At 41.0% G+C, this 57,671-nt stretch carries 50 protein-coding genes (2 of these 50 running past the window's edge); 26 read left to right on the forward strand and 24 right to left on the reverse strand.

Annotated elements, in window-relative coordinates; translation table 11 throughout:
* The 7 genes from ACYVIL_RS04840 to ACYVIL_RS04870 form a co-directional block, all read right to left on the reverse strand.
* On the reverse strand, positions 1-1,526 hold the 5' portion of the coding sequence (locus ACYVIL_RS04840; RefSeq protein WP_460311761.1) for a methyl-accepting chemotaxis protein. It extends 397 nt beyond the left edge of the window; 1,526 of the gene's 1,923 nt are visible here — the first part of the coding sequence; its start codon is at positions 1,524-1,526; its stop codon lies off the left edge, out of view.
* 400 nt (positions 1,527-1,926) lie between these two features.
* Complete coding sequence (locus tag ACYVIL_RS04845; RefSeq protein ID WP_460311762.1) at positions 1,927-3,090, reverse strand: porin; 1,164 nt, start codon at positions 3,088-3,090, stop codon at positions 1,927-1,929.
* Between the two features lie 166 nt (positions 3,091-3,256).
* On the reverse strand, positions 3,257-4,315 hold the full coding sequence (locus ACYVIL_RS04850; protein ID WP_460311763.1) for a cyclase family protein: 1,059 nt from the start codon (positions 4,313-4,315) through the stop codon (positions 3,257-3,259).
* 116 nt (positions 4,316-4,431) lie between these two features.
* Positions 4,432-5,808, reverse strand: coding sequence for a sigma-54 interaction domain-containing protein (locus tag ACYVIL_RS04855; protein ID WP_303475313.1), 1,377 nt, complete (start codon positions 5,806-5,808; stop codon positions 4,432-4,434).
* Complete coding sequence (locus ACYVIL_RS04860) at positions 5,805-7,187, reverse strand: hypothetical protein (RefSeq protein WP_460311764.1); 1,383 nt, start codon at positions 7,185-7,187, stop codon at positions 5,805-5,807. The genes ACYVIL_RS04855 and ACYVIL_RS04860 overlap by 4 nt, the downstream gene beginning before the upstream one ends.
* A gap of 32 nt (positions 7,188-7,219) precedes the next feature.
* Positions 7,220-8,371, reverse strand: coding sequence for an iron-containing alcohol dehydrogenase (locus ACYVIL_RS04865; RefSeq protein WP_460311765.1), 1,152 nt, complete (start codon positions 8,369-8,371; stop codon positions 7,220-7,222).
* A 304-nt stretch (positions 8,372-8,675) separates the two neighbouring features.
* Positions 8,676-9,629 (reverse strand): NAD(P)H-dependent flavin oxidoreductase, encoded by a 954-nt coding sequence (locus tag ACYVIL_RS04870; protein ID WP_460311766.1) that lies wholly within the window; start codon positions 9,627-9,629, stop codon positions 8,676-8,678.
* A gap of 404 nt (positions 9,630-10,033) precedes the next feature.
* On the opposite strand from ACYVIL_RS04870, the gene ACYVIL_RS04875 reads away from it, so the two are divergent.
* Positions 10,034-11,020: a PEP-CTERM sorting domain-containing protein gene (locus ACYVIL_RS04875; protein WP_460311767.1), complete on the forward strand. Its 987-nt coding sequence runs from the start codon at positions 10,034-10,036 to the stop codon at positions 11,018-11,020.
* A gap of 212 nt (positions 11,021-11,232) precedes the next feature.
* Here the strand turns inward: ACYVIL_RS04875 and ACYVIL_RS04880 are convergent, their stop codons facing one another.
* Complete coding sequence (locus ACYVIL_RS04880; protein WP_303475320.1) at positions 11,233-11,619, reverse strand: VOC family protein; 387 nt, start codon at positions 11,617-11,619, stop codon at positions 11,233-11,235.
* Between the two features lie 142 nt (positions 11,620-11,761).
* On the opposite strand from ACYVIL_RS04880, the gene ACYVIL_RS04885 reads away from it, so the two are divergent.
* Together ACYVIL_RS04885 and ACYVIL_RS04890 are read left to right on the forward strand one after the other, a co-directional pair.
* A complete protein-coding gene (locus ACYVIL_RS04885; protein ID WP_460311768.1) occupies positions 11,762-12,493 on the forward strand; it encodes a helix-turn-helix transcriptional regulator in 732 nt (243 codons plus the stop codon).
* A gap of 309 nt (positions 12,494-12,802) precedes the next feature.
* Positions 12,803-13,360 (forward strand): DUF5655 domain-containing protein, encoded by a 558-nt coding sequence (locus ACYVIL_RS04890; RefSeq protein ID WP_303475323.1) that lies wholly within the window; start codon positions 12,803-12,805, stop codon positions 13,358-13,360.
* Between the two features lie 76 nt (positions 13,361-13,436).
* On the opposite strand, the gene ACYVIL_RS04895 is transcribed toward ACYVIL_RS04890, so the two are convergent.
* Positions 13,437-19,697 (reverse strand): DUF6701 domain-containing protein, encoded by a 6,261-nt coding sequence (locus ACYVIL_RS04895; protein WP_460311769.1) that lies wholly within the window; start codon positions 19,695-19,697, stop codon positions 13,437-13,439.
* An 83-nt stretch (positions 19,698-19,780) separates the two neighbouring features.
* On the opposite strand from ACYVIL_RS04895, the gene ACYVIL_RS04900 reads away from it, so the two are divergent.
* Positions 19,781-20,137, forward strand: coding sequence for a hypothetical protein (locus ACYVIL_RS04900; protein ID WP_460311770.1), 357 nt, complete (start codon positions 19,781-19,783; stop codon positions 20,135-20,137).
* Positions 20,138-20,173: 36 nt separating this feature from the next.
* Here ACYVIL_RS04900 and ACYVIL_RS04905 read toward each other — a convergent pair whose 3' ends face one another.
* From ACYVIL_RS04905 to ACYVIL_RS04925, 5 genes are all read right to left on the reverse strand, one after another.
* Positions 20,174-22,018 carry an amidohydrolase family protein gene (locus tag ACYVIL_RS04905; RefSeq protein WP_460311771.1) on the reverse strand — a complete coding sequence of 615 codons (1,845 nt, stop codon included), beginning with the start codon at positions 22,016-22,018 and terminating at the stop codon, positions 20,174-20,176.
* A gap of 23 nt (positions 22,019-22,041) precedes the next feature.
* Positions 22,042-22,785, reverse strand: a complete 744-nt coding sequence (locus tag ACYVIL_RS04910; protein WP_460311772.1) for an ABC transporter permease — start codon at positions 22,783-22,785, stop codon at positions 22,042-22,044.
* Entirely contained in the window at positions 22,782-23,678 is an 897-nt protein-coding gene (locus ACYVIL_RS04915; protein ID WP_460311773.1) for an ABC transporter ATP-binding protein, read from the reverse strand. Before ACYVIL_RS04915 ends, ACYVIL_RS04910 begins: the two co-directional genes overlap by 4 nt.
* A 111-nt stretch (positions 23,679-23,789) precedes the next feature.
* Positions 23,790-24,965: a dipeptidase gene (locus ACYVIL_RS04920; RefSeq protein WP_460311774.1), complete on the reverse strand. Its 1,176-nt coding sequence runs from the start codon at positions 24,963-24,965 to the stop codon at positions 23,790-23,792.
* A gap of 42 nt (positions 24,966-25,007) precedes the next feature.
* A complete protein-coding gene (locus ACYVIL_RS04925) occupies positions 25,008-25,673 on the reverse strand; it encodes a glutathione S-transferase family protein (RefSeq protein ID WP_303475333.1) in 666 nt (221 codons plus the stop codon).
* A gap of 260 nt (positions 25,674-25,933) precedes the next feature.
* On the opposite strand from ACYVIL_RS04925, the gene ACYVIL_RS04930 reads away from it, so the two are divergent.
* From ACYVIL_RS04930 to ACYVIL_RS04945, 4 genes are all read left to right on the forward strand, one after another.
* On the forward strand, positions 25,934-28,288 hold the full coding sequence (locus tag ACYVIL_RS04930; protein WP_460311775.1) for a TonB-dependent receptor domain-containing protein: 2,355 nt from the start codon (positions 25,934-25,936) through the stop codon (positions 28,286-28,288).
* Positions 28,289-28,360: 72 nt separating this feature from the next.
* On the forward strand, positions 28,361-29,512 hold the full coding sequence (locus ACYVIL_RS04935) for an alkaline phosphatase family protein (protein ID WP_460311776.1): 1,152 nt from the start codon (positions 28,361-28,363) through the stop codon (positions 29,510-29,512).
* Positions 29,509-30,573 carry an alkaline phosphatase D family protein gene (locus ACYVIL_RS04940; protein WP_460311777.1) on the forward strand — a complete coding sequence of 355 codons (1,065 nt, stop codon included), beginning with the start codon at positions 29,509-29,511 and terminating at the stop codon, positions 30,571-30,573. The genes ACYVIL_RS04935 and ACYVIL_RS04940 overlap by 4 nt, the downstream gene beginning before the upstream one ends.
* Positions 30,574-30,677: 104 nt before the next feature.
* Positions 30,678-31,349 carry an SOS response-associated peptidase gene (locus ACYVIL_RS04945; RefSeq protein ID WP_303475337.1) on the forward strand — a complete coding sequence of 224 codons (672 nt, stop codon included), beginning with the start codon at positions 30,678-30,680 and terminating at the stop codon, positions 31,347-31,349.
* Positions 31,350-31,366: 17 nt separating this feature from the next.
* On the opposite strand, the gene ACYVIL_RS04950 is transcribed toward ACYVIL_RS04945, so the two are convergent.
* Complete coding sequence (locus ACYVIL_RS04950; RefSeq protein ID WP_460311778.1) at positions 31,367-32,569, reverse strand: NnrS family protein; 1,203 nt, start codon at positions 32,567-32,569, stop codon at positions 31,367-31,369.
* Between the two features lie 119 nt (positions 32,570-32,688).
* Here ACYVIL_RS04950 and ACYVIL_RS04955 point away from each other — a divergent pair, with 119 nt between their 5' ends.
* From ACYVIL_RS04955 to ACYVIL_RS04980, 6 genes are all read left to right on the forward strand, one after another.
* A complete protein-coding gene (locus ACYVIL_RS04955) occupies positions 32,689-33,117 on the forward strand; it encodes an Rrf2 family transcriptional regulator (protein WP_460311779.1) in 429 nt (142 codons plus the stop codon).
* A gap of 124 nt (positions 33,118-33,241) precedes the next feature.
* Positions 33,242-33,556, forward strand: a complete 315-nt coding sequence (locus ACYVIL_RS04960) for a hypothetical protein (protein WP_460311780.1) — start codon at positions 33,242-33,244, stop codon at positions 33,554-33,556.
* A gap of 65 nt (positions 33,557-33,621) precedes the next feature.
* Entirely contained in the window at positions 33,622-33,906 is a 285-nt protein-coding gene (locus ACYVIL_RS04965) for a hypothetical protein (protein WP_303475343.1), read from the forward strand.
* Positions 33,907-34,026: 120 nt separating this feature from the next.
* Complete coding sequence (locus ACYVIL_RS04970) at positions 34,027-34,611, forward strand: SAM-dependent methyltransferase (RefSeq protein WP_460311781.1); 585 nt, start codon at positions 34,027-34,029, stop codon at positions 34,609-34,611.
* A 78-nt stretch (positions 34,612-34,689) separates the two neighbouring features.
* Positions 34,690-35,130: an OsmC family protein gene (locus tag ACYVIL_RS04975; protein WP_303475345.1), complete on the forward strand. Its 441-nt coding sequence runs from the start codon at positions 34,690-34,692 to the stop codon at positions 35,128-35,130.
* Positions 35,131-35,193: 63 nt separating this feature from the next.
* Positions 35,194-35,853, forward strand: a complete 660-nt coding sequence (locus tag ACYVIL_RS04980; RefSeq protein WP_460311782.1) for an NADPH-dependent FMN reductase — start codon at positions 35,194-35,196, stop codon at positions 35,851-35,853.
* An 83-nt stretch (positions 35,854-35,936) separates the two neighbouring features.
* On the opposite strand, the gene ACYVIL_RS04985 is transcribed toward ACYVIL_RS04980, so the two are convergent.
* Positions 35,937-36,830: a hypothetical protein gene (locus ACYVIL_RS04985; RefSeq protein WP_460311783.1), complete on the reverse strand. Its 894-nt coding sequence runs from the start codon at positions 36,828-36,830 to the stop codon at positions 35,937-35,939.
* 216 nt (positions 36,831-37,046) lie between these two features.
* Here ACYVIL_RS04985 and ppk2 point away from each other — a divergent pair, with 216 nt between their 5' ends.
* The gene (gene ppk2 / locus ACYVIL_RS04990; RefSeq protein WP_303475349.1) at positions 37,047-37,820 is read left to right on the forward strand and encodes a polyphosphate kinase 2; all 774 of its coding nucleotides are present in this window, start codon (positions 37,047-37,049) and stop codon (positions 37,818-37,820) included.
* Positions 37,821-37,841: 21 nt separating this feature from the next.
* Here ppk2 and ACYVIL_RS04995 read toward each other — a convergent pair whose 3' ends face one another.
* The 4 genes from ACYVIL_RS04995 to ACYVIL_RS05010 are packed head-to-tail and all read right to left on the reverse strand — an operon-like array spanning position 37,842 to position 40,141.
* Entirely contained in the window at positions 37,842-38,303 is a 462-nt protein-coding gene (locus tag ACYVIL_RS04995) for a hypothetical protein (RefSeq protein ID WP_460311784.1), read from the reverse strand.
* Between the two features lie 5 nt (positions 38,304-38,308).
* Positions 38,309-38,923, reverse strand: coding sequence for a hypothetical protein (locus ACYVIL_RS05000; protein WP_460311785.1), 615 nt, complete (start codon positions 38,921-38,923; stop codon positions 38,309-38,311).
* A complete protein-coding gene (locus ACYVIL_RS05005; RefSeq protein ID WP_303475354.1) occupies positions 38,916-39,476 on the reverse strand; it encodes an RNA polymerase sigma factor in 561 nt (186 codons plus the stop codon). Before ACYVIL_RS05005 ends, ACYVIL_RS05000 begins: the two co-directional genes overlap by 8 nt.
* Before the next feature lie 29 nt (positions 39,477-39,505).
* Positions 39,506-40,141 (reverse strand): TonB family protein, encoded by a 636-nt coding sequence (locus ACYVIL_RS05010; protein ID WP_460311786.1) that lies wholly within the window; start codon positions 40,139-40,141, stop codon positions 39,506-39,508.
* Positions 40,142-40,669: 528 nt separating this feature from the next.
* Between ACYVIL_RS05010 and ACYVIL_RS05015 the strand changes: the two genes are divergently transcribed.
* From ACYVIL_RS05015 to rplI, 6 genes are all read left to right on the forward strand, one after another.
* Positions 40,670-43,531, forward strand: coding sequence for a tetratricopeptide repeat protein (locus tag ACYVIL_RS05015; protein WP_460311787.1), 2,862 nt, complete (start codon positions 40,670-40,672; stop codon positions 43,529-43,531).
* A gap of 27 nt (positions 43,532-43,558) precedes the next feature.
* Positions 43,559-44,443: a DMT family transporter gene (locus ACYVIL_RS05020; protein ID WP_303475359.1), complete on the forward strand. Its 885-nt coding sequence runs from the start codon at positions 43,559-43,561 to the stop codon at positions 44,441-44,443.
* Between the two features lie 118 nt (positions 44,444-44,561).
* Positions 44,562-44,930, forward strand: a complete 369-nt coding sequence (locus ACYVIL_RS05025) for a hypothetical protein (protein WP_460311788.1) — start codon at positions 44,562-44,564, stop codon at positions 44,928-44,930.
* Between the two features lie 195 nt (positions 44,931-45,125).
* Positions 45,126-45,548: a 30S ribosomal protein S6 gene (gene rpsF, locus ACYVIL_RS05030; RefSeq protein WP_303475362.1), complete on the forward strand. Its 423-nt coding sequence runs from the start codon at positions 45,126-45,128 to the stop codon at positions 45,546-45,548.
* An 11-nt stretch (positions 45,549-45,559) separates the two neighbouring features.
* Positions 45,560-45,787 (forward strand): 30S ribosomal protein S18, encoded by a 228-nt coding sequence (gene rpsR, locus ACYVIL_RS05035; protein WP_008843478.1) that lies wholly within the window; start codon positions 45,560-45,562, stop codon positions 45,785-45,787.
* Between the two features lie 28 nt (positions 45,788-45,815).
* Positions 45,816-46,268 carry a 50S ribosomal protein L9 gene (gene rplI, locus ACYVIL_RS05040; RefSeq protein ID WP_303475363.1) on the forward strand — a complete coding sequence of 151 codons (453 nt, stop codon included), beginning with the start codon at positions 45,816-45,818 and terminating at the stop codon, positions 46,266-46,268.
* Positions 46,269-46,398: 130 nt separating this feature from the next.
* Here the strand turns inward: rplI and prsT are convergent, their stop codons facing one another.
* The 3 genes from prsT to ACYVIL_RS05055 form a co-directional block, all read right to left on the reverse strand.
* A complete protein-coding gene (gene prsT / locus ACYVIL_RS05045; protein ID WP_460311789.1) occupies positions 46,399-49,212 on the reverse strand; it encodes an XrtA/PEP-CTERM system TPR-repeat protein PrsT in 2,814 nt (937 codons plus the stop codon).
* A 145-nt stretch (positions 49,213-49,357) separates the two neighbouring features.
* A complete protein-coding gene (locus tag ACYVIL_RS05050) occupies positions 49,358-50,278 on the reverse strand; it encodes a choice-of-anchor A family protein (protein ID WP_303475367.1) in 921 nt (306 codons plus the stop codon).
* Between the two features lie 304 nt (positions 50,279-50,582).
* On the reverse strand, positions 50,583-51,488 hold the full coding sequence (locus tag ACYVIL_RS05055; protein WP_303475369.1) for a hypothetical protein: 906 nt from the start codon (positions 51,486-51,488) through the stop codon (positions 50,583-50,585).
* 252 nt (positions 51,489-51,740) lie between these two features.
* Between ACYVIL_RS05055 and ACYVIL_RS05060 the strand changes: the two genes are divergently transcribed.
* Complete coding sequence (locus tag ACYVIL_RS05060) at positions 51,741-53,891, forward strand: tetratricopeptide repeat protein (RefSeq protein WP_460311790.1); 2,151 nt, start codon at positions 51,741-51,743, stop codon at positions 53,889-53,891.
* Here the strand turns inward: ACYVIL_RS05060 and ACYVIL_RS05065 are convergent.
* Positions 53,838-54,656, reverse strand: a complete 819-nt coding sequence (locus ACYVIL_RS05065) for a hypothetical protein (RefSeq protein WP_460311791.1) — start codon at positions 54,654-54,656, stop codon at positions 53,838-53,840. The genes ACYVIL_RS05060 and ACYVIL_RS05065 overlap by 54 nt on opposite strands.
* Before the next feature lie 238 nt (positions 54,657-54,894).
* Between ACYVIL_RS05065 and ACYVIL_RS05070 the strand changes: the two genes are divergently transcribed.
* The 4 genes from ACYVIL_RS05070 to dnaB form a co-directional block, all read left to right on the forward strand.
* Complete coding sequence (locus ACYVIL_RS05070) at positions 54,895-55,461, forward strand: RNA polymerase sigma factor (RefSeq protein WP_303475374.1); 567 nt, start codon at positions 54,895-54,897, stop codon at positions 55,459-55,461.
* On the forward strand, positions 55,454-55,960 hold the full coding sequence (locus ACYVIL_RS05075) for a hypothetical protein (protein WP_460311792.1): 507 nt from the start codon (positions 55,454-55,456) through the stop codon (positions 55,958-55,960). The genes ACYVIL_RS05070 and ACYVIL_RS05075 overlap by 8 nt, the downstream gene beginning before the upstream one ends.
* Positions 55,961-56,040: 80 nt before the next feature.
* Positions 56,041-56,991 carry a DUF4097 family beta strand repeat-containing protein gene (locus tag ACYVIL_RS05080; RefSeq protein ID WP_460311793.1) on the forward strand — a complete coding sequence of 317 codons (951 nt, stop codon included), beginning with the start codon at positions 56,041-56,043 and terminating at the stop codon, positions 56,989-56,991.
* A gap of 474 nt (positions 56,992-57,465) precedes the next feature.
* Positions 57,466-57,671: the 5' portion of a replicative DNA helicase gene (gene dnaB, locus ACYVIL_RS05085; RefSeq protein WP_303475377.1), read on the forward strand. Its footprint extends 1,183 nt past the window's final position; only the first 206 of its 1,389 coding nucleotides appear in the window; its start codon is at positions 57,466-57,468; its stop codon lies beyond the right edge, outside the window.

The raw sequence follows: 57,671 nt of genomic DNA on the forward strand, positions 1-57,671 counted from the left end.
TCAGCCACCACAGCAAACCCTCTGCCTTGCTCCCCAGCTCTTGCTGCTTCTATTGCAGCATTTAACGCCAATAAGTTTGTTTGTTCTGCAATATTACGAATTACCTCCATAACGCCGCTTATTTCTTCACTAGAACGTGCCAATTCTTCAATCACCAATACTGAGCTTTCGGTTTTTTCCGCTTGGCTTTTAATATCTCTAATAGTGTTATTGAGAGTTTGTACACTAAGATTGGTTTCATTGTCTGCACTGGTTGCAGCTTTGTTTGCTTTGTTGGTATTTTCTTCAACAGCTAATGCTTGTTCCTCAAGAACTGAAGCTGAGTTGGTCATATTAGAAATTTCTGACGTTAAATTTTCCACTGAAATTTGAGTACTACTAGCTAATTTATTTAAAGAAAGTGCTTTGTCTATCAGTTGGTCGGCGGTTAGCTGAACGTCTTCTATGGTATTTTGTAATTTACTGAAAAGCTTATTCAATTCTTTTCCCATGCGCCCGAATTCATCGTCCTGTTTTTCGTCAAATCGAACACTCAAATCACGACTACCAGATGCAATATCTCTAATTGACTTGATATAATCCTCAATCCGCTGACCAACAATCTTTTTCAACAAAATAAATACCGTAATAAGAATAACTAAACCCGCAAATAGTTGTTTACTGACAGCCCAAAGAACACTAGAAAATACGATACTAGATACTTCATTTGCATCGGCAGCTAAAATAACTTTGTAACCCCATTTATCAAACTCTACTTGGGATATATCCCAGTCTTCAGGGTTTTCCATTGCGTTTGCTATTTGGCTATCAGACATATGATCGGAATGGGCTCTGATATTGTTTTTTGCATCAACCAAGGCAATAAATCCTTGATTTAATATTCGACTACCTTCAATTGTTTTTAAAACTGTGGCAATGTCAGCGGAATACCCTACGTACCAAATACCAATTGTTTCAGCCTTAGCGTCCTTCATTGGTGCGTACCCAGTAAGATAAGGGTTGCCTAAAATCTCCACTTGACCATAGTAAGCTTGTCCTTGATTGATTGCTTTTATAGCTTTGCCATTGGGGTTTAGCTTAGTACCAATTGCCCGCTTATTTTCTTTTATTACGTTGGTACTTATTCTTATATAGTCACTTCCTTTTTTACTAAAGATAGTTGCAGTGCCATCCATAATTTCAGTTAGACCATCAACTAATTCAAAGTTATTGCCTTGGGATTTATTCCCCATATATATATTATTGGCGGCAACGCCATTAACAGTTACTGAGCCACCTATTCTTGGAGGGCCTAGTTCAGCTCCCATTTTCATTAACAACCGCATGCTATTTTGTACTCTCTCAGCTATTAATGCGTCTGTCGTTTGTAAAATATCAATTATATGGGATTGTTGTTTAGCAATCTGGTCTTGAACATTATCTTGGGTATTTTTGACTCTTTCTACACCACTAAGATACGCTAAAACAATCGTAAAAAGCAGTATTACAGATGCTACAGAATAGAAGAACTTTTGTTGTATAGACATTTCTAAATACCTCAAATAAGTAGAAAAAGAGCGTGAAATTTTGCAATGAATAGGTCAAAAATATTGAATAATCGGCATCCATATTCAGTTTAAGTGTGTAACCATTTCTATTAAGTTTAAATATTCTCTACTATACGAGGTTAGGCTTACACTCTAATTATTCTAGTTCCTTTTTTGGCATCTACTTATTTATCTGCGACAATTTTTAATACTTTATTGCCGTTAACCTGCTGAATCTTTAACTAATTGTATTTATAACGAAATTATTGTGTCTTGCTTTTTACTATGATCTTTTGCGAGTTATGTCAGCAAATGCTATCTACCATGGAATGGTTTTGGATTGAAAATAAAAAAGGGTGCAAGTCCAACTCACAGCCCTTTTTAAACCCCTGTATTTGCACTAAAAGCTCAATGCAGCACCTACACTAATGGCTTGGTTTTTAATCTCGCCACCTTGATGATTCTCTGCGTTAATGTCTGAATATTCTGCAGAAATCGTCACCATACTCCACAGTGTATGATAGATCCCAAGGGTAAACTTACTTTGTCGTTTTACCTGGATAGCCGTGTCTTGGGGAGCTAAATCGATATTGGATACGCCGTAATTGACACCTACTTTGGTATTATCAAACCTATGGGTTGCTTGAATAAAGTATCCGTCGCTATCTCTTGGATTTGCTGCACTGTCTGATCCGTCAATCAATAGCCCGTAGTAACCTAAACCATCAGCTGAAAATCCAGAGGCTAATAAACTCGTGTCGCCGATGTTGTAAACCAATGTCAGGTCTATTCCGGTTGCATTGTAATCGTTTAATGCTGTGTCGACACTTTGCGTTAGGAATGTGGTAGATACAAATCCACGGTCAAAGTCATAGCGCAGTTTGCCATGTATCCCTGGGGTCTTTGAGCCACTGTCTCCTACAAACCCGTTACCACCAAAACTTACAGGGTCCAGAGGTTGGAAAACGCCTATTGCTCCACTTAAACCGTTTTTTGTATAAGAATAGGTTAGTTGTGAAAGGCGATCAGTAAAAATATAGCCATAACCTGCACCACCTAAACTGGTATTTAGTGGGGTAGTGACAAGGGCGGGGGCACCTACACCGCTTAAAGAGATATCTTGTAAAACAATATCTATTCCAAATACACCGTAATCACGACCGGCTTTAAAGGTTCCTATTTGCTCATTTCCAACAGTGAAAAAGGCGCGATAAGCTTTATTATCACCGCCACCATTGAAAGCGCTGTTATCAGTGCTGCCCGGTTCGTAGGCAAAAACAGCTTTAATATCTACCCCATTTTTTTGGGTTGCCGCACTAAATTGAAAACTTGCAGGGCTATAACCGTTAGAAACAGAAGTCGCGTCATCACCAGTACATAACAGTGCATTACCTGCTACATTGTCAGGGTTATCGTCGCAGCTTACGTATACAAGATGGGTGTTGATATAGCCATTAAAGCCAAAAGTATATCCATTACTTTCAATTTCTACAGCGTTGACTGCGACGCTTGAAAATATGCTTAATGTAAGTGCGATAAGTTTTACTTTATTTATATTATTCATTTGCTTACCTTGGTTTATTAAGTGTTTCTAGAGCGTTTGAGTTAAGGCGTTTGTCTACTAAATAGTAAAATTTAGGCGCAACAAACCCTAAACAGGCAAAGTGCCTATTTCAAAAGCGATAAAAAGGAGAAGCGGGGCAGGTTTGCCCCGTTGTATTATTTGTTGGCTATTTTATAACCATGGGGTTAACCGGAGAGCCAGTACCACCTTTCATTTTTAACGGTGCTACTGAGAAGAAGAAGCTGTATTGACCATCTTCAGCAGAATCTGCAGCTAAATCATCTAGCCAATACAATTCTGTTAAAACAACACCTAAGTTTCTAATTAGCGCACCATGTAATGGAATTACCATGTCATTGCCATTGACCTTTTGTGCGGCGAGTTCAACGGCTAAGTTATCGGCTGCAATAACGGGAATTTCCTTATCAGCAATCCATTGTACTAGCTCAGGGCTGTAACATAGACCTGGCTCATCAAGAGCTGTCCAGTTTTGTTTGTCATCTTCGTCATAGAATCTACCCATTGAACCCGTTCTAATCATTAAAATATCGCGTTTTTCAATGGTCAGTTTTTGTTTTTTAGCGGTATTTTTAATGTCAGCTAAAGTGACACAAGTGCCTGGTGCTAAACGATGATTTTTATCACCACTAAAACGACCTACATCAATAAGTACGCCACGACCAGCCACACCTACATCTCCTAAATGAGCAATGTCCACATAGTCGTGGCCGTGTACAGTCGTATCGGATGATTTGCCGTTATATACCTTATCAGAATACCAAGCATGGCCCAGAGCATCCATGTGGGTAGTACCTTGTAAGTACATGAAAACCGCATCATCAGAATATTTCATGCCGCCAACTAGCGGTTCAGATTTATTCGATGAATAAATACCCTCATCCTGTGCCATGAAGTGCATCACTGGCACACGACCGGGAAAGACTGGTCCAACGCCATGGATCATGGGTAGTTGTAAGGTAAAGCGCTCACCAGATTGAATGGCTTTTACTCCACGTTTTACTTGTGTTTCGTCTAAATAATTTAAGGCTCCTATCTGATCGTCTTTCCCCCACTTTCCCCAGTTTTTAGGCGCATCGGCTAATAATTTATCGATGTACGTTTCCTCAGCCGCAAATGAAGTTAAAGACGCGCAGGTAAAGGAAATGCCTACGACAAGGGCAGAAAGGGTTTTTGTCAGTGATGTTTTTCTTGCTATATGTGTCATGTTTCACCTTCTTCTTGTTTTGCCTTAATTGGCGATATAGTTTCTTTGTGCTAGGGCACAGAGACTAGCTGTCTGCTAATGACGCTCATCTGAAGTCAGCGCAGACTTATGTAAGTTCATTGCTCCTGTTTTTGGACGGCATTGAGACTTTGCCGTTTCTTAACTAATGTAGATTGATTAATTCCTAAAGATGCTGCGGCTGCTCTTGTGGAGCCGTACAAACGAAGGGCGTTGTCGATTAATTCCCGTTCTAAATTGGAAACTTGCTCTTTGAGGCTAGCAGAACTGAAAGGGTCACTTTGTACGGCCAAAGGTTTGATGGATTCAGGTAAATCCTTAGGTAGAATTTCAGTATGATCAGTAATTAGCACTAGACGCTCGGCCAAATTCATTAGTTCGCGGATATTGCCCGGCCATTTGTAATGTAAAAGAACCTCGGAAGTTTCCGGGTGCAGAGTTTTTTCGGTGTTGTATCGCTTTGCGTAGTGTTCTAGATAGTGTTCCAGTAACGATAGTATTTCGTCTTGACGGTTACGCAATGGGGGTAACTCTAAGGGCATAACCTGCAATCGATAATATAAATCTTCTCTAAATTTACCATCGGCAATCGCGGCTTTAAGGTCATGATGGGTTGCGGTGATCAATCTTATGTTGGTGGTTTTAAAGCGTGTACCGCCTAAGGGGAGGAATCTATTTTCCTCGATCACTTTTAAAAGCTTCGCTTGCAAAGATAAAGGTAAGTCACCAATTTCGTCGAGAAAAAGAGTGCCACCGTTGGCAATATCGAGTAATCCTTCTTTACCTTTTACTGATGCTCCTGTAAATGCCCCAGAGGTGTAACCAAATAGCTCCGCTTCTATCAAGCCCTCCGGCATTGCTGCACAGTTTAAGGAAATAAAGGGAGCTTCAGCACGCAGACTATTATCGTGAATAAATTGGGCCAACAAGGTTTTCCCCGTACCTGTTTCCCCCTGAATCAAAATTTTAACGTCGGTGGGCGCGACTTTTTCTGCCAGTTTGTAACATTGCCGCGTATTAGTGCCGGTTAATACGCCAGCTTTGTCGGTGAGTACATCGACATCGATACCGTAGTTTTTTCTTACGGTGAGGATTTGTTCCAATTGCTCTTCAGCATGTTTTGCTCGCAGCAATGCAGTGACGTCGCGAACCGAACTCATCACAAACTCAAGTTCGCCGTTTGCGTCGAACATTGGGTTGCCACTGACTACTATTTTTCGATCACCTTTAATGGTTTGGACCCGAGTGATTGGTTGCTTTTCACGGATCACCTCCAGTGAAATCGACTTAGATATATACCCCTCTGCAACTAAGTCTTTCATGTGTTTTCCTAGCACACGATGACGCTGTAAACCGGTTATTTTTTCGTATGCTTTATTTACGGTTATAGTAATACCTTCAGCATCGGTAATATAAACCCCGTCGGGTAAAGCATCTAAAACCGGCTGCAAAAGTTTGGCGTTCAGTGATTTCATTTGTCACCATCGGATTGATTAGTTGGGTTGAAGTTGTGCTCAGGATCACCTTTGAAAAAGTTCTTACCGTATATTAGAAGAACTAATAAAATACCGACGCCAAAGGCCCAAGTCGCTCCCTTAATGACTAAAATCGCAGCAATAATGCCTGCAATGCCTAAATCTCGTTGGCTCTTAGCTTCCATAATGCCAATTCTAAAACTCACAAATCCTTGAATTAGCAGTGTTAGGGCAAGGGCAACTCCTAGGATGGGTTGTACTAAGCTGACTACAGGCAGTAACAGCAAACCTGTATTCGTGCCCCATCGGAAAGATCCTGAGCCGCCAAAAATAGATTGCATCGCTTCACGCCCTTGTTTATAGCGCTCTACAATCACCACATGCATTGCTGCCCATAGCGGACCACACATCACAACATCTGGCCCAAAAATACTCATTAGTACATTTCTTCCACCAAAAATTAGATGTGAGCGGTTAGGGTCATAGTCAATTTTTTCATCAGGGCGTTTCTCATCTGCTTCATCTAAAATGGCTTTTGATTGCAGTACATCCCCAAACAGCACTATGTAGGCCGCCAATGCAGTAGGCAGTGCCGTCAAGAACATAGATGCATCTGGTAAACCTACTCCAAAAATTGTGTACTGGTTAAACATCAAAACGAAGTCAGGGCTGGTAATACCCCACTCAATATCTGGCCAATTCGCCTCAGAAACCACAGGGGCAAGTACGACTGCCAATATAATAATGGGAAAAATACCCAGTTTTCCGAGGTTCGCCCAGAAGGCGTTGCGTTGTTTTAGTTGGGCAAAATGGGTGCTAAAGATCAGATAAAATGCTAAGCCAACAGCAATGGTTATGGTGATTGGGAATTGCTCGAAACGCCCCCCTTCTTTAAACACCACCACTATCGCCGCTAGGCCCGCGCCAATGATTACACCCGATTTAATCGCCGAAGGAATAAGCGTTACCACTTTGGAGGCAAGTTTGGTTTGTCCAAGAACAATGGCTAATAAGCCGAGAATGATTTGGAAAGCAATTAATGCATGAACCCTGTCAGGACCCGGGTCAAAGGTTTGTACATATGCCATTAGTAACGGTACCGCTGGAGTGATCCAGCCGGGGATCACAGGGTCCCCTAAAATATGGTGAAGTAAATACAAAAAGCCATTAATCATAACGATTGCGATAGCTGCTTCGAAGGGCATCCCGAGTAGTTCCACCATCAGAGGAATTGCAGCGAGGTCAACGGCACACATCAATAAGCCCTGTAAATAGTCGGGCCACTCGAATCGGTAATGTAAAAAAGGTAGACGTATTTTAAACGGCCCTAAAGGAAAAAAAGTTGTTTCAGTTCCGTATTGGTGGTTTTTCCAAGTCATGGGTTTAAAGTTCCAAATTCTTATTGGTAAGGTTAATAGGCCGCGTAATATATGCTTTCAATATCAGACAGGGACAATTTTCTAGGGTTATTTTTCAGCAAACGTTCTACTTTAATCGCTTCTTGAGCTAATTCTGGAATATCTTCTTTGTTAATACCCAATGAATGCAATCCTTTAGGAATACCAACCTGAGCGCATAAATTATGAAGTTGCTGTATTACTTTATTGGCGACGAAATCGGCATTGTTTTCGGGGGAGACTGGAGTAGATAAAGCGCTGGCCATATCAACAAAGCGGGCTAAACACGCGCTTTTATTCCACTGCATTACGTAGGGGAGCATTAAGGCATTACTTACACCATGGGAAATATGATAGCGGCCACCTAATGGGTATGCTAAAGCATGGACTGCTCCAACGCCTGCGTTTCCGAACGCTAAACCAGCCATCAAACTTGCAGTGGCCATATTCTCCCGGGCATCCAGATCTTGTGGTGCCTCGTAGGCGGTAGGTAAGTGTCTCATAATCATGTTCATGGCTTTAATAGCAAGGGCATCTGTAATTGGGCTGGCGAACTTTGATAAGTATGCTTCAATTGCATGCACCAAAGCATCGACACCACTTGCTGCAGTTACATGAGGTGGGCAGCTTAAGGTCATTTCCGGTGCGACTATGGCAACATCTGGTAATAAATAATTGCTTACCACACCTTTTTTAGTTTGTTCTCTGGGTACAGCCAAAATTGCAATATTGGTGACTTCTGAGCCTGTGCCCGCGGTGGTAGGTATGGCGATGTGGGGAACGCCCCTATTAATCACCTTATTCTCGCCAAACATAGCATTTAAGGATTGTGAGTTACCCGCTAACATTGCAACACACTTAGCAATATCAATTGCACTGCCACCACCAACACTGATAATTGAATCATGAGGTTTGCAGTTATATACCTCAAAACAATGTTCTACTACTTCATTGTCGGGTTCGGCGTTTACATCATCAAAAATTGAAAAAGGCATAGTTTCAAGTTGAGCGGTGATAAGTTCTAAAGTTCCTGATTTTCTAACACCTTTGTCAGTCACTACTAGTGGGTAATTAATGTTTAAACTCTTAATATGCTCAATTAGCTCTGAGGAACAGCCGTGACCGGTTATTAGTGTATGAGCGCTTTTAAAGGATGATATTTGCATATTGTTCAAGTCCTCATTCCCATTACATCATCTTAAATGATGATGCCGTTCCTATTGAATAACACGAAGTAGCAAGACAAGTGCCAATACATGAAAAGTCATGTAAACCCAATGTTAACGGGACTTTTCCATTTGGTTACTGTTTTATTAATATACAATTACATAATAATTCGATTCCTTTTGGAATCAAATTGATTTCTTTTGGAATCGAAGTCGTATTTTGTGATGTAGAATCCTTAGGGTTAGAGTCGTTAAAATTAAAAACACTCTAACCCCAATTAAACTACTACTATTGTATTTAGGATTAGAGGCGCTTAGATATAGCGGCTAAACGTCCAGTAACTTCGCCAAACTCGGCTAAGGTTTCGTCAAAGATTTGTTTGATTGACTTAGATTCTTTAATGCGCCCTGCAACTTGTCCTGTTAAGGCAATTCCGGCCTCTAGATCGCCACCAAAGTAAACGGCTTTTGTGTCTTTAAATTCGTTAAATATGCTGGCTGAGCCTTCTTTTAAAATACGGGTTGAGCGTTCGGTGCGAAGCGCCCGCAACGCCGGGCCAGGCCCCGAGCGATTTAAAAACAGTGTATCGGTGGAGTCCGCGGCAATAATGGCATCTTTCCAATTTTGATGAACAGGGCTTTCCGTTGCACTTAAGATACGAGTACCCATAAGCACGCCTTCTGCACCTAATGCTAGTGCAGCTGCCATACTGCGTCCGTCCATAATACCGCCAGCTGCGACTATAGGTACGTTTACCGCTTCACACACCTGAGGTATTAACACCATGCTCGATACATCGTCGGCGTTTTTAAAACCGCCACCTTCTCCTCCTTCGACTATGAGTCCATCGACACCGGCTTCAACTGCTTTTAACGCACCTTTAAAGTTGGGTACAACATGGAAAACCGTTAACCCAGCCTCTTTTAGTTGACTGGTATACTTGGTTGGATCACCGGCTGACGTTGTAACGAATTTAATCCCTTGGGCAATAATGAAATCGAGTATTTTAGGATCACGAACAAAAGCTTGCGCAATGTTCACGCCGAACGGCTTGTCTGTTAAATCGCGCATTTTTATAATTTCTTCGCGAATAATATCAAGTTCACCTGAACTGGTTTCAATAATGCCCATGCCCCCAGCGTTTGAAACCGCTGATGATAACTGTGAGCGTGCTATCCAACCCATGGCTGCTTGAATTATAGGTTTTTCAATTCCGAGCATATCTGTGATGCGTGTTTTGAGCACAATATTTGACATATTTTTCCTTTGAAGTGAATCATGAATAAGGTCGGTATTAACATTGTTATAGATTTGTAACTCAAAATGGTACTTTTTTTCATGAATAGAGTGCCTAGCAATTGGCTTATTGTGTTAAGCCGGTTTACAAGCAGGGCCTGCAATCACTATTGTTTGTCAAATTCTAATAAGGTGGACGGAAAAGGGTTGGAAGTAAAATGACTGTCATGTTTTTTTACAAACTCGTTTTTCAGGAGGGTAATTATTTTATTCTGTGTTTATATAACCTTATGAATTTTATTGTAAAAATAAAGTTGGCTTAAACTGTGCAAGCTTTTTTCTAGATGCAAAATTGAAGTGAGCATCGGAAGCTTCAGTAGGATTGAAGCATTACTGATAAAAATTGATAATAAGGAAATCGAACAATGTTTAAAACAAAAAAATTGGCATTAGCAGGCATTACGTTGAGTGCTATGCTAGGTGCTCCGAGCGTAATGGCTGCACCGATTTTCATGCAAGGTGATTTTCTCTATACCCAAGTTTCGGACGACGGCACTCTAGGGGATGAAAACGCTACTCCAGGATTAATCCACGATGCTACAGGAACTGGTACTTTCGATACTGCAAGAGGTGATTACCTTCGCCCAGGTACGCCGTTTGAGGGTTTTGGTATTTCGTCTGACCAATTCAGTACTGTTGGCAATAGAAACTCTTCAAGTGATCAAGTAAGTCAAGTGAGTCTTACCGATCTGGGTGGTGGCACATTCGATAACCACGTACGCTGGGAAGGTACTGCAGACAACGGTTTTTTCGATATCGTTCATGACTTCTTCTTTGATGATGACGATGAGAACTTAAATATAACTACTACTATTACCGCTGCAAGCGACTTGACCAATCTTGCTTTTTCTCGAGCAATTGATCCTGATCCAGATAACTACAGCGGAGGTTCAGCAGCTACCAACAATGAACGTGGGTTAGATCTGAATAATGATGGTGATTATGATGATGCTGGCGAGTTGGCACAAACTGACTTTATTAGTGCTTCTGGTGTTTTAAGCGGCCTTACTATAGGTATGTTTACCGAAAGTGATTATGAGCACGATTCAGGAATAGTTGGATCTTGCTGTAGTGTTATCACTCCAAGTTCGTACGTTTTTGGTGGTTCCTACGCTCCTGTTGCCGGTTTTGATTCTGTCGGTGACCATGGTATCGGTCTAGGGTTTATGATTGGGGATTTGAACGCGGGTGAGTCAGCAACACTTAGTTACTCATATGTATTCGGTGATACTGTCGGTACTGTAGATATTCCAGGAGATGACGACCCTACTGATGTTCCAGCTCCTGCAACTATATTGTTGTTTGGAATTGGTTTGATGGGTATGAGTATGCGTAAGCGCTTGGCTAAGTAAATAATAGTTGAGGACAAGTTTGATTTAAAAGTGTCGTTTTAAATTAAGCTACACCTTCAATCACTATTTTTAATCGCTTCGATGCGTTAAGTACTGAAGAAAAGTAGTATTAATCTAACAGCCCTGAACAGAAATGTTCAGGGCTTTTTTTTGGTGTAAAAAATTAAGCCTAACTAAATCGTTATTTTAATAAAAACTTGATTTTGATAACGCTATTCGACGATACAAAACGCATTAAGTTTATTGCCGTCTAAATCTCGAAAGTAGCCCGCATAAAATCCTTTGTTAGCGTCTTCTGGGCGAAACCCAGGTTTACCCTCACAGGTTGCACCTAATTCCAAAGCAGCATTATAAAAGGCGTTAACTTGCTTCGGGCTTTCCATTGCCAGCGCCACCATAACACCATTACCCACTGTTGCAGACTCGCCATCAAAGGGGACTGTAACTCCCAGGGATGATTCAGTATCCGCTCTCTTCCATGCAATAAAATAGCCGGGCTGTTCCATGAAACGGCTTCCTCCGATTGTCTCAAATAAACTATCATAAAATTTACCTGACTTTGCTAAATCATTTGTACCTAAGGTAACGTATCCAAGCATTTTCTTCTCCTGTTTGTGTTTTTGAATGCAAAGTCATAATAGTCTTTGACTACTGACAGCTAATGTCAGTAGTGTTTAATTAAACTGCAAATATAAGTTCACAGATCCTGTGAAAAAAGATGGAAGTTAAAAGGCAACTGATATGCGTAAAGCTGAGAGGCTAAATGAAATAGTCCATTATTTAAGAAGAATGCACCAAGCAGTTACGGCGCAAACGTTAGCTTTGGTATTTGAAGTGAGCCAAAGAACCATCTATCGCGATATTCAAGACCTTATTGATACTGGCGTACCAATTTTAGGCGAGGCAGGAGTCGGTTACTTAATAGACAAGAAGTATCACCTTCCGCCTGTTATGTTTGACGCTGATGAATTGGAGGCCATTGCATTGGGTATAGGTATGGTAGGCAATTGGACCGATAAACACTTTGCCAAAAAAGCACAGAGTGCCTATCGTAAAATACAAGCGACTTTACCAGATACCTTAATTAATGAGCTTCATCAAATAAGTACTTTTTCTGCGCCGAGCCACTACAAAATTCCATGGGAAGTGAGTTTTTCCGAAGTGCGAGAATGTATCAGACGTAAGCAATTAGTAAAGTTCACCTATCTAGACTTAAATGAACAGCTAACGGTGAGAATTATACGGCCATTAGCTTTGATTTCATTTAGCCCGGTATGGCTATTGGCTGGTTGGTGTGAACTACGCAAAGATTTTAGAAATTTTCGACTCGATCGTATTGCTAAGTTTGAAAAGCTCGAGCGTCGCTTTACGCATGAAAAAGACAAAAGTTTAACCACCTATTTGAAACGTGTAAATGAACAGGATGAAACGCGTTTCAAAGGGAATGATTGTAAAGAACTTGATAGTAATTAAACGCTAGTAACTCGCACAGAAAGCACCTTAGACTCATTTGCTACTATTTTTTATGGCCTTTTATTAGCAAATCAACTTTGGAATGTAAACTCGCTATTCTTATTTTCAAGTTGAAGTTTGGTTTTTGTTCAAAATCCTGGGTAGCTAAGCTACTCATTGGCTATACTGGTTTTTATGATCAATAAGCCAGAGATGAATGCGACAAGGTAAACTGTTCTGCTGGATATAAATGGTATTCCGTTTAGACGAGTACGACAAAAATATAAGAACCTTTAGATTAACCTAATATAAAAATACTAAGGCAAAATTATGGCAACTCCAGAAGAAATGGCGCAAACCATGCGAAACAATGTGGAATCTAAAACCGGAAGAACCATGAGTGCCTGGTTTGAGGTTATTTCTAAGGGCCAACTAGAAAAGCATGGGCAAATTGTTAAGATGCTTAAAAGTGAATTTGCGGTTACCCATGGTTTTGCCAATTTAATTGCCAATGACTTTTTAAATCGCAATACTCAACCAGCAGATGATACAGCACTAATCGACAATCAATATAGTGGTGCTAAGCAAGAGCTGAAAGAAATTTACGATAGCATAATTCAAGGTTTGCATCCTTTAGATGAAATGCAAATAGCACCGAAAAAATCTTATGTTAGCCTGAGACGCAAAAAACAATTTGCATTGATTCAACCCTCCACTAAAACGCGTATTGATGTGGGGATTAACCTTAAAAATGTAGAACCTCAAGGGCGATTGGAAGCTTCAGGTAGTTTTAATTCGATGGTTTCTCATCGGATTAAAATCAGCCATGTCGATGAGGTTGATCAAGCGCTTTTCGATTGGTTAAAAATGGCCTATGAGCAAAGTTAAACTATGCGCTTGTTAATTTAGTTAGCGGTTTGTCATTCCAATAATATATCCATAACCACTGTCTATCAGAGTACTTTTAATTGGCGGTTTCACGCCAGTGAATCATGCGATCATTGCCATGAAATATGCCAAAAGTGGCTACCGAAGTTGGATTTTCCGTGTAAGGCCCATCAAAATTAGAGTCGAAGTCGCTCCAGTCGAACTGCAGCCAGGTTGGTGCTTCGTATTCTATTTGTATCTCGCCTTTGTTATTGATCCCTGGTGCCGAAAGGGTGAACTCCCCTCGTCCAGATTGGAAAACACCGTCTCCTGATGCGCTACTGGTCGCAGGTGCTAAGTTTATATCCGTTATGTTGACATCGTTTGCAGCATCATAACGAGTAAAATAATCATCACTACTGATTACAAACCGACTTCCATCCCAATACTCAATTTTCATCGGAATGTTTAAAGACGATGTTTCTGGGCCATAGTTATTCTCAAGAACCCAACGACCAAAACGAATTTCTTGGCCGTATGGAAGTAATTCGTGAACGCCATTACTCGCATCGCCGTCCGAGTCTTTGGCTACAATCCCATCATTATCAACTATGGATGCGACTTTTAAACTTAACGCACTGGTAAAGGGTTCGATTAGTGAATTTTGGTTGCGCAGATACACAAAATTATCCGTTGAGTTAAACCGGTAAGTCAGCACGCCACTGGTTTCCGTTATCGTTGCAGAATTCAAGACGGCGCTAACAGCAACATGATTGCTGGCGTCGGCACCAATTTGGTTTGAGTCTTCTGTAGGCGTAGTCCTAACAACATTTGATTCATCTAATTTTATGAAATCACCAGTGTAGTTCAATGTTGTATTGCCATCTAAAGATTTGGCGGTAATAGTGAATTCAGGCTCAGTGCCGTAACTTATTTGGCCTGAGGAAGGGCTTAAAATGTTCATCTGTCCAGCATAAACAAAAGGATCGCCACCCGATAGAAAACCATCTAATACCGTTTCCAAATCAAAATATGCAGGCGTAAATCGGCCAATACTTGCACTGGTTGCGGCGGCTATGGTTTTCCCAAAATAGCCATTAACCGGTGGTGTGGCTGTTATGCTAAAAACGCCTACTTCAGAGATAGTTTGATTTGCTTCTACATGCTCACCATTGTCACCTGTCGCAATGTTTACACTAGCGACACCCAATGATACTGAGGCGCCGGTCAGAGGGGCAATGGTATCGACTGAAAGAGGGATGTTATCCATTTCAAAGTTGGGAGTAATGGTTCCATCAGAACAGGCTGCCGCCACTGATAGGTTAAACGCTTCTCCAGCTTGTTTAAACACACTGCAGTTGGCATCGTTAGTTGTGCATTGGGCATTTGTATCTGGACTGGCAACTATGAGTTTGGCAGGACTGACTATGGTGGTGACAGTCGAAGAGGCTAATCCATTTCCGCTTGCATCATTCACTTCTATACTAATTTTACCCGCGTCTTGATATTCAAAACTGAGCACTGCAGTGCCGGTTTCATCAAAGTTAATGATTCTATTTTGCGGCACGGAAGCGGCGGCCATATCAGTAGAGTCAAGGGTTGGCACTTTGCTACCCGTGGTTGGGTTGGCATAATTAAAAATCAAATCTAACGCCAAATCACCATTTTCCGCGGCAGTACAAACGGTACTAGTGTCGTCCAGTTTGACGGCTTGAATGGTCAAGTTAGTTGTACTGCAAGCCGTATGGTCTTCTAAGGTCAGCAGATAACCTCCGCTAGCGAAATCAATGTCACAATCTGGAATACATTCAGGATCATAAAGCGCGGGGATCTCGGGGGTGGCAGATAATGTGACGGTTTCCGCTGTTGTATGACTCAGCTCAACCGTTAGGCTTTCACCACTTGGAATGGTGACTGGGTTATTACTCCAAGTCGATGGATCACCAGTGGCTGCAAGGGTAACCAACACGTCATTTTGTACTAAATCAGTACAATCTAGGTTAGCGCAGGCTTTAAGCGTTAAAGACTCAGCACTGCAAGTTAAGCCACTTCCATCATGCTCTATTTCAATATGATGCAAAGGAACTGTGCATGAGTGAGTTGCCGCCATTAAGCTTGATATTTCAGTGGCACTCATTGCGATAGGTCTTACAGCGACTTCGTCGATAGCACCATGAAAAACGCTTTTTTGGTTTTCCGATGAATATAAATTACCAATATAAAAATCGCCTGAGGTGTTGGGTATTACGCTACTAGACTCTGAAAACGTGCCATCAAGATTTCCATTCACATAGAGTTTGACCCGTTCAGATTCGTCTTGTGTGCCATCAAATACTATTGCTATGTGATACCAGGTATCCGCCGCGAAGCTGGTGTTTGATTGAAACCTGTCATCTGAACCATCAATATCAACCTGAAGTCTATTGCCCCCTGAGTTGGTAAAAAATGCGCCATAAGCAACTTCATCTATGCCATCGGGGCCTTTTGAAAAGATCCCTCTGGAATCTGTGCCATTAGTTTGATTAAAGCTACTGGCTTTTATCCAAGCAGAGAGGGTCATGGTTGACAGTTCATCTAAATTGTCACCACCGCTACTAACAATATAATCATCAATACCATCGAACTCACCATATCCACAGGTACCAGGATCGCCTTCTAGGGCGGGGTTCAGTGCTGAAGTTGTAGGATCTTCACCAACACCATAACCAACGGAAACTGCATCATAACCGCTGTTAGTGCTATCTCTAACCTCATTAGCCGTGCCGTTCCAACTGGGCTCATCCATGCGCCACTGGGCGTTTTTGCAAATTCCTTCATTTAACCTGAAGTCGGTGGCTCTGATATAAGATGAGCTACCATAGTTATTAAGACTGTGGAAACGTAGAATATTCGTGGTTATTGGATCGAAATCGAAGCTTTGTAAAACGCTAGTATTTTCCGCCGTAAATATATAGCTGGGGGTAATAGCGTTGCCCAATAATTTGAAATCAGCGATACCGCTATAGCTGGAATCCCCATGATTTTTAATGGTAACTAAACGTACACCAATTACATCTGTCACTTCATCTTCTTCATCCAATACTATGGTTTGCGTCGCTGCCGTCATAGGTACGCTAAAGGTATTTGAGGGGGTGACCGACTCTCCAATCACCTCAAATTCACGTAGACCGATGTAGGATGAACTTCCATGATTGTTTATGGTGATCAATTTAACTGCGGTCACATCCTCCGGAACGTCTAGTTCTTCCAATTCAAAGGTTTCACCGTCAGCATGTTTAGCAGCGCTAAAGGTTTTTGTTCGGGTAACTGAGTTACCGATGAGTTCAAACTCTCTGGCTCCGACATAAGTTGCATCCCCGTGGTTATTGATGGTTACGAGTTTTACGTCGGTGACATCAATCGGTAAATTAGCGGGATCAAGGGTGAACGTCTGAACACTATTGTTCATGGCAGCAGTGAAGGTTTTACTTGGAGCGACAGATAAGCCACGGATTTCAAATTCACGGGCACCAATATAGGTAGGATCACCATGATTACTTATGGTGATGATTTTTACATGGGTGACGTCTACGGGAACGTCTTCGCTATCAAATGTAAAAGTCTCACCATCGCCATGCATTGCAGCTTTGAAAGTTTTATTCTCAGTTACCGAAGGGCCTAACAATTGCAATTCTTGAGCACCAATATAAGTGCCATCACCATGGTTCGATATTGTGCGCAGACGCACATCAGTGACATTGTCGAATTGATAGGCAGCATCGATACTGAAACTCTCTCCATCACCATTCATAGCCGCTGTGTACGTATATGTAGGCCCCACGGAATCACCTGAGAAAGTCAACTCTTTGGCTCCGATATAGGAGGAATGACCATGGTTAGTCAGTGTGCGTATGCGGGTAGCTGTTACATTGCTATAAGCACCTACAGACCATGTTTGTAGCTCTATACCCATATCGGCAGTAAATGTGGTTCCACCATCAGGGGCGTTGACAGTTTGCCAGGGACCACTAGCGATTTGAATATCAAGCTCAAAGGTTTGTATTGATATGTTATTGCCGTAATTAACTAATGAAAAAGTATCGAAATTAATACTATCTCCATTAGTTCCGTCATTGTTGGTATCAAAAGTAAAGGCAAAGGTATTATCTTGTTTAGAAGACAGCCATTGATTACTTTGATCACCATCGAACAAATTTTTAGCAGCATAAGACGTCGAATTATATTCACTATCTACGGTTGTTAAACTGCCACCGTTGTGGCTCAAAGAGAAGTTATAATTAGGCTCATTAGCAGATGAACCTGCAACTGGAATTTTTGTCCACACTGGATTTGACTGGGTTTTCACTTCAATTTGAAAGTGTTTAATTGAAATATCATTCACCCCGTAATTAACTAAGTTAAAGCTCTCAAGTTTGAACTTGTCTTGTGCACCAGCTAAATTACCGTCCTCATCAATATCAAACTGAAAATCTAAGGTATTATTTTCTTTGCTGCTTAACCATGGGGTGGTTAAATCGCCGTCGAGTAGGTTAGCCCCAGCATAGCTAGTTGAATTATATTGACTATCAATGTCGACCAAGGTGCCCCCTTGGTGAGACAAGGCAAAGTTATAGTTGGCTTCGCCGATTACAGCACCAGGTACACTTAGTTTTTGCCAGCTTGGATTTGCCGCTGTTTTAACTGCAATCTGAAACTGATAGATGGCTCGGTCATCAGTCCCATAGTTTTGTAAATAAAAACTCTCGAAAGTAAATTGATCTGCGACTGTGGCAACTGCTCCATCTCCGTCAGCATCAAATTGAAATTCAAAGAAATTATTGGTTTTGTTGCTAAGCCAAAAAGAGTTGTCATCGCCGTCATGCATATTTGCCGCAGCCCATGATGTGCTGTTGAGTTCACCATCGAAACTGGTTAATGTGCCGCCTTGATAGGATAAGGCAAAATTATAGTCAGCCTCTCCACTAGTGGAACCTGGAACAGTAATCTTCTGCCATTCAGTGTTTGATGCGGTTTTAACTGAAACTTGAAACTGATTTATAGAACGATCATCATTTCCATAGTTTCGTAGACGAAAACTTTCGAGGGTAAAATAGTCCGTAGGTGAGCCCATTACACCATCTTCGTCAACATCGAATTGAAAAGAAAGGGTATTATTGCCTTGGGGGCTTAGCCATCGAGTATTCTGATCGCCATCGTGAATATTAGCCGCGCTCCAACTATTGGTGTTTAATTCACTATCGACTTCAACTAAGGTACCGCCATGATGAGATAATGCAAAATTAAAATTGCTATCTCCAATTGCCGACCCTGGTACATGCAGCTTTTGCCAACTTGGATCAGCAAGGGTTTGCACCGCTATTTGAAATTGTTTAACAGAGCGGTCGTTATCCCCGTAGTTTTTAATGTAAATTTTGTCAAAATTAAACAGGTCATCACTGTCGCCTTCGGCACCTGTTGTGCCGTCATTGTCTGGGTCAAAAGTGAGTTCAATGGTATTGTTGCCATCGTTACTTAGCCACAGGGAATTGTCATCACCATCAAGTATATTTTCTGCCGCCCATGTGGTGGAATTGTATTCGCTATCGACGTTACCCAAGATCCCACCATCTTGTATACGTGAGTAAATGTAGTCTTCATCACCGGCCACAGAGCCGGGAACTTCAAGCTTGTCCCAAATTACCCCATCAGTTGTATATTCAATTTGGAACTGTTTTATGGATCGATCATCGTTACCGTAGTTGGTAATCTGGATTTCACTAATAGGAATGGAATTGCCAACATTTCCGTTCCAGTCGGTATCAAAATTGAATTCAATAGTGTTATTTGATTTAGACGTTAACCACCTCGACTTAGTACTGCCATCATTGATATTGCTCGCTGCATAAGTCGTACTATTATATTCGCTGTCTACTGATACTATACGAGCACCTTGTGCCCAACTTAAATAATCTATTTTGTTAGTGGGGTTTTCTTCAGCTATAACCGGGCGCCATCCCTCTGTACCAGAATCTGCACTCAGGGTACTATCTGAACTGGTCAGTAGAATAAATTGCTTTAACGAAGTTGAATCTTTACCGTAATTGAACAGTTCAAATTCATCTACACAAAGGGCTTCGTTGTTGTCATTTAGTTGAAAATTGATATCGTTATTGAGTTTGCCAGATAACCAATGAGTATTAGATTCTCCGTCTAGTAGATTGCTGGCGGCCCAGGTGGTGCTGTTATATTCTGTCTCCACTAAGGTAATTGTAGAGGGTTGCAGTACTTCTGCTGATAAACAGGTAGCTGGCAGAGCCGCAAGTAAAGCAGCAGCCTGTACCCTGGAGGAAGTGAAAATGGGCTTTTTGAAAATTTGCATTAAAACAAAGTCTTTATTAACGTTAGTAACGACACACAGATAGTAACCCAGCTATAATGTAATTGTAATATTAGGAACTAGACATGCGTATAAATATGCTCTTTATCTTGTCACTTGTCAGCATAACGGCATGTAATCCCGCTCCTACTGAGTTAAACAAGGAAAAAAGCCCAGAAGAGTTGCTCGAGGAGCAACAAGCACAGGATCAAGCATTGGAGCTAGAAGCTGAGCAAAAACTACTGAAAGACTCGCAGGTTGCAAATGATCTAGTACAGTCAGCTCTCGAAGAGAGTGCTGAGTTGGAAATGCAGCAATCGGAAGGAGAGTTAATGGCAATAGCGGCTGAAAAGCAGCGATTGGCGGAACAACAGCTAATTGAAACAGCGAATAAACAAACAAAGGAGCTAGATACATTGCTGCAACAAGATGAACAACAATAGAAGGCGCAACTAGCCTTCTATTGAATATTTCAACTTCTATTCTAAGCTCACATTATCTAACACAAATTCGTATTCTCCAAGGGTAGGGCCTGCTACAAATGCAAAGCCGGATACTTGGGTATGGTCCAAACCTTTAAAGCCTGATAACGGCAAGCGAATGTGCTGCCATTGGGGACTCACTTCAAAGTTCTGAGAAGGCGGAATATTGGCAGAGGTGGCCGAAAACGACATAACTCGATAGTTTCCCTTAGAGCCTTTTACATCAAATGTAATATGGGTGTATGCGGCTATATCTGCAGCACTAATGGGAGGTGAAAAATCACCAATTACTGCTCCCGCCCAGGGATATGGAAAACCAGCTTCGACAGTCGAGACAACTCGCAAGGCGGCGCTACCATCAACCCCTATATTGCCTACTCGTGTGATTGTTGCTGTGGAGTTGCCATTGGCATAACCATCATGAGTTTGAGTCCAGTTAAACCCTTCGTTTGGTTGCAAACTGTCTTGAGTTTCGAAATCTCCTAACATTGGATTTTCAATGGCAACCCCTTGCTGGCTTTGAGGCAAATCTTGTTGTACTAGATAGCCATTTTTCAATACATGTTTCAGATTGAAAATAGTATCGATATCGAGACTAGGATCCCCTTCAATGACTACCATATCAGCCCGTTTACCTACTGCAATTACACCGCGATCTTCGAGGCTAAACTGTGTGGCGGTAGTGCCTGTAGCTGCCGCCAACGCTTCCGCATTAGTTAATCCGGATTCAGTCAGTAAGATGATCTCATGGTATGCACTTACTCCGTATGCGGTACCCGGATTAGGCGCATCTGAACCTGCTAGTATTGTTACACCAGCTTGATGGAATAAACTGACATTTTGTTTGGCAATGGCGAAATCGAAGCCACTGGCGGCATGACTAAAACTAACTTGTAAGGTCTCCTTTTGCGCAGCCGAAAGTGCGCCAGATATGCGTTCATCGGCTAATAATTCGCTATTGCGATTTTGCTGATTCACCGATGCAATGACCCCCAACGTTGGAATAATAAAAACATCTTTTTCAGCGGCTATTGCCAACAGGTCGCTAGTGACCACTTGGTCAGCAAAAATATGCACTAATCCGTCAATATCACCCTCAATTAGATCTTTAGCTGCGCTAAAACTGGAAATATGCGCCAATACTTTTAGCCCTTGTAAATGACCTTGTTTTATCACTTCCAGGGCGGTTGCTTTGTCTAAACTAGGCATGTATTGCTGATTAGGCATATACACGAGTTTGATATAGTCAGCGCCCGCTTGTTTCCGCCTTGTCACCCAAGCCGCAACCCCGTCTATATTCTGAATTGTATCAATGGCGAAGCCATATTGTGTACCATGGCCTCCATCAACCGTAGCCAGAGTACCAGAGCTAAATAAATCGGCTTTATCGGTCTGTTGTAAATTCTGTCGTTGCTGAACACTTTCTAATAAGCCCATTTCATTGGTAAACATATCTAAATGGGTGGTGACACCAAAACGTAACGCATCTTGGAGAGCATTCCCATAAGAATGGGTATGGGCATCGATTATGCCGGGTAATACGGTCAGGTTTTGTCCTTCTATCACACGAATATCGCCAAGATGCTGGATATCAATTGATTTTGATATGTCTGCAATCAGCCCCTCTTTAACTAAGACATTGGTGTTTTCGATGAACTCTGTGCCATCAAATAATCTAATATTTTTGAATAACAACGTATTGGTCAAAGCCGATGTATTATCTGCTTGTTGATTTTCACTGTCAGCATTGGCGCTGTCTCTATTAGTGGGTAATATAAAAACCAGCGTAATCAACATTGTGATAACTACTGCACTAACAATACTAAATATATATTTAATCATGGTAACTGCTTCCCTTTAATACATTAATGACTACGTTGCTTTGACCAGGCTAGGGTGGTCAATAACAACAAAATAATACTCATAAGACCGACAATCATTAGGTGATAAACAACGTCTCTTTCTCCACTGGCCCCTAAAATAAACAGAGCGATTTCACTTAGATGGAAAGTCGGTAAAAAATGCGCAAATGTTTGCATGCTTTGTGGAAATAACATCATTGGTATCCACAAGCCGCCGAGGGCAGCTAAAGCCAAAAAGATGACATTGGAAATGGCGATTGCAGCGTTTCCTGAGCAACTAAAGCCAATAATTAGGCCAATCAATATAAATGGAAAGGTCGCTAGTACATGTGAAACTAACATCATCGCCCAAGTGCTTTGGGGTAACGCAACACCTGCCCCAAAACCTGCAACTAAGTATATGATAATTAGTGATATACTTGAGAAGAGAAGGGTGCTGAAAACTTTAGCTCCAATATAGCTAAACCCTTGACTAGGCGCTGCTAATTTCAAATCTAACCAGCCTTTATCACGTTCGTTGGCAACGCTTATTCCAAAGCCAAATATCGCAGGTCCCATTACCGCAAACACGCCGTAGGTGGCGAGTAAGTGAGCCGAGTTGTTACTGCTTCCCGGCAGCAAGATGGCAAATAGCGAGTAAAATGCCACCGGCATGCCCAATGTGGGAAATATAAATTCAGGTGCCCGGAAAGCTTTTAATAGTTCAGCGCCAGTTTCTAACACGAATGATTGCCAAATTCTGTTCATGACTGCTCTCCTTGACTTAAGGTGCTAAAAACATCTTCTAATTTAGGTTGAGCCACAGTGAGATCCGACAGTAGCGGATCGAGCTGCAACATTTCACTAAGTGACTGATTGACATTGTCGCTGCGTATTTCCGTATACCTTCCAGTATTCATTACTGAACTTACGCCTGCTATATTTTGTAATACATCTTTTGAAATTTGGGTTTCGCAGCGGATAACTGAGCCCGTGGTTTGCTTCTTAATATCATTAGGTGAAGCATCAGCGACAATTACACCTGAGTTCATAATCATTATCCGATCGGCCAAATTCTCCGCTTCCTCTAGATAATGAGTGGTTAGGACTATGGTTTTACCTTGGTTGGCAAATTGTCGGATAATAGCCCAGAGATTCCGTCTGGCTTCAATATCCAAACCTGTTGTGGGCTCGTCTAAAAAGGTAAGTTGTGGATTGCCGACTATGGCTAAAGCAAATTGAGCTCGCCTTTTTTGGCCTCCGGATAGATTTTTATAGCGTTTATCTGCGAAAGCTTGAAGTTCGCACATCTGAATGGTTTGATTGACGGAAAATGGCCTGGGATAGTAACTGGCAAATAAGGTGATTTGTTCACGTACAGTCAGTAAATCGGGTAAATCAGAGTCCTGAAGTATCACCCCAATTTGGCGTTTTGCCTGCAGGCTACCTGGCTGGTATCCCATTATCTGTAAACTACCGGAAGACATTTTTTCTAACCCCAGAGCACATTTTATCAGTGAGGTTTTACCTGCCCCGTTTTGCCCAAGAATGGCAAATACGCCTGCACCTTGAAGGTTGATGTTGACGCCTTTTATGGCTGCCACTTTACCGTATGACTTTGTTAAATCTTTCGCTATGAGTATGGGAGGGGAGTGATCCATTTTTACTTCCTACAAAAACAAAATAGTCAGCAAACTTTATCGAGTTTGCTGACCTAAACAAGTGACAAAAGTCACGTTTTTGTTTTGAAGTGATAAAAAAGAACTTAAAATTTAGTTTGCAGGTAACTGCTTTTGTAAGAATTTCAGCATATTACCGCCCATTACTTTAGCAATGCTTTGTTTGGAAACATTTTTTTGTAGCAGAGCGCGGGTGATAACACTTAATTCACTGCTATCAAAGCTGGTGGTCACGCCACCATCAAAGTCAGAGCCTAGGGAAATATGATCTTCTCCCACCAATTTTAAGCCATAAATAATCGCGTCGGCCACATCATTCGGCGTAATTTTACATATAGCCCCATCCCAATATCCCACTGCTATTAGGCCACCTTTATCTGCAATTTGTTGCATCAAGCTGTCATCTATATTGCGCTTCGACTGGCAATGCCCGTTAAACCCTGTGTGACTGATGACCAAAGGAGCTTGACTGATCGCCAAGACATCTTTAACCGTTTGCTCTGATGAATGTGAAACATCGACAATAATATCCAGTGCTTGCATCTTTTCCACCGCTTGACGGCCAAATTCGGACAGTCCGGTTTGACTGGTGCCATGCAGTGAGCCGCCCAGTTTATTATCAAAAAAGTGCTGTAAACTCATCATTCTAAAGCCTTTATCGTACAACACCTGAATGTTTTCGAGCTTGCCATCTAACGCGTGAGAACCTTCAGTGCCGAGTAAGCCTGCTACTAATTTGGGGGTACTTTCACGCTTCGTTAAAAAGTCTGCCAAAGAAGACTGTGAGGTAACAATCATCAAATCGTCAGGATGTTGCTGGGCTAGTTGGTTAAGTTTATCTGCCTGATGAATTGCCCTAGCTGTTAAACTCGTCCATGTCGCCATTGGCCAGCCCTGCACTAGGGATAATTTAGTAATGCTGTCAGGCGCATCCGTGGCATTTTCTTCGTAATTGAGCCCCTCGGGAGATTTGGTCACAGTGGTGAACATTTGCAGCGCAACATTGCCTTTTTGCAACCGTGGAATGTCAACATGACCTAATTCAGCTTGCTCAGCAATATCCCTGTCCCAAAGAAGCGTATCGGCGTGCCAATCACCCACAATCAGCGAATTGTGGAACGCTAAGGTAGTTTCATCGACATTATTGCTTTGTCCTCGTTGAACCTGATTCATTTGTCCTTCTATTACACTGGGGACAAAAGTTCGAACGCCTACGTAAGCTATTACTACAACGGCTGCTAGGGCAACAACAATCCGTGTTTTTTTCATAAGTACTCCAGGTTGGGTAACAAAGGTTAAAGTGAATATGGGCTACTTTTGAAACGCTTTTTGCAAATAAGCGTTAAATGCAGGCGTAGCCTCAGCACGTGCTTGAGCAATAACTTTAGCTTCGGGCATCTCATTTAATTTGGCAAGTAATTCTTTAGCACCAGGTGCTTCCGCTAACAAATCAATCGCAAATAACTTGGCCGCGACTTTAGCAGCAAGATCGGCAGAATATAGAAATACGATATCAGCTGCGCTAATTTGCTCACCGCCAATATACGGAGAAAAAGACGCTGCTCTTGAAATAGCCTGGATACCATTTAGCAATGCGCGTTTAACTTCTTTTTTAGTGATATCTTCACCTGGAACGCCCCAAAATGCTTCGGCATGACAGCGTCTGGCGGGCAACTCCATATAGAGTTCAATCATTTTAACCAGCTCTTTAACTCTGGCTTTTTGGAAAGGTTCTTTGGGATACAACGCAATGCCCGGGTAGTTTTCATCTAAATATTCCAGAATCACATTGGTTTCAACTAACACACCTTCATTGGTCTCCAGTGCGGGGACTTTACCTGTGGGAGAAATGGCCAAATACTCAGGTGTTTGATTAGGGTAGGTGATCACATCCTCGCAATCAATTTGTTTCAGAGCAGCCGCCATTTTTACCATATTGAAATAATTACTAACGGCAAATCCATATAACTTAAGCATAAAATTCTCCAAGCATTTAATCGACATTCCTAATGTGCTGCTTTGTGTATAAAGACGCAACATTTGAATACTTATAGTTGTGAATAAGACCTGAAAATTACCTGATGAACTTTTCTTAAATTACTGTTTTTTATTGTTAAATTAGTGTTCCTTTCATTTTTTTGTAGTAAAACCTTATTCAAAATGTCATTGAAATTAAACCCTACTGTCATGAGTTCCTAGCACTCTAGCGCCCGAAAATTAAACATAAAAAGGGAATCATGGTGCGCAACAATAAACTATTACCATTTCAATATTCGAGCCTTGGAATGCTCGTGGCTGCAGCCTTATATGCCCAACATTCCTTTGCCCAGGAAAACGTCCAAGAAGAAGCTGAAATAGAAGAAATCAGTGTTATCGGAAAAAGTGTTTCTTATGCTAATAATCAAACTTCTGAGACGATGTTATTGCAGCAAAGCTCGCTTACCAGTGTTTTATCTGTTATCGATAATTTACCTGGTGTGTTAATTAATGAAGGTGATACTTTTGGAACAGATGATTGGTCAACCACTGTTTCCATTCGTGGTTTTCAGTTAAGCCAAGATGAACAACAAATAGGTATTACGGTTGACGGCATTGCCAACGGTAATTCCAACTATGGTGGTGGTGCTAAAGCGAACCGCTATATCGATACTGAAAATCTTTCTACTGTTGAAGTATCTCAAGGTACATCTGATATTGCATCTCGCTCTAATGAAGCATTAGGCGGCACTTTAAATTTCGTCACTATTGATCCCGGTGCCGAAGAGCAAATGATTTTTAGCACTACTTTAGGTGATTTCGATGCGCAAAAAATGTTTGTGCGATATGAAACTGGCGAAATTGCTAAAGACACTTATGCATGGTTTAGTGTTTCAAGTTCCAGCAATACCGATTGGGTTAATCAATCTGCGGAAAATACCCGCGACCACATTGCCGCAAAAATCGTCAGCAGTTATGGCGACACCGATTTAACCGCATATTTTTCTTGGGATGATGCCCATGAAGACAACTACCAAAGGGTAAGTTTGGATCAATTCGTACAAAATCCTGATTGGGATCGCTTAACGTCTGAATGGACAGGTATTCCTTATGTTGATCAACTGTATCGTAAAGGATGGTCAACACTACGGGAAAATCGCTTTGCTTATATTGAATTAGAACATGAGTTTGGTTCTGTGGTTGTCAATGCAAATGCCTACTACCACTACAATGAAGGTCGTGGTGATTGGATCCCACAATACGTTGTTGATGTGGAAGCTGATGGTACCAGTCAGCCAAATTCTGAGTTGGTTTCTGGTAATACTGTAGAAGGTGGCAGTGCACTATCGCAAATCTTTTTTGTGGATGCCAGCGGTGTTGCTTTATCACCCACTGATGGATGTGTGAGTTCAATCACTTTCCCGTATGGTGGAGCTGGCGCTGAATATGATCCTGCATGTTATGCATCTGGTGCATTGCCTGTTAGTTCTTATCGCCATACTCATTATGAAAAAGAGCGTATTGGCTTTAATGCTGATTTTTCTTGGATTGCACAAATAAATGATATGCAAAATAACCTTCGTGGCGGAATTTGGTATGAAGATTATGATCGCAACGAGTCTCGGGACTGGCATAAAGTAATCGACTCAAGAACCGGTTACGAATACGACAATACGCCTTACTGGGTGCAATATGACCGTTCTTTCCCCGTTGAAACAACCATGATGTATTTGGAAAATATACTTGAGGGTGACATGTTCACCGCACGTTTTGGTGTAAAACAATTTTATGTTGATTTAGAACGTAGCGACAACTTTGGCGAGACCGAAAACGTAAGTATTTCATCAGACTCAGATGTATTGTTGAGCGGTGGCTTAGTGGTTCAAACCGGTCTTGACGGGTTAGAAGTGTTTGCGGGTTATGCAGAAAACTTTGCAGCGATTAAAGATACAGTGCTAGAACGTGATTCGTCTCAGTTAGGAGATATCTCTCCTGAAACCGCAGAAAATCTTGATTTAGGTGTTCGATATACTGGCGACATTGTGACCGCTAGTTTGACTTATTATTCGATTAAGTTCGAAAACAGACTAACTTTTATTGCACCTGATTCACCAGAAGGGATCGATTTCTTAATCGGTACCAATGGCGGTTATGTAAACGTGGGGGGCATCGATTCAAGCGGTATTGAGGCAAGTATCAATATTCAAGTGCATGATAACTTGAGCGTTTACGGTTCATTTACTAAAAATGATTCTGAATATACCGATGGTTCAATTGATTACCCTGTTGGCAATACGGTATTTGGTTCAGCTGAACACATGGCGGTTATTTCTGTAGATTGGAATAGAAATAATTACATCGCAGGATTATCTACAAAATGGGTCGATGAGCGTTTTATCGACGCGGCGAATACGCAAGTTGCTGATGCTTATTTAGTTTCTGATTTTTATGCTGGTGTAATAATAGATGATCTGGGCGAAAGTGTGGATTCTATTGAGCTTCGCCTTACCGTAAACAATATGTTCGATGAGAGCTATTTAGGTGGTATTTCTGGTCAATCGGCCTGGATTGGAGCTCCGCGCACCGCTGCGTTTAACGCTATGGTGAAATTCTAATTTAAAACTGCTTTATGTGTGACCCTGTGTCTTTGGGCTGCGTTTGCAGCCCTTTTTTTATGGAGAAATTACATGCAACGCCCCCTGTTGATGATTTTATGCTTATCTACTTTACTGGCAAGTTCGTTGGCCCGTAGTGCTGAAAACCTTATTCTAATATCTCTTGATGGGGTTCGCTGGCAGGATGTGTATCGAGGTTATGACCCCAAGTTGTACAGCCAACATATTAATCCTGCTATTAAACAGCGCCAACTTGACCAGTTTGGCGGCTCTTCTGCAAATGAAAAAAGAGCGAAGCTGATGCCGTTCCTTTGGTCAACAATTGCAAACAATGGACTACTGCTGGGCAATCGAGATATCGATTCTGCCATGACGGTTAGCAATTCCATGTGGTTTTCATACCCTGGATATAACGAGCTTTTAACCGGTAAAGCGGACTCTAGGATTCGAGATAATGCTGCTAATAACAACAAAAATGTGACGTTTTTGGAATGGCTGAATCAACAGGCAATGTATCAACAAAAGGTTGCTGTATTTGGTAGTTGGGATGTATTTCCGGCCATCATTAATCGGCAACGAAGTGGCTTGCCAATCAATGCCGGTTTTGAATCGGCACAATGGCAAAACCTGTCAGAAAGAACTGAGTGGCTTAACCATTTGCAACAAAACATCCCGAGTCCTTGGCATAACGTACGCTTAGATGCTTTTACAGTGGGATTCGCTGAGGAATATGTTAGTCAATTTAAACCCAAAGTATTGTATTTGGCATTAGGTGAAACTGATGATTTTGCACACAATGGCAGTTATTGGCAATATGCCGATGCACTGCATCGTGCTGACAGCTTAATTGCTGGTTTATGGCAAAAGCTACAAAGTATGCCCGAATACGCAGGAAAAACTAACCTCATCATTACCACTGATCACGGACGGGGAAAAACATTGAAAAGCTGGCCACACCATGGCAGCCCTGAAGCGGTAAAAGGTTATATTAATGCAGGCTCTGAGTTCAAAGATGGCATAGTGGGTTCAAACGAAATTTGGTTCGCGGCTATGGGGCCTGACGTAAAGCAAATGTTGGCAAAGGATCAACCATTAGGAGAGCAAAAAAATACACAAACATTTAGTTTGGACCAAGTTGCCGCTACTGCCCTTAGTTTGTTGAATATTAAGTCTGAACAATTTAATGATGACATTGGTAAAGCTATTGAGGTAAACCCGCAATGAAAATCTATATTTATACTGTTTGCTTCATTTTACTATTGAACTCCCATGGTTTTGTCTTCGCCCAGCAAGCAACGACTAAACCTATGACCAAGATTTTATTTGGTTCTTGTGTGCATCAAGATAAACCACAACCTATTTGGGCATCAATTAATCAACAACAACCAGATCTGTTTATGCTGTTGGGCGACAATATTTACGGTGATACAGAAGATATGCAGGTGTTGGCGGAAAAATACCAAAAACAAGCTAATGTCTCAGGCTTTAAACAATTGCGTGAAACCACACCAGTGATAGGGATCTGGGATGACCATGATTTTGGTGTAAACGATGGTGGAGTTGAGTATCCTCAAAAGGAAGTCTCCAAACAACTTATGTTAGATTATTTTAAAGAGCCTGCTGACAGCCAAAGACGCAGGCGCAAAGACGGCGCTTATACAGCCTATATATACGGGCCGCCAGGACAGCAAGTACAAGTGATATTATTGGATTTGCGCTGGAATCGCAGTGCACTTCATGCAGTATCGAAAACTCAATATGAAAAAATTAAATCGCCTAATAATTTAGGCCCTTACGAACCTGATCCTTCTGGTAAGGGCATGATCTTAGGTGAGGCTCAGTGGCAGTGGTTAGAAGAACAATTAAAACAGCCAGCTGATTTACGTATTTTGGTGTCTAGTATCCAGTTCATCTCTGAATTTACTGGCTGGGAAAGCTGGGCTAACTTTCCCCAAGAGCGTGAACGCATGCTAGCCTTATTTGATGAGTTGAATATTCATAACTTGTTTGCGATTAGCGGTGATACACATTGGGGGGAGTTATCAGCAGATAAAACCGCAAAAGGGCAATCCATATGGGAGCTGACTTCTTCAGGTTTAACGGAAAGCTGGCACCAAATCAGTCCTAATGAGCACCGACAAGGCGAAGCATTCATTGATGCAAACTTTGGACAAATTGATATTCAGTGGCCTAACGCAAATGATACAAAAAATGAAATTAAGGTCAGCTTGAGTCTCAAAGACACTCAAGGTGACTTATTATTACAACAACATCTAGTGTTTTAAAACAGGTTGGCTGGGCACCTTATTATGTGTTTTTGAGCATGCTGTTAATCCTGAGTTTCTTTTGCCATACTGCATTTACAAACCATTAAAGGTGCGAATAATTAATGTGCGGTAGGTACGCGAATCATATTGGAGCCATGCATGGCTGGGCAGATATTTTATCTGACTGGCCTGCTCAGGCTGAATTGGGTTTTAACATAGCGCCTACTCAAATGGCGCCAATAATTACACCTGATGGATGTGAAGTATTTCGCTGGGGCTTATTACCTAGTTGGGTGAAAACTGCCAATACTGAATTTTCTACCTTCAATGCCCGTCTTAAAACCTTGAGTGAAAAGCCTTCATTTCGACATGCTTGGGAGACCGGTCAACGCTGTATTGTACCTGCATTGGGCTATTACGAATGGCGCCAAGAAAATGGACACAAACAAGCCTACTTTGTGTGTCGTAAAGATGGTAATCCAATTCTATTCGGTGGTTTATATGAATCCCCACGAATAGATGCCCCTGGTTCGTTTACTATCATAACCCGTCCTTCAGAAGGTGAACTAAAGCCCCTTCATCACGCTATGCCACTGATGTTTGATGAGAAGCTTGCGACGCAATGGTTTGTGGCAGAGCAACAGCAAAGTGAGGAAATTGCGTGGCTGCCCTATGCTGATGACTACCGTTACTACCCGGTTTCAAGCAAAGTCAATAAAGCCAGCAATCAAGGAGCGGAACTGATCCAAGAAACGGAACCTGAAAGCCAAATCCAACAAGGTTTTGGCTTTTAATTAAACTCATTTAAAGATTAACCGAGGCGACCATCAGGTCTTGGGCTGGTCAAAATCTTCCAGTAGCCTAGAACATATAGCAAATAGGCAAATACCCATAAAATTGCGGCGACTACATATAAATTAGCGCTGGTGAACTCTTGCAAGTATTCAACACTCACGCGGCTGATCCCCGCCAATATAATCATCATAAATGCAAATGTCATAGTTCTCCTGGGCTGCAGCGGCCGGCCTGTATGGCCCAAGGATATTCTTGCGATCATCGCCAAGATGAGTGAACTTATGGCACCAGCAGTTAAACCGTGGAGTGCGGTTGATGGGGAAATATTGCCACCGGCAAAATGCATAGCAAACAAAGCTAAACTAGCGGGTACAAACCAGTAGGCTAAATGTAATGACCAAACCAAAGGAGCGCCGAAGGTTACCTGAGGACGCCAGCGTAATGCTCGAATAGTATGGCACACAGCTGCAAGTCCAAATATAACTGCCATAACCATTTTGGGTAAATAACTGGATAAGTTGGTTAGAAATAACAAAGCTAAGATTAATGTTAATCCAATCACTATTTTTTCCAGCCATTCTAGATTGGCAACCTTTTTGGTATTAGTACCATTGGCTGTGAACATGGGAAAAATGCGCCCCGCAATGATGCTAATGATAAGGGTGATTGTCATTACCGTAGTGTAGGTTCCCCACCTATAATATTCAGGCTGCTGAGCCAATACCGACCAATGAGTAAGAAGGTTCCCCATCACCAACAGTGCGAGTATAGGAACAAATATCAGGTTTCGATATTGTTTTACTTTGAGGACTAATTTTGCCATAAAAACGGCAGCTAATAGTAAAAAGCTTGCGTCAATAATAGCGGTCAACCACTGAATGGGTAACGGGTTAAAAACAATCAATAAGCGACCAGCTAACCACAATGAGAACAGTACAATTAATGAACTTCCATGAGTTGCCCGTAACCCAGTCCAATTTTGCACTGCAGTTAGCAAAAAACCGACTATGATGGCCGAGACAAAGCCAAATAGCATTTCATGACCATGCCAAAAATACATGCCACCGTATGGGGAAAATGAAACCTTTCCAGTTAACCATAGTGCCCAGGTTGCCATACTCAAAATAGCAAAAATACTGCCCATCAAAAATAAAGGTCTGAATGCTTGCCTCCAAATGGCTGGTATGGCGTGTTCAGTTTTTGGCTCAGAAATATTCATGTTAGTCGTAAACCCTTTAAGGTACTTATAATATGTATCTTTTATAAGGTGCATATTAAAAGTATTATATAGTAGTGTCAATTGTGAGCAATTTTTCCTCCGTTTTTAGGTAAGCAAACATGCAACTAACTCGATATACAGATTATGGATTACGTACACTTATTTATTTAGCTTTGCTACCTGCTGGACGCAAAGCAAGTATTGACGAAATTAGTCGAACCTATGATATTTCTCGAAATAACCTAAATAAAATTGTGCATCAGTTGGGTAAAGCAAAGATTATCCAAACCCAAAGAGGAAAAGGTGGCGGTGTATTTTTAAATCTGCCTCCAGAGCAAATTAATATTGGTGAAATAGTTCTGCTGTTAGAAAACTCTATGCAGGTTGTCGAGTGCAATAAGCCTCCGTGTTGTATCTCTCCCGCCTGCAAATTAAAAAACGTATTTTCCGAAGCCACTCAAGCCTTTGTTACTAGTTTGCGGAGTTATTATTTAAGCGATCTTTTAGTACCAGAACAAAGAAATTTATTGAAAATATTTTCTCAGTAAACAACAGTTTAGGGTTTATCTTAAGCTGACCAAAGGGCTTTTTTTGACATTGACAAATAGTGATCTAAGCTAATTTATGAGGCTTAGACTCGTCACGTTTCTAGACTTACTAAAAAGGACTTTTATGAAATTTTATCCTTACTATCAACTCACAACAAAAAACTTGAGCTCATTATTACTGACGGTTCGTTTGCTCGGCTTTATTGGCAACCTCGCGTTGATTGCTTCCGTTGGTCTACTTGTTTTTAGTATTTTTGCGGGTCCACAAACCTTTGCAGGTGATCCCAGTGGTCTGATTGTTTCCATGAAAACGCCTGGTTACCGTGGTGTGGTTTGGGCCATGAGTGGTGCTAGCTTTGTAGTTGGTGTGCTTTGTTTAATTTCAAGTGGTTTGTGCGCTGCCATAGTGTCCTGGGAATATCAAAAAACCAAAGAATAACCCCTTTAATTTTACTGACTTAGTCCCATCTATACTTTATCTGGATTAGAAATGAAGATTGCTAAATGGAGTTACTTAGTGAGCTAGGGAGCTATCGCAAAGAAATTATTGGGCTGTTCGCGCTACTGTTATTTCCAATACTTATCATTGCCTTAAGCAAACTAATAATGTGGGCAAAATCTAACTCCAAGGGGGCCTTTGTTTTTTTAGCCGTATTCCCACTTATTTCTTTATTTCCTATCCCACCTTCGGCAACAGAAAGTTTAGATAAACAAAAGCGTGAACAAATAAAACGAAATGAAGAATCTGGCGATCCACCTGATGTTGACGATGTGAAAGTAGATAATTAAAGACTAAATAAATGAGTGTTTTTTCTATAAGACTCTCTACGACGTGAATCAAGCTGCTTCGTCAGCATGCTGTTAGGGATTTTATTGCTATCAGTTTGATATGAATCAATGAGGTGCTAAATGTGGGATGAAAGATACACGGACAAAGATTATGCTTATGGCAAACAACCGAATAGCTTCTTAGCCGAGCATTTCCCGGTCATACCCAAAGGCAAGGTATTGAGTCTTGCTGAAGGTGAAGGACGAAATGCCGTGTTTCTAGCAAAACAAGGGTATGCTGTGACGGCGGTAGATGCCTCTGCTGTGGGGTTGGAAAAAGCCGAGCTGTTGGCTAAAGAGAATGGTGTGGAAATTGAACTTATTCACGCTGACTTGGCCGAATTTAATATCCATGAGGGAGTATGGGATGGGGTTCTTTCTATTTTCTGCCCTTTACCGCCTGAATTGCGAAGTCGTGTATACAAAAAGGCCGTAAATGGACTAAAAGCAGGTGGTGTATTTATGTTAGAGGCCTATACGCCTGAGCAATTGAAGCATGGAACTGGCGGCGGCAAATCTATCGATTCCATGACAAGCAAAGAATCCATACTCACAGATCTTGATGGATTGAACTTTAACCACTTAGAAGAGATTGAACGAGACGTGATCGAAGGAAAATATCACACCGGCAGAGGGGCCGTTATACAGGTAATCGCGACTAAGTAAGGTTGGCAGTTTACAACTAATTTGCGAACCATTTGCTGGCTGATGATAACTATTTCAAATAATTTGGAGACTATACACATGCAAGATCTTCCACATAATTACACCGTAGTTGCACAAGGCAATGCGTCTGGCAGCTTAACAGCTAAATGTGAAAACCTAGCCGATATACCCGTTGCACCGCCTTCATTGTTTGGTGGGCCGGGAGATAAATGGTCGCCGGAAGATCTTTTTATGGCGTCAATTGCGAATTGCTTTGTTTTGTCATTTAGAGCCATCGCCAGAGTTGGCAAGTTGCAATGGCATACCATTGAGTGTTCATCTCAGGGCGAATTGGACAAAGTTGATGGAACCATACAATTCACTAAGGTGATTTCAAAAATTAAATTGGTAATTCCAGCTACTGAAAATAAAGATAATGCAGAAAGGTTGCTGATTAAATCAGATGAAAAGTGCCTAATTCGTAACTCAATATCCTGCAGCACAAGTATTGAGTGCGAGATTGTGTATAGCGATGAATGATCTCCAATAGTAAATCAGTAAGTCTAAAATAAAGGCTTCCATTTTAGTGTTTGGAAAGAGTGTATGAAATTTTTGGTTTTTTTAGGTACGGTTCGCGATAGTACACCTCCTAAACCTGCTCGTCTTGGTGAACGAGTATCGAGAGCCTGTATTGAATGTTTAAACAGTCGCTACCCAGAGCACGATTTCGAATTAGTGGATGCGCTAGACTACCCCTTGGAAGGGGTTTTCAAACCCCAGTTTGCTTACCCGAGAAGTAAAGCCCCTGCTAAGCTGAATGAACTGGCTGATAAAATCGAATCTTGTAATGGTTATATCATGGTTAGCCCTGAATATAATCATTCTATGAGTCCGGCATTAGCTAATTTGCTTAATCACTTTGGTAGTTCTTTATTTTCTTATAAACCCAGTGCCATAGTGACATACTCAGCAGGGCAATGGGGGGGAATGCGGGCTGCTGTAGGTATGCGAACCTTTCTTTCTGAGCTTGGTTGTTTGCCTGTCTCGGCAATGATCCATGTGCCCAAAGCCCAAGAGGTATTTGCAGCCGATGGTTCGCCCCTCGAGCATGAACAGCAATCCTCGTGGTTTAATTATTTTGCCCGTACTTTCAACCAATTAATTTGGTGGGCAGAAGCTGCCACAAAACACCAAAGTGCAGTGGACCCCCATAAAATGGTGAAGGATTTCAAAGCCAATCCATCGCAGCGAAATGCGCCTTGATTCGACTTAATCTGCAATTAATAATCGCTAACCTTGTTTTTTCTCGGGCACAAAACTGACAGGGGGCCAGTTTGTGCTTCAGGTTAACCTGTACATTTGAGCTGATTTAATAATATGGAAGACCAGGTTGATTGTTCTGCAAAACCATTCACCAGTCCGTCTGGATTTTCATCTGTGAGCTTTTTAACTCCGTGTTCTATCATATAATCTGGGGTGTATTCGGGCTTCCCAACTTTTTGGATAAAATTGCAGGCGAGTTGCATTGACTCAGGTGAATCAATGAATGCGGTTAATTTTTGTTGAAAGCTATCTTGCTCCAGGGCGGTGAGTGACCAAATTGAATGTTTCTGAATAATATTGATAGCTTGGTGAGATGTTTGATCAACCACTCTTTTTGAATCATAAATACCATACGCACTGGCTAACACGTAATTATAGATTGCTACGTCTTCTTTTCCTTGCAAAATACACTGCTTAATTGACGGGTATAAATCAACCGGGCTAATGGTGTTTTCAAGCGCGTCTATTTCAATACATATAGTGGCTAAGTTGGGGGCTAAATAAGCGGGTAAAACGTCTTCTTTTTCCGATTTTTCACTCGGCGTGCAAGATAAAATAGGCTCTTCTCTAAGTAACTTTACTTCCCATTCATCATCTAGGCTATTGTCATGCTGTGCCGTTACTACATATCTCATACACTCCTTTGCATCCAAAGGGAGCATACGTAATTCTGTCACTTTGCTTCTGACTTTTTTGGTGGTAGCCAAATTGATATAGTGGAAGCCGGGCTCAATATTTTCTACCTGTTTTCCAACTTCCATTTTTCCATCAATAGAGACAATGGTAACGTCATAGTTGTCTAAATCAGAAGCTTTGCTGCGGGTACCATCTATAATGGCGTAGGGTGTTGAGGCGCAACCACTTAATAATGTGAGGCCAACAAACAACCAGCACACTAAGCACTTTTTAAATTTCATTTTACTTCCCTATTCTTGTTAACTCTTCCTTATGATTAAAACCAAATATATCATTAACTATAGGGGGCAGGTCAAACATGGTGAGGGCTATCTAAGTGAGTATCTATTCATGTTTTAAGTCTTAAATTAATGAAATAGACTTCATCCTATTTAGTTTAATTTAGCCGCGTAAAAGGCTATAACTAAGGTAATCGAGATTAAAAGGCGGAAAATACAATGAATACATCATCGATGACGCAAAAAGAGTATAAAAGTATTTTGCGTGACCTGCAGATTCAATTAGTCAAACTCCAAAACCACATTATTCATAATAATTTGCGACTGTTGGTGATTTTTGAAGGCAGAGATTCAGCAGGCAAAGATGGAATTATCAAACGCATCACTGAGCATTTAAGTCCCCGAGATACGCGAGTGGTTGCCTTAGGGAAACCCTCAGATCGCGAAGCCAATTCATGGTACTTCCAACGTTATGTCAGTCACTTACCCAGTGCCCAAGAAATGGTATTGATGAATCGAAGTTGGTACAACCGCGCGGGAGTTGAACGAGTAATGGGATTTTGCAGCGAAGCTGAGTATCAACATTTTATGCAAATGGTAATTCAGTTTGAACGCATGCTTATTGAGTCTGGCATTCATATTGTGAAATACTATTTGGATATATCGAAACAAGAGCAAATTGCCCGTTTAGAAGATAGACGTACAAACCCATTAAAACAATGGAAAATTAGTCCAATCGACGAAGTCGCCATCGCCAAATGGAATGAATACAGCCAAGCGCGAAATGAAATGCTAAATCGCAGTCATAGCGACACTACGCCTTGGCATGTGGTAAGTGCCGATGATAAAAAACAAGCCAGAATAAACGTTATTCGCCATTTGTTATCAATTATCGACTACAAAAATAATCTAAATAAACACAATGCCGTTGACGAAAATGTGGTTTTTCAGTTTACTCCGCAAAACTTACACAATGGTAAAATTAGCAGTTAACAACAGTTTATTAATCAGCTTTTACTCGGGGATAAAGTCAATGCTCCCTTGGGGAAAGTGCAAGGTTATTTGTGCGCCATAGGCAAGGTTGTTGACATAAGGCGCCAAAATTTCAATTAGATTAGTCTGTTGGAAATGCTGAGTTTTTGTCTCGGGATGAGGGTAGTAAACCCAAGCATCATACTGTTGAGTCTGAAATTCAATTTGGCATGCAACAAAAGAAAAGGTTTCTGAATTAAACCCTGTTGCCCAAAGCACCTTTTCGAAGCAAAAAGTAGGGCGAAAAATGCGGAATTCAGTGATGGGGAGTCGTACATTTAAGGTGCCGTTAAAGCATAGGCTAAGATCTAAACCTAAGCGTCTAAAAAAAGGTTTCTGCATTTCAATCGTGCCGGCAGGATAGGGAGTATCAACGCCCCTTCCGGATGCTACTTGGTGTCCTTGTATCACTGTACCGACAAGTTGAATTGGTGCGGATGACATTGTACTTAACATTTCAACAAGGTTTTGTTGGCATGAATACCGACTATCAAGCCTGAGACATTAAACGCAATTTCAACGCTATCACCGGTTTTGAAATTACCGTTGATAAGATTCATTTGTTGTAATGTGTCGATTAATTGTTTCGATATCTTCACCAGTTCTTGATCACAAGTTCTCAATTCCCAGCCATTTTCAAATTGGGTGAGTATGGCAGATTTTTGATGATGGCTGGCCAGCAGCGCCTTTTGTTGTAGGTAATCTTGATAATGTTGCTGGTAACGTTGGCTAATTTGACGGTAATCCTGTGATGATTGTTCATCGATGTTGTGTATTTCTACCGACGTATAACGCAAGGTGTCCGGTGATTGGCGTAATTCGTAAGATTGCCATGCAACTAAGCCTAACAATAAAATTGTAGTTGTTGCAAAAGTCAGGTGTTGAAAATTGTAGAACCAACCATAGAGTTTCGATTTTGATTTGGTGCTTTGCATCAACTGACGTTTCATGCTTGCCGTTGCTTGAACCTTAGATTTTCGATGCTGATATAGGTCAGATATACGAGTCTCAAAGTGCTCTGCTTGTTTTGACGACCCTTGATCGTGTTCATGGGGCTTAGTCATGGTATTTCTCTAATTGGGTGCGAAGGGAATTCTTCGCATATCGAATTCGACTTTTTACTGTCTCTACACCACAGCCGGTTATATCGGCTATTTCCTGTAAACCAAATCCTTCTTGCTGTAAGCAAAAGCTTTCTCGCTGTTCAAAAGGCAGAGAGATTAAGGTTTTATCAAAAATGGTTTCAATGGGGTCAGAAAATTCAAAAGCTGTTTTTAGTTGATTTAGTGGTTTTTCTGGGAGGTGTTCCCAGCGATTTGTATGCCTAAATTCATCTACTAACATGTTCCTTGCGACCGTGAATAGCCACGCACTGAATCGCCCAGATTCCTTATATAAGTGAGGTTTTTCAAAAACCTTTAACCAGGTTCGTTGGCTGATGTCCTTTGCTAAATGGGCGTCTGATTGGGTGACTAAAAAATGGTAAAGGTCGTTGCCACAGTTATCATAAAGTTGTTCAAAAAGCTTTTTATCGCCGCTTTGGGCAAAGCGTGTTATTAGCCACTCATTTGAATGACTAATTGAGAACAATGTTTTAATCGCTAAAGTTATGCTCACGCAACATCCTTTCCGTCAGTGCAAAAAAGTTAGCTTTCTAATTTAAAGTCTAACACAACTTCTAAGCCTCTCTGCTCAGTGGGTTTACCATCCACTATTTGCGGTCTGTATTTCCACTTTTTTAACGCTTTTCGTGCTTCACGGTCGAAGGTCCGTTTGGGATGTGCGTCAATAATTTGAATATTTTGAACTGCCCCGGTGGCATCAATACTAAATTGTAATTTAACCCAGCCCTCAACGCCTTCTCTTGCTGCACTGGCAGGATATTTCGGAGAAATTCGCACCATAGGCGTGGTTTCAGCATCTTGAATCGTTAAAAATTGATTGTCTTGAGTGATTTCCTGAGCGGGGACCTCAATTTTAAAGCCTGCGGTTAGGTTGCTGTCATTAGGCTCAAATATTTCCTTTGGTTGAATTGTTTTTGGCATCAACTTAGGAGGTTCAATGGGTTTTATTTTGGTCTTTTCTATAGACTGGCTGTCTTGGGTGTTAAATATGGGATCAACAAACACGCCAGCCGTTGGCGTTGGGATGTAATTGGCATTTTGTGCGGTTAATTTTTGCATTATCACAAATAAGCTGAAGGTAATAATGGCAGCAGAACAAATAAAACCAGCTATTTTAAGGTGCGAGTAATTCGCTGTATATGGCATGACATTTTGCATAATGTTTCCTGTTAACTATTGGGTATAAGAACTGAACGAATCAGATCGAGTAACAGGGTTAAAAAAATTTATTAAATATGATTGATAAGGTTTTTTATTCATTCTGAACAGGACAATTTTAAATTGTACTTCTGACTAAATACATTTACATTAAATTAAAATTTAACAGCATTCTGGTAAAACCTGGAGAATAGTTTCTGCTGATACAAGATTGGTATAATCATTGTTCGGATGTCTCTAACCGTAAGCTAATCAACACTCAGGGTACATTTAATCTGCAGGTAAAATTCACTTTTTATCAGCAAGTTAGTTTAATAATTATTTGATGATAAAACATACAATAAATGCTAACTTTGTAGTTCAATATGGTAGGCATCGGTTTTATCTATTATTAGACTGGCAGTTTATGTCGCTATGTTAACTTTTGATGGAAACAGGGAACTTTAGGCACAGCCATAAAGTGAATAGCAGTTAAGCCTACACGCCAGTATGAAGCTGCAAAAATTTTGCTAGATTAGGATGTCGATTTTGGAATCAAATCACCGTAACAATGAGAACCCCTTTGTTGGATTAAATGCCTTTAGTAGTGATCAAGCTGATTATTTTCAAGGCAGAGAAGATGCAACTCAACAGGCACTGTCAAAGCTTCAACACAAAGCGCTATCATCCCAACCATTTTTGTTGCTTTTAGGTAAAAGCGGAGCGGGTAAATCTAGCCTCTTACAAGCCGGTATTTTTCCTAAATTAGACGAGCTGCAATTAGCGGATGGGAAGGTCGAATTTCGTTCTACGATTATCACCCCATGTAACCTGAGTATCGATCCCTTTAAGTCTCTTATTTCGGCCTTGTCAGAAAGTTCTGAGCAAGTAATTGTGGCCAATGAAGATATTAATACCTTGGTTAAAATGAGCAAACAGCAGCCAGATAAGTTCTTGCAGTTGATGAAGCAAAAAATGGAATCTTGGCCTGCGGATAAAAAGCTCGCAATTGGTATTCTTCAACTCGAACGGCTATTTTTAACCGACTCCTTAGGTTACACAGAGCGTCGATATTTCACTGATATTTTAGCAGGTCTGGTGGTCCACTGTGGCATTTTAGTTGTGGCGACATTACGCAGTGATTTTTACCACACGTTGTCAGATTACCCGGCATTGCTGCGATTAAAACAAAATGGTGGGCAGCTTGATGTGTTGCCTCCCACATTAAATCAACTCAAGAAAATGGTGTTTCCAGAACCTGCTAAACATTTAAAATTTGAGCAGGAAAACGGTGAGCAAGTTAGTTTAGATGAATATATTGCCCAGCGTGCATTTGAGTTTCCCGATAGTTTACCCTTATTACAATTTGTGTTGTTTCATCTTCATCAAAATCGTTCGCAAAATGGTCTGATTAATTATTCAACTTACCGGAATTTAGGCGGTTTAGAACGGGCTATTGCAAAAATGACCGAGCAAACCTATGAAAGCTTGGATCGTGCTAATAAGCGTCACTTCCATCGTATTGTAAGTCGCCTGGCAGTGTTAAGCTTTAAAGGCCATTATGAGAGAATTTGGGTTGTAGCTGACGACTTATATAAAAGTCATAATGGCAAAGAGCTAGTGGATGCATTTGAAGCTATCGACATTATGAAAAGTGAAAAAGGAATTGATGGAAACCTTTATGTTAGCTTGGTGCACGATTGTCTATTCGCTAACTGGCCTCGACTCAATGAAACCTTAGACAATCATCAAAAAAAGGTCGAGCTTAAAAACAAATTAGAAGGCCAGGCTTCTGAGTGGAAAAGCGCTACGCGCCCTTCTGCTTATTTGCTTTCACCGGGTAAATCATTGGATGAAGGAAAGTCTATTCTTAAACAAGGTGGATCCATAAGCCCTACGTTAAGAGCCATGATCCATGCTTCCATTAAGCGTGCAAGTCTCAAATATCGTGTTGGATTTGGCCTGGCCATAGTGCTATTGATGATCTTTGGTTTTATGGTGAACCATGCTTATGACGCAAAAGTAAATCAAAAAATTGCTGAGGCTAAGTTGAATGAAAGCCATGAATTAATAGAATTTCTAATTGATGAAAGTACTAAATTAGAAACCATTGGGAGGTTAGATTTAATTCAGGAAAGTTCGAAACGTTCTTTGGAATATTTAAGCACAGTTGCGCCCAAAGATGACTCCACAGCCGCCAAGTTGAGTCGCAGCCAAACCTTTTTCCAACTTGGGAAAGTTTATTTAGAGAACAGGCAGTTCTCAGGTGCCCTAGACGCGTTTAATAAAACCCTCGAATTGGATACTGAACTTGTTGAGATTCACCCAAACGGGTTTACCTATGTATTGGAATTGGCTCATGCTAACTATTGGATTGCGATGACACATTTGCGGGCAGGCGATGTTCAAAAAGCCGAGCAATATTTTCAGTTTTATCAAGCCAATGCTTATGATCTGGTTGAATTGCAGCCTGATAGTCCCATTGCCAAAATAGAGCTTTCCCGAGCATATTCAAATTTAGCCAAAATTGCCGCCCAACGGGGACAACTAGAAAGTGCCAGCCAAAGCTTTTTTGAAGCTGTGAAATTTACTGAAAAAGGCAGAGCAGCAGCCCATGTGAACGATTTATTAGAAGCGGCCAGCGCTTATACTTGGTTAGCCAATAAGTATTATTCAGAATTAAAAATTGCTGAATCCCTTGAGATGAATAAGGGCGAGCAAAGACTAAGATCATTGATTTACAAAAAAGAACGCTCTCCTGCCAATGCAATGGCTACAGCATATTCCATGTGGAAATTGGCAAATGAAAATATGTTAGTTGGCCAATATAAACAAGCTGATGCAGTGCTAAATGATCTTAAGGTTGCCTGTGCTAAAGGAATGGCCACTGAAAATGCGGATATTCAATGGCAATATCTAGATGCATTTAGTGATGCCGCTCTGGCCCAAATGGCCATGTTAATGGGTAACAATGACAAGGCTAGTAGCTTATTTGCTCAAAGCTACAGAAAGCTTGGAGCTACCAATGGTGATTTAATGGGGCAGTGGCAAAATGCTTTCTATGAACGGCAATACTGGTTAGCTCGACTTCATCATGAAACCGGCAATCAGCAAGCGTTTGAATCTGCTAGGCTAGTTGTGACGAGTGCAGACCACAAAGATGCAATGAAATGGAAAGTTCGTATAGCGTCTTTATCTGGTAATGAAGTAAGCTTTGATATTCTGCAATCCGATGAGATATTGAAACCTCAATTGTTGATTGCGGCGCTGGAGTATTATAGTTTTCACCGTCATTTAGAAAAATTAGAACGATTATGGCAACAAGTTCCTCAAGAAATGTGGTTAAATAAAGATCTTGAAGAGTTGCGTGACACTCTGCGCAAACAAATTCGAGAATTCACGTCACAGTAAATAATCAAATAGAAGTACTCCAAAAATATGATGATAGGTGAAATTGCTGCTCTGAGCACAGCTTTGTGCTGGGCCGTAGCAGCACGTATGTTCCGAATATTAGGCAAAAACTTTTCGCCTTTAGCGCTAAATTTATGGAAAGGATTAGCCGCAATTGGCATTTTGCTGATTATTACCCAGTTTTTTCTTCCTCAGGTGTCTGTATCTAACTCAACCATGTTGTGGCTGCTATTTAGTGGTGTTATCGGTATTGGACTGGGAGATACCTTTTTCTTCCAAGCACTGAATAAAATTGGCGACAGTCAATCTATTTTAGTTGCTGAAACCCTAGCGCCTATTTTTACCGCATTACTGGCTATGGCTTGGATTGCTGAATGGTTAACCTGGCAACAATGGTGCGGTATTGCCTTGGTATTATTTTCAGTGGACATGATCATTAAGATTCAAAAGCGTTCCGGTTTTGAGCCCTTCGAATTAAGTGGCTATATTTATGCTGGTCTGGCTGCCATGTGCCAAGCCGTTGGGGCGGTTGTGAGTCGGGATATTCTTACCTCAACAGGAATCGATGCCTTCAATGCCAGTCAAATTCGATTAATTGGCGGGCTAGGAATTATTGTTATTCTGATGTTCATAACCAAACAAAAATGGCTGCCGACGACTGACAATGTGAAACGTACATGGTTGTTTTTCACCGGCGCTACCGTAATAGGAACATTCGCCGCTTTGTATCTGCAAATGGTTGCCTTTACCTATACTAAGGCTGCGGTCGTACAAACCTTGTTCGCCATGAGTGTGATTCTATCGCTGGTCGTGGCTAAAGTACTGGGGGAAAAGGTCAGCGGCAAAACGACGATTTGGTCAATTATCGCGTTAATAGGAGTGGGAGTGCTGGTGGGTTTAGAGCACCTGTAAACCCCCCCTTGTTAGGCAGTTTGCTTTGGCTTAGTTAAATTAATTTATTATTCGATGGAATAATTGCGTTTTTTATTCGTTATCCAAGTGTCATTTACATAAACACGAGGAAACGAAGATGACTAAGCTAAATAAAATATTAAACCTAATGGTAATCGTTGGGATGGCCCATGCAAGCACGGTTACTTTGGCAGCCGGCGTATTAACTCTCAACCAGCGAGCGCCTGATTCACGTGTTTCAACAGAGATTGCCAATGTTTTGGATACCACAGTGAGTGGCCAAACTAAATTTACCGAGGAGGGCTTCGCTTACCAACGCCCTTCTACCGAGATAGATATGACAATCGCCACTGGGGCAGGGAATGAACGTAAAGAGATCCACAGCATTTTTGATATTCGGATGGGCAAAGGGGTGAAGCTCAACGAAGATGCCTATAGCGCACAAGACGTTATCGACAACCTAATCGCAAAGACGAAAAGGGACTAAATACAGCTTACAAGAATTGGTTTTATTGCTAAAAGTGACGGAGCTATTACCTCCCTCACTTTTGTATGAAATATATGTTGCCTTAAGTGTCGGCTTTATATACAATTCGCGCCCTTAAATCAGCTATCACTTTTAGTTCCTTGTCTCAACACAGTTTAGCTGAGCTGTAAGAGGCTACAACCGTAAGGAGCAACAATGCGTCATTACGAAATCGTGTTTATGGTCCACCCTGACCAAAGTGAACAAGTTCCAGGTATGATTGAACGTTATACCGGAATTATCACGAATGACGGCGGAACAATCCACCGTTTAGAAGACTGGGGCCGCCGTCAATTGGCATACCCAATCGAAAAATTGCATAAAGCACACTACGTACTAATCAATGCTGAAGCCACTGCAGAAGCAATTGAAGAGCTAGAAACTGCTTTCCGATTTAATGATATTGTTCTTCGTAACCTTGTTATGCGTACCAAAGGAGCTGAAACTGAACAGTCTCCAATGGCGAAAGAAGAGCGTCGTGATGATCGTCGTGACGACCGTCGTCAGGAACGCACTGAAAAGCAAGAAGAAGCACCTGCTGCAGCTGTAGAGCCTGCTAGCACTGAAGACAAAGCATAAGGAGACAGACAATGGCTCGTTTTTTTAGACGTCGTAAATTTTGCCGTTTCTCAGCCGAAGGTGTTGTTCAGATCGATTATAAAGACATCGCTTTGCTGAAAAACTATATCACTGAAAGTGGTAAAATCGTACCAAGCCGTATCACTGGAACTAGCGCTAAATATCAGCGTCAGTTGTCAACTGCTATCAAGCGCGCACGCTTCCTAGCATTGCTTCCATATACTGATTCTCACAAGTAATCGTTGGCGTAAATAAGAGGTAGCAAAGATGGAAATCATTCTACTAGACAAGATCGCCAACCTGGGCGGCTTGGGTGACACTGTCACTGTAAAATCAGGATATGCACGTAACTTCCTTTTTCCTCAGAAAAAAGCAGTTCCTGCAACTAAAGCAAACGTAGAAAAGTTTGAAGCACAACGTGCTGAACTTGAAGCAAGCATTGCTGCAACTTTAGCTACTGCTGAAGCTCGCGCTGCTAAAATCGCTGAGCTTGGTGAAGTAACTATTGCTTCTCCTGCTGGTGAAGAAGGTAAGCTTTTCGGTTCAGTTGGTACTCGTGATATTGCTGATGCAATCACAGTTGCTGGCGTTGAAGTTGCTAAATCTGAAGTGAAATTGCCTACTGGTACTTTGCGTGAAACTGGTGAGTTTGAAATTGACTTACAGTTGCATTCAGATGTAATGACCACAGTTAAATTGGTTATCATCCAAGAAGCATAAATCTTAGATTTATCATTTCAAAAACCTCGCTCTGGCGAGGTTTTTTTATGGGTAAAATAAAATCATATGGCCATGTGGTTCAACGGTTGAGGTGTTTAGGAAACATCATCAAGCTAACTCAAGACCGATTTCAACGTTTTTCGATTTCTTTGAGTAGTAACTCGGCATCCGTTTTTTCTGTGAAAAACACATTCGAGGCCAAGACTTCGTTGAGTAACCTTTTTGCTTGGTCGGTTTTACCCAGTTTTTCTAATGTGTAAGCTAAGTGGTATTTCAGCTCTGGGTTGCTTGCATCTCGAGTTATCGCATCGCGCAGTACTGTGATACTTTTTTCGTAGTTGCCTTGTTTAGCAAGTATCCACCCGTAGTTACTTAGAATAGTTACATTATTACTATCCAGTGCTAAAGCTTGCAATGAATAATCTTCACTTCTGTTTAAGTCATCGGGTAAATATAAATACGCCAACCGATTAAGTAGCGCCGCTTTGTTCGGCATATTATCGGTCTCTAGTAAATATTGGTACTGTTCGATAGCAATGGATGATTGACCATAGTAAAAATGAAATTGGGCAAGCAAGCTACGTGGAAAATAGGCTTCCGGGTATTTGTTCACAATGTGATTAAGTACCGTTAAAAATTCTTTATCTGACATCCCGTTAGCGACATGAGCATAGAGCTTAGCCAGAGCTAATTCATACTTATCATCTATTTCTAATACTTGTAAGTAGTACTGTTTAGCCACGTCAAATTGTTGTTTTGCATCATTTAACTCACCAAGCTTCAACAATACATCAGGATTAGTAGCATTGCTTTGTTGAAGTGTTTTAAGCTGTTTTTCAGCTTGTGTGAGATGATTCAAGGTAATTAACTGCGACACGTATTGTAAGTGCAAATTTATGTCTTTAGGTTTTAACTGATGTGCTTGTGCAACCGCTATTAATGCTTTTTCTTTTTCATTTATCGCTAAATACAACTGACTCAGTGCCAATAAGTTAAACGGTGTTTTTTCTATCAGTTTTTCATATTTATTAATCGCTCTTAGGGCTTTGTCATTGTCTTTCAACTTGATCAGAAGCTGTGCTTCTTTTAATACATATAATGGGTAACGCGGCTCTAAGCGTTGGAGGCTTTGTGCTAGTCGCAATGCCGGAGTGAAGTTAGCCTGTAGCTCGTTAATTTGTAACAAGCCCTCCATTGCTTGTAGATTATTGATATCTTGCTTGAGTATTGACTGATATAGATTGTTAGCTTTATCCGTATTAGACATAGCCAAATTTATTCTGGCCAATCTCAGTTTAACCGCTATATCGCTGGTATTAATGCTAAGCAATTTTTCAAGTGTCAGTAGTGCTTCTGGGTACCGTTTTAAACGACTTTGTACAGTCGCAAGGTTATATAATGCTGAATAAGATTCCGGGTTTTCGGCTAGGACATTTTGTATAGCAGCCATTGCCTGAAGATCTTGGCTTTGCATGATCAGCATCGCAGTATCTAGATTTTTAACATCCACATCATTAGGGATTAACTTTTTAAGTTTAGTCAGACTCTGGTTTGCTGCGTTGAGCCTCTTTGCATCCATGTTTACCATGCAGTGTTCAATGAGAACCATTTTATTGTTGGGGTATGCTGTGATCAAATTTTCCAATTCAGCCAAAGCAGCGTCGGTTTTACCTCTTGAGATTGCAACCTGAACAGCAAACAATTTGTATTCCACTTGTTCAGAGAAGTCTCCTTCAAGTCTATCTAATAAAGCAACAGCCCTATGAGGTTTATGGTTTACCAAATATAGCCCACCTAAAAATAATGACTGGGAGAGGTTATTGGTGATTTGCATTTGGTATTTTTCGAATGTTTCTAAAGCCGCATCAAAGTCGTAAAGTGCCGAGTAGGTTTTAGCTAATAAATAGGCGGATTGAAACTCGCCGCCAGTGCGCATATTGTATTCTGCTAAATCGTCTCTGGCACTTTGGTATTGCCCAAGTAAAAAAGAAACCGTCCCCCTTAAATATGAAAAAGTCGGATATTCGTCGATCAAATACCTTGGTAAACCGTTGAGCCTATTGGCTAACACTTGCATCTGTTTATAGCCGTCGCTGTCGTTAGCGGTTTTGACCGCCAACCAATTACGCGCGAATTGCACGTATAAATCATTGGGAGACTCTACTAGTAACTTGTCAGATAGGGAAAAAGCCTTATCCAGGTCATTACTTGCGATATAAGCATCAACGAGGTTACGGGCGATGGCGGGCTCAGTTGGATTGATCTCAAGGGCTCTATTTAAGTGAAGAATTGCTTGTTGAATATCACCTTGAGATCGGGCTAGCTGGCCTTTTAAGCGCCAAGTTTCTGCGTTTTCTGTTGAGACTTGTAAGGCGCTCTCAATTTGATTATTGGCCAGAGCATAATTTTTTTCGATCAGTGCAATTGTGGCTAGTCCATTTATAGACTCAATGTGACCGGCATCGACCGCTAAATTTTGTTGATAAAATTGATTGGAACATTGGTAATCTAACAAGTTAATACAAGCTGTAGCTTTATAGATATTCCATTCCATTTGATTTTTCTGCGATAGCCTAGCGCTATAATCGAGTTCTACTAATTGTTTATATTTTTTTAAATTAAGCAGCGTTTCTGCCCATTCAGCAAACACTAGGTTAATATCTACTCGCTGTTGGATTGCCTCGCGAATCTGCGTTTCTGCCTCTTTATACAGTTTGTTTTTTACCAGTAGTTTGCTTAATAGTACTTTTGCTGACAGATCTCTGGGGTTGTCTTGAAGTGCATTTTTAACGTGGATATAGGCTTCTTCATATTGCCCTTGTTGGAAGCTTGAAAGTGCTTTTTCATAATCAGAATTGTCTGCACTGACGACCTGGCTGAGAGCACAACCGGCAATTAAAATGATAAATTTGTAAAAACGGTACTTCAGGTGATGTTTTTTCATGGGATCTCTGACGAATCAGGTTGTTGTCTATATGGGAAATAATGTTTTAATTTACCTTGATATTGGTGAATTAAAAAGCCACATTGGTTAACACTAGCAATAAAAAAGCCCGCTAATTAACGGGCTTTCCAAACAATCAAAGTGTTTATGATTTGATTCTACGTTTTCTAATGACGAGTAAACCCGACAGTAACATCAAACCAAACAAAGAAGGCTCTGCTACCTTAGTTGATGTAGGTGGGGTGTAGTCGAATGTATAATTATGGAATTCTCTCGCGCCAGTGTATGACACCGCTGCGAAAGAGCCGTCAAAAGATGCTCCGCCGCTCGTATCTGCATAGGGTGCTAAAACAGAACCTTTAGATGCTAAGCCATTAAAATCGATGTTAGTTGCTTCAAAGAAATTCCACACGATATTAGAAAATGCTGCATCGCCATTGAAACCGTTATTAAGGTTAACACCGCCACCGATATTGATATCGGTACCTGAAACGTTAATGATAACCGTTTCAGCGCTTCCCCAATTCATTGAGAGATTGCTATTTTGTGCGAAAATATCGGCAGCAGAAACATCAAACACTGCCATGTTTTCCGAGCCAGCATAATCAAAATTACCACTGGAAAAACTACCTGTGCTTGAAAGTCCAGCGAAGTAGGCTGTATCAGCGTACAACTCAGTTTTAATGTCAGCTACGGTAAGTGATGAATCATGTATTAACTGTCCGTCATCTCCGTCATTTAATTCAATGGCGGTACCGTTTAAATCCCCTCCATAAACTAAATTATTGTCACGCAACACTCGCACGCGGTTGGCGTTTAAGTCGCCAACAATAGTAACGGCATCGATAGCGGTGTCAGTATTGGCTAGCCTGCTACCAAACTCCACCGGATTAGATGAATTTAAATCGCCGCCAATAAAGGATTGACCTTGGACGTCCCCACCGCTGAAATTATAATCACCAAGCAATAAAAGATTATACTTACCAATAGTGCCGCTGGTTGCAGTTGCTGCGCCTGAGAGCGAAGCCAGTACTGCAAATGCGAATAATGATTTTACCAATTTCAATTTACTTCTTCCTATTACTACAATTTATATATTTACGCCACACAGACAGGTTTCTTAAAACTCATGCCTCAAAACTTATTTGAGATGCTTACATAAGCAATATTTGAGCCGGAACTTAAGTGCCTGTATTTTATAAAAATAATTCCATATATTGGTTATTTCTGAGTAAAGTGTAAAAAAATCAGACTCGAGAATCCCTTTACCTCAGAAAATTCGCGCATAATATAGCATATTTTAGATAGGTAGAGTACTTAGATTAGGTAAGTTTAGTTATACTTTAGTAATGCTTTCTTCATCATTCAGCTTATTCTGGCTTCAAAATTAGAATATCGCAGGGCATTGCTTCTGTCAGTGCCATGGCTGTATCGCCAAACATTTTGTCGAAAAAGTGTTTATCTTCATTGTTACCAATAACCGCTACTTCCGCATTTAAAATGGCGGCTTTCTCAGGGACGGCTTCATCAGGAATGCCTTCTACGGAATGAAGTACATCCTCGGCAAGGGAATATTCCTGAATATAGAGCTTTAACTTTTCCTGATGCTTCTGTTTCAGTGTTGCTTCTCGTTTAAAGCCGCGCTCTTTATTGAAGTCTATGTGAAGGCTACCTATTTCACCGTCATAACAATCGATAACATGCATTTGCCCACCAATAGTGTGAGCTAAGCTGTCACTAACGCCGAGTATCTTGCGGTTGAGTAAGTGATTGTCGAAATCGTCATCTTTGATATCCACGCAGGCTAACACCTCAAATTGTTTGTCCCAAAGTCTTGGTTTAACCATCCAAATAGGCAGTGGGCAGTTTGCTACAAAATAATGATCTAATCCGCTTAAAAATAGGCGTTTAAAGTCACTTTGTAGATAAGGTGCTTTTATTACTAAATTAAAGGTTTCTTGCGATAACAATTTTTCGATTGCTTTAGATGGTTTTTGCTGCCAAGACAAAAAGATATCTTCTACATATTCTGTGGCATCCCACTTTGCCAGTATTTTAGTAATTGAATCCTGCTGTTCATCAACAATTTCTTGTAAATTATCTGCTAAGTTAAAATTTGCCTTAGGGTAAAAAAGCTCATGGAGGGAAACGAATACACTCATCTTGCCAGTATACGCTTTGCATAAGCGTGTGGCTCTCGCCAAAGGGATTGATGGGTCCTCATTGGCTTGAAGCACAACTAAAATATGATTAAAGGGATTTATTTCCATATTCATTGAAGATTTACCTTATTACCCTAATGATTTGAATTCAAATTGTAGACGACTATTTTGCGAATAGTTAGAAAATAAAGTGTTCAGCAACAAATACCTATGATGTGTAGCCTAATATATGCACAATTGATTTTACTATTAAATTAGGCCAACATAAGTAAAAAGACTCTCTCGTTCTAAGTGTGTCGCGCTCGGCTCTTCCAATTCGACAGAATTCTCTTAGTTACCTTAATCAGAGCATTACTCAGGATTTTTATGTTTAAAACCCTAGTGTCTGAAATACGTCGCCGCAATGTGCTGCCCACCGTAGTGCCTTACATTGGCCTTATTTGGTTGCTGCTGCAAGTTATTTCAGTTATTCAACCAATGCTCAATTTGTCACCATTGATTGGCACGCTAACCGCCATTATTTTGTTTGCGGGTTTTCCGGTAGTTTTGTACTTGTCTTGGTACTTTAACTTCACACTTGAGGGGTTGGAACCCATTGCTGATGGCGAAGAAGCTATCACCTTTGGTGCTGGCAAATGGTTATTGTTAATTCTCATCACCTTAGGGTCTGGCGGTTTGGGGTATGTGTATTTTACCGATCTCAAGGAACAAATGGTCAAGCAAGAAGAAGGGCTGAGTCAAATTAAGTCGGTCACTTCAATAGCCGTTCTACCCTTTAGAGACCTAAGCCCAGATAAAGATCAAGGCTACATTAGCGAAGGAATAAGTGAAGAACTAACGGCATTGCTGGGTAAAGTGAGTCAATTAAAGGTTGCTGCAGCGAGCTCTGCTTTTGCCTTGGCTGAACAAAATCTCACCGCAACTGATATAGGTAGACGCTTGCAAGTTGATGTAGTGGTAAGCGGAAGTTTGCGGGTGACTGGCGATCGCTTAAAAATTCGAACTGAACTCATTGATAGTAAAGATGGCATGACCTTGTGGTCAGAAACCTTTAGTCGCAAGTTTAAAGATATCTTTTCCATTGAAGAACAAATTAGCCGATCAATCGTTAATCTCCTGGAAGATCGTTATTTAGAATCAGGGCAAGTAACAACGCAATCGAAAACTGCTAGCACAGATGCCTATGTAATGTATTTAAAAGGACGAGAACAGTACCGCAAGCAAACCACTGAATCTATCAAAGGCGCGAGGCAGTTTTTTGAACAAGCTATTGCCTTAGACCCAGAGTATGTAGCGGCTTATGTGGCCTTGGCAGACACTATTCTATTGTTAGAAAAAGGCGATAGTCGGTTTGGTATTTTGGAAACAGACATCGCAATACAATTAGCCGATCAGCAATTAGCCAAAGCCTTTGTGCGTGATGATACTAATGCGCGCTCCTACGCGATTCAGGGGAAGTCTTTTGAGTTGAAACAGGAGTTTGACAAAGCTATATCGAGTTACGATAAAGCTATTTCCATTAACCCTAGTTTAGCCGTGGCCCATATGTGGCAGTTTTTAGTATACAAAAAACTGAATAAGCATAGTCAGGCAATGGATGCCATTTCCAAGGCCTATGAGTTAGATCCACTGTCTATATCAATAATTAACAATTACGGACTAGAACTTACTTTTAGAGGTGAATTTGAAAAATCCTCGGTCATATTCCATAAGCTGCTAGAAGAACATCCAGAATCACCTTTTGGTTATGCAGGGTTAGCAACTCATGCTTTTATGCAAGGAAACTTGGCACAAAGCCTATTTAATTGGAATCAAGCATCTAAACTTTCACCTGAAAATGAGGCGTATAAATATAATTATTTAGATACCTTAACCAGTTTGCAGCTGGTGGATGAACTAGAAAAGTCAACGGATGATCCTGCTTATAATGCCTCAATTTTTATTATTAAACAGGACTATGCCAGTTTGTTCGAAGAAATGGATTTCATCTTACAAGCGTATCCAGATGATCCATGGGTTCAGTTTGAAGCGGGTTGGTATCAACTACTTTATGGGGATATGGAGCAGGGGATTTCCCTTATTTTAAAAGCCAACGATAGTTTGAGTGACGAGGACTTATTTATGATGCCCATGTGTAGCCCCGCCATTGAAGTGGCATGGGCATTACAGCAAAAAGGAGAAATAGAAGCGGCACAGAGCATAATTTCTCGTTGTGATACGCAAGCTCAGTTAGCCGAAAATACCTTACTTAAAGATAATTTTGTAGATTACCTTCAAGTTCGTATTTCAGTATTAAACGGGAGTCCATTATCTGAAGTGAAGGATAAATTGACGGTAGCCATCGAAGGGGGATGGAGAGAATGGTGGAGCGAAAAGGATCCCATTCTTTCCAAATTTGCAAAAACTCCGGAGTTGCAAAGTTCTTTCCAACGGATTAAAGAGCAGCTAGCCGAACAGAAACAATTAGCAAAAACCTTGCTGTTTGCGTCTGATACCCAGCAGACCGAGCAACATTAAACCCAGTATTGCCGGTTCTGCTACCTCAACTTGTGGTTCAGCAAGAATAACTAGACGTTCATTATAGCTGGAAGTAAATGACAACGTATCGGAGGCTATAAAAGAGGTATACCCGCAAACGTTAGTCACGGGATCACAATCGATTGGAAGCGAATTTCCCTCTCCTGAAACTTCATTATAAAAATCAGCATCCGGGCCTGAATATAAGGTGACATCCAAGCTCACTTCATACTCTCCGGGTATCAGCTCTGAGGGCATTAAAATGTCTAAAAGTATGTCTTCGTCGTCAAACGCAGTTATATTCTGAACAATAATGAGATCAGGTTTCCCTATTTGAGATAGGGTCCAATTAATTTCCGCGCTTTGGGCAAGATCAAAGGCAAACGGAGAGAATCCGTTTAAGCTAAGTGTGGTTTCATTTTCATAAAACTCATAGTAACACGGCTCTTCTACGAACAAGCCATTGTCTATTTGAAAATTATAATCCGAGAAGGAGCCCAAGTTTCTCAAACAATCATTAGGAGTAGCAAGTAAGAAGGGGGCTTGGGAGTTTTTGTATAAATATTGGGTCGCTACAAAGTCTAATCCAATACCGACAGAGTTCTCATAACTATTGTCAATTAGGTAATACTCAACATTTGCTGAATCTGTGTAGGTTCCTCTTCCTCCCCCTCTAACCAAGCGCGCATCTGCAAAGGCGTGAAATAAAAATAATACTAACGCCAATGCGTAAATAACCGCTATTCGAGAATTTGCTATGAACATGATTTTTCTTATTTTGATTGTGGTGGCTAAAAATTAAGCAATCTCCATACCTAAAAATAAACTTGGTATAAAACAATAAGTAACAGATGGTCGCGATTATTTTAGTAGGATAATTGTAAAAATATCAGACAGTTATAATCATTAATTGGCAAAATTTAAAATATAAATTTGGTGGTTTAAACCTTTCTGATTTACTCTGCGACTAACTCTTTAACACTAATAAAAACTGATAAATATATTGAACACACACGGAAATGTTGTTTCTGCCCAGCGCACGTTCGAAGACAAATCAGAACGTGACCTGATAACGGCGGTACAACAGGGCGACAAAAATGCATACCAGCGTCTATATCAGACCTATATTGGTCAGGTATATGGACTGTGCTATCGACTCACTAGTGATAAGTCACTAGCAGAAGATGCTGCCCAAGAAGTGTTCATTCAGCTGTGGCGTAAAATTGGAAACTACAAAGGAGACAGTAAATTCTCAACTTGGTTACACACTGTCACTTCGAATATCACTATTTCATATTTACGCAAGCAGCGGGGCTGGGTTAAACGAATGTTTAATATTGAAGACTCTGAGGCAAACTATTATGCCGCAGAGGAATCTACTGACCTAAGCGAGTTAGAAAGGCATGTAGCTAGATTGCCCGAGCGGGCGCGGATTGTTTTTGTATTGCATGCAATAGAAGGTTACCGGCATGAAGATATCGCAAGCATGATGAATATGGCGGTTGGCTCCAGTAAAGCACAGTTTCACCGTGCTAAACAGTTGTTAAAGGAGTGGATGGGATATGAATAATACGAATTTTGAAAAAGATTTACGCGCACAAATAAATGCCCTTAGTAATGAAAAGCAACCCGAAAGAGATTTATGGGCTGGGATTGAAGTGGCGTTAACCGAAGAGACCGGGGCTAATCAACAGATAACAAAAACGAGCAGTGAATCCCGCTTCAAAATGATTGCCATTGCGGCTTCTTTTGCCCTTGTTTGCGTCTTAAGTTGGTATTCGTTGCAACCGGCCACAGAACAAATAACCGGACAGGATTTGGTGGCTGCATTAAGTAGTCAGCACGAAGCGCAAAAAGATGCATTGTTGGTGAAATTTCAGGATCAACCCGCGTTGACAGAAAATTGGCAGAAGCAGTTATCAGAGTTAGATGAAGCAGCTGATGCGATTAAGGCAGCGTTGAAGCAGGATCCAAACAACATAGCGCTGTTAAAAATGTTGCAAAACGTTCATCAACAACAGATTGATTTAATTGAGCGAGTGCATTCTCCTAAATGGAGACAAATTTAATGAGCATAGGTTTACATAAAAATTTGAGTGTTAAAAAGCGCTATCACATCGCATTAGCGAATGTATTTAAGGGTATAAAAATGAAACAATTATTTTTTAGTGTTGGGTTTTGCTTGTTGAGCTCTTTTACCTTTGCGGGTGAAAAGATTGACCAAACATTAAAAGCAGACGGTAACGGTTATGTGCAGATTGAGCATCTTGGCGGCTACGCGAATATTACTGGATGGTCGAAAAATGAGGTCAGGGTGGCTGGGGAGCTAGGTGATCGTACTGAAAAGTTTATTTTTGAGCGTGATGGCAATGAAGTCATTATTAAAGTTAAGGTGAAAAGTAAACGAAATGGTTGGAACTGGAATTCCGAAGACGGTGATGATCTGGAAATATACGTACCTTTTGGCAGCCATATAAATTACAACTCTACAAATGCTAATGTAGAGGTGACCGAGGTTCGCGGCAGTGCAGACATAGACACTGTGAATGGCAATATAGACGTTTCGAATCTGGCAGGAAGATTGAGAATTGAAGCCGTAAATGGCGATATAGAGGCCAATTCATTAACTGGCAATATTAAAATTCAAACGGTTAATGGCGATATTCAAGACCGCGATTCTGCAGCTAGTGAAGCGACTTATGAATCTGTCAACGGAGACATCAACGTTAGGTTAGATGCAGCGGAAGTAAAAGCAGAAACAGTAAATGGTGATATTGAATTAACATTAGCAAAAGTGGAACATTTGAATTTAAACACGGTAAATGGAAGTGTCGAAGCTAATTTAGAGCTTGTTCCTCAAGGAGACGTTAGGGCTACCAGTGTTGGCGGTAGTATCAGCTTAAATTTCCAAGCAGATATTTCTGCTCGATTTGATCTACAAGGTCATGCTGGTGGCAGAATAATCAACAAAATCAGCAGTGATAAAGAACATAAAGCGAAATATGGTCCTAGTCGATGGCTTGAGTTTTCTCACAATGGTGGCAATGGTCAAGTAAAAGTATCCACCGTCAGTGGTAGAATTAAAGTCGATAAAAAATAGTCAAATTAGGCCATGGATTCACCAGGAAAGGTTGATACTTTGTAGCATGGTCTTTAGGCCATGGATTCATCAGGAAAGGTTGATTCTTTGTAGCATGGTCTTTAGGCCATGGATTCATCAGGAAAGGTTGATTCTTTGTAGCATGGTCTTTAGGCCATGGATTCCAAATGTTCCTCGCGGGGCTAAAGCCACCGCCTACAGGTGGACTTTGGCATCAACATCCGGGTTCACGCGAATTGAAATTTTGTCATCATCTGTAGCATGGTCTTTAGGCCATGAACCTATGAGTTGGAATTGAAACAACTCTCGGGGCTAAAGCCTCCGACTACAGCGGGGCTAAAGCACCCGCCTACAAGGCGAATAAAAACATCTAAAAAGAATTTCTGGATTACACAGAAATTTGTACAATAGACTTTGATGCAATATCAAACTTAGCGCATAATACTCGACCCATTATTAAAAGATTTAAGTGTTGTGAAAGCCGTTCCGGATAAAAACAGAGACGATAAAGTTGAGAAACTGAAAATACCGCCGCATTCCATGGAAGCTGAGCAATCGGTGCTAGGGAGTATGTTAATTGCGCCCGATTCTTGGGATAAAGTTGCAGAAGTGGTAGTAGAAGAAGATTTTTACAACCGTTCTCATCGGACTATTTTCCGTAGCATAGTGCGTTTGTTATC

The organism is Aliiglaciecola aliphaticivorans, from assembly GCF_054782055.1.

Bases quoted from the DNA above. Each gene is read 5' to 3' on its own strand.
- ACYVIL_RS04845 (WP_460311762.1), bottom strand. From the start codon at position 3,090: ATGAATAATATAAATAAAGTAAAACTTATCGCACTTACATTAAGCATA.
- ACYVIL_RS04850 (WP_460311763.1), bottom strand. From the start codon at position 4,315: ATGACACATATAGCAAGAAAAACATCACTGACAAAAACCCTTTCTGCC.
- ACYVIL_RS04855 (WP_303475313.1), bottom strand. From the start codon at position 5,808: ATGAAATCACTGAACGCCAAACTTTTGCAGCCGGTTTTAGATGCTTTA.
- ACYVIL_RS04860 (WP_460311764.1), bottom strand. From the start codon at position 7,187: ATGACTTGGAAAAACCACCAATACGGAACTGAAACAACTTTTTTTCCT.
- ACYVIL_RS04865 (WP_460311765.1), bottom strand. From the start codon at position 8,371: ATGCAAATATCATCCTTTAAAAGCGCTCATACACTAATAACCGGTCAC.
- ACYVIL_RS04870 (WP_460311766.1), bottom strand. From the start codon at position 9,629: ATGTCAAATATTGTGCTCAAAACACGCATCACAGATATGCTCGGAATT.
- ACYVIL_RS04875 (WP_460311767.1), top strand. From the start codon at position 10,034: ATGTTTAAAACAAAAAAATTGGCATTAGCAGGCATTACGTTGAGTGCT.
- ACYVIL_RS04880 (WP_303475320.1), bottom strand. From the start codon at position 11,619: ATGCTTGGATACGTTACCTTAGGTACAAATGATTTAGCAAAGTCAGGT.
- ACYVIL_RS04885 (WP_460311768.1), top strand. From the start codon at position 11,762: ATGCGTAAAGCTGAGAGGCTAAATGAAATAGTCCATTATTTAAGAAGA.
- ACYVIL_RS04890 (WP_303475323.1), top strand. From the start codon at position 12,803: ATGGCAACTCCAGAAGAAATGGCGCAAACCATGCGAAACAATGTGGAA.
- ACYVIL_RS04895 (WP_460311769.1), bottom strand. From the start codon at position 19,697: ATGCAAATTTTCAAAAAGCCCATTTTCACTTCCTCCAGGGTACAGGCT.
- ACYVIL_RS04900 (WP_460311770.1), top strand. From the start codon at position 19,781: ATGCGTATAAATATGCTCTTTATCTTGTCACTTGTCAGCATAACGGCA.
- ACYVIL_RS04905 (WP_460311771.1), bottom strand. From the start codon at position 22,018: ATGATTAAATATATATTTAGTATTGTTAGTGCAGTAGTTATCACAATG.
- ACYVIL_RS04910 (WP_460311772.1), bottom strand. From the start codon at position 22,785: ATGAACAGAATTTGGCAATCATTCGTGTTAGAAACTGGCGCTGAACTA.
- ACYVIL_RS04915 (WP_460311773.1), bottom strand. From the start codon at position 23,678: ATGGATCACTCCCCTCCCATACTCATAGCGAAAGATTTAACAAAGTCA.
- ACYVIL_RS04920 (WP_460311774.1), bottom strand. From the start codon at position 24,965: ATGAAAAAAACACGGATTGTTGTTGCCCTAGCAGCCGTTGTAGTAATA.
- ACYVIL_RS04925 (WP_303475333.1), bottom strand. From the start codon at position 25,673: ATGCTTAAGTTATATGGATTTGCCGTTAGTAATTATTTCAATATGGTA.
- ACYVIL_RS04930 (WP_460311775.1), top strand. From the start codon at position 25,934: ATGGTGCGCAACAATAAACTATTACCATTTCAATATTCGAGCCTTGGA.
- ACYVIL_RS04935 (WP_460311776.1), top strand. From the start codon at position 28,361: ATGCAACGCCCCCTGTTGATGATTTTATGCTTATCTACTTTACTGGCA.
- ACYVIL_RS04940 (WP_460311777.1), top strand. From the start codon at position 29,509: ATGAAAATCTATATTTATACTGTTTGCTTCATTTTACTATTGAACTCC.
- ACYVIL_RS04945 (WP_303475337.1), top strand. From the start codon at position 30,678: ATGTGCGGTAGGTACGCGAATCATATTGGAGCCATGCATGGCTGGGCA.
- ACYVIL_RS04950 (WP_460311778.1), bottom strand. From the start codon at position 32,569: ATGAATATTTCTGAGCCAAAAACTGAACACGCCATACCAGCCATTTGG.
- ACYVIL_RS04955 (WP_460311779.1), top strand. From the start codon at position 32,689: ATGCAACTAACTCGATATACAGATTATGGATTACGTACACTTATTTAT.
- ACYVIL_RS04960 (WP_460311780.1), top strand. From the start codon at position 33,242: ATGAAATTTTATCCTTACTATCAACTCACAACAAAAAACTTGAGCTCA.
- ACYVIL_RS04965 (WP_303475343.1), top strand. From the start codon at position 33,622: ATGGAGTTACTTAGTGAGCTAGGGAGCTATCGCAAAGAAATTATTGGG.
- ACYVIL_RS04970 (WP_460311781.1), top strand. From the start codon at position 34,027: ATGTGGGATGAAAGATACACGGACAAAGATTATGCTTATGGCAAACAA.
- ACYVIL_RS04975 (WP_303475345.1), top strand. From the start codon at position 34,690: ATGCAAGATCTTCCACATAATTACACCGTAGTTGCACAAGGCAATGCG.
- ACYVIL_RS04980 (WP_460311782.1), top strand. From the start codon at position 35,194: ATGAAATTTTTGGTTTTTTTAGGTACGGTTCGCGATAGTACACCTCCT.
- ACYVIL_RS04985 (WP_460311783.1), bottom strand. From the start codon at position 36,830: ATGAAATTTAAAAAGTGCTTAGTGTGCTGGTTGTTTGTTGGCCTCACA.
- ppk2 (WP_303475349.1), top strand. From the start codon at position 37,047: ATGAATACATCATCGATGACGCAAAAAGAGTATAAAAGTATTTTGCGT.
- ACYVIL_RS04995 (WP_460311784.1), bottom strand. From the start codon at position 38,303: ATGTCATCCGCACCAATTCAACTTGTCGGTACAGTGATACAAGGACAC.
- ACYVIL_RS05000 (WP_460311785.1), bottom strand. From the start codon at position 38,923: ATGACTAAGCCCCATGAACACGATCAAGGGTCGTCAAAACAAGCAGAG.
- ACYVIL_RS05010 (WP_460311786.1), bottom strand. From the start codon at position 40,141: ATGCAAAATGTCATGCCATATACAGCGAATTACTCGCACCTTAAAATA.
- ACYVIL_RS05020 (WP_303475359.1), top strand. From the start codon at position 43,559: ATGATGATAGGTGAAATTGCTGCTCTGAGCACAGCTTTGTGCTGGGCC.
- ACYVIL_RS05025 (WP_460311788.1), top strand. From the start codon at position 44,562: ATGACTAAGCTAAATAAAATATTAAACCTAATGGTAATCGTTGGGATG.
- rpsF (WP_303475362.1), top strand. From the start codon at position 45,126: ATGCGTCATTACGAAATCGTGTTTATGGTCCACCCTGACCAAAGTGAA.
- rpsR (WP_008843478.1), top strand. From the start codon at position 45,560: ATGGCTCGTTTTTTTAGACGTCGTAAATTTTGCCGTTTCTCAGCCGAA.
- rplI (WP_303475363.1), top strand. From the start codon at position 45,816: ATGGAAATCATTCTACTAGACAAGATCGCCAACCTGGGCGGCTTGGGT.
- prsT (WP_460311789.1), bottom strand. From the start codon at position 49,212: ATGAAAAAACATCACCTGAAGTACCGTTTTTACAAATTTATCATTTTA.
- ACYVIL_RS05055 (WP_303475369.1), bottom strand. From the start codon at position 51,488: ATGAATATGGAAATAAATCCCTTTAATCATATTTTAGTTGTGCTTCAA.
- ACYVIL_RS05060 (WP_460311790.1), top strand. From the start codon at position 51,741: ATGTTTAAAACCCTAGTGTCTGAAATACGTCGCCGCAATGTGCTGCCC.
- ACYVIL_RS05065 (WP_460311791.1), bottom strand. From the start codon at position 54,656: ATGTTCATAGCAAATTCTCGAATAGCGGTTATTTACGCATTGGCGTTA.
- ACYVIL_RS05075 (WP_460311792.1), top strand. From the start codon at position 55,454: ATGAATAATACGAATTTTGAAAAAGATTTACGCGCACAAATAAATGCC.
- ACYVIL_RS05080 (WP_460311793.1), top strand. From the start codon at position 56,041: ATGAAACAATTATTTTTTAGTGTTGGGTTTTGCTTGTTGAGCTCTTTT.